The sequence below is a fragment of the Ferrimonas balearica genome (assembly GCF_019802055.1).
Taxonomy (GTDB): Bacteria; Pseudomonadota; Gammaproteobacteria; order Enterobacterales; family Shewanellaceae; genus Ferrimonas; species Ferrimonas balearica_A.
Genome location: NZ_JAHVHW010000011.1, coordinates 56513 through 113554, shown reverse-complemented (window position 1 = coordinate 113554; position 57042 = coordinate 56513). Strand labels below are relative to the sequence as shown.

The window sequence follows — 57042 nt, the reverse complement described above, 5'->3', positions numbered from 1 at the left end:
AGTTAAGCGCCAGCTCGGTCAGGGTGTTCATTGACGCACCTCCAACGCTTCAAGGATGGAGCAGTGTTCAGCGCTTTCCGGCCCGCCGCAGCAGGCATCAGCCAACTGCTGAAGGGAATCCCGAAACTGAGTCAACTCAGCGATCTTCTGTTCCAACTCAACCACTTTTTTCTCCACGATCCCTTTAACGTCCTGGCAGGCCCACTTGGCCCGACTTGCATCGATCACCAACAACTCCTGGATCTGGGCCAGGGAGAAGCCCACCGCTTTAGCCCGCAGAATAAAGCGCAGCTTGACCTCATCCTCATCGTTGTAGAGGCGATAACCGCTGTCACTTCGGCCGCTGGGCGACAGCAAGCCGTGTTTCTCGTAGTAGCGCAGGGTGTCCGTTTTAATCTCAAACCGCTGCGCCAGTTCACCGATGCGATACATACGCACTCCAAAAGGCTTTTAACTCTGGAATTATAAACCTTGGAGTTTGGTCAAAGGTCAAAGGTTTTTATGCGCTCTGGGCAATCGATGCAGAAAAAATCGCGATGGGTCCGGAAACGGCGCTGATCTGATGAACAATTTTGCGTAGAATACGCGCGCATCAGCGGGCGCGACGAAACGAGGGTATTTCGCCAAGCGCTATCCGACTTTGATCAGGAACAAAGTCGGGCCATTTCGGGCAGCAGGCCCCAAATCGGTTTGGCGAAATATCTTCACCATAATAAAGCGCCATCAATCCGGAGCTGACTTCGGGGCGAATGGCCAAACCGCCAAAAAGGACTCTGTACCCTATGAACGCACCCCGCCCGATCCGTCGAGCCCTGCTGAGTGTCTCCGACAAAACCGGCATCGTCGAGTTTGCCCGCGCCCTCACCGAGCGTGGCGTAGAACTCCTCTCTACCGGCGGCACCGCCCGCCTGCTGGCCGACTCTGGCCTGAACGTCACTGAAGTGTCCGATTACACTGGCTTCCCCGAAATGATGGATGGCCGGGTTAAGACCCTGCATCCCAAAGTTCACGGTGGCATTCTGGGCCGTCGCGATCAGGACGATGCCGTAATGGAAACCCACGGCATTCAGCCCATCGACATGGTTGTGGTCAACCTCTACCCCTTCGCCCAAACCGTCGCCAAACCGGGCTGCACCCTGGAAGACGCGGTGGAGAACATCGATATCGGTGGTCCCACCATGGTGCGCTCTGCGGCCAAGAACCACAAAGACGTGACCATCGTGGTGAACGCCCACGATTACGACCGCGTGATCGCTGAGATGGACGCTGGCGAAGGCTCCCTGACCTTCCAGACCCGTTTCGATCTGGCCATCGCCGCTTACGAGCACACCGCCGCTTATGACGGCATGATCGCCAACTATTTCGGCCGCATGGTGCCGAGCTACGGCGACAACAAAGAGGGGGATGAAGAGTCCGTTTTCCCCCGCACCTTCAACCAGCAGTTCATCAAGAAGCAGGACATGCGCTACGGCGAGAACAGCCACCAGCGCGCCGCTTTCTACGTGGAAAAGAACGTACAGGAAGCCTCCGTTGCCACCGCCGTTCAGTTGCAGGGTAAGGCGCTCTCCTACAACAACATCGCCGACACCGATGCGGCGCTGGAGTGTGTGAAAGAGTTCGACACCCCGGCCTGCGTAATCGTGAAGCATGCGAACCCCTGTGGTGTGGCTCTGGGCAGCAACATTCTGGAAGCCTACGACCGCGCTTTCAAAACCGACCCCACCTCCGCTTTCGGCGGCATCATCGCCTTCAACCGTGAGCTGGATGGCGACACTGCCAAAGCGATTGTGGACCGTCAGTTTGTTGAGGTGATCATCGCGCCGAGCATCTCCGACGCTGCCAAAGCCGCCGTTGCCGAGAAGAAAAACGTGCGTCTGCTGGAGTGTGGCCAGTGGGACAACAAGACCACTGAGTTCGACACCAAGCGTGTGAACGGCGGTCTGCTGGTGCAGGATCGCGATCAGGGCATGGTGACTCTGGATGACGTCAAAGTGGTCTCCAAGCGTCAGCCTACTGAAGCCGAACTGAAGGATCTGATGTTCTGCTGGAAAGTCGCCAAGTACGTGAAGTCCAACGCCATTGTGTACGCCAAAGACAGCATGACCGTGGGCGTGGGCGCGGGTCAGATGAGCCGGGTCTACTCCGCCAAGATTGCCGGTATCAAAGCCGCCGACGAGGGTCTGACCGTACCGGGTTCCGTGATGGCCTCTGACGCCTTCTTCCCCTTCCGTGATGGCATCGATGCGGCCGCAGAAGCGGGCATCAGCTGCGTGATTCAGCCGGGCGGCTCGATGCGCGATCAGGAAGTGATCGATGCGGCGGACGAGCATGACATGGTGATGGTGTTCACCGGCATGCGCCACTTTAAGCACTAAGACGCTTGCTTCTGTCGTGCTTTGCGGCGTTGGCCGGTGTCCTCGACCTCCTCATTTGCAGCAGCAAACTGCGGGGTCTGTGGAGCGGCCGCCTAGCACTGCATCGACATAAGCTGCGCTTGAGTCCGGGGCTCCCGGACTCGATGCCCCATTTCGTGCCCTTCAGCCTCAACTGAAGGGCCAGCCCTAAGGACAAACAGGGAACAGATGATGAAAGTATTAGTGATTGGCAGTGGTGGTCGTGAGCATGCGCTGGCGTGGAAGGCAGCCCAGAACCCGGCGGTAGAGTTGGTGTATGTGGCGCCGGGCAACGCCGGTACCGCCACTGAGCCGAAACTGCAGAACGTGGCAGTATCCGGCAATGAGGATCTGGTGGCATTTGCCAAAGAGCACGGCATTGCGCTGACCATCGTTGGCCCCGAGGCGCCGTTGGTAGAGGGCGTAGTTGACGCCTTTGAAGCGGCCGGGCTGACCATTTTCGGCCCCAGCGCGGCGGCTGCCCAGCTGGAAGGCTCCAAGGCCTTCACCAAGGATTTCCTGGCCCGCCACGCCATTCCCACGGCGGAGTATCAAAACTTCACCGAGGTTGAGCCGGCACTGGCCTACCTGCGTGAAAAGGGCGCGCCCATCGTGGTTAAAGCCGACGGTTTGGCAGCCGGTAAAGGGGTCATCGTGGCGATGACTCTGGAGGAAGCGGAAGCCGCCGTTGAAGACATGCTGGCGGGCAACGCCTTTGGCGACGCCGGTCACCGTGTGGTGATTGAGGAGTTCCTCGAAGGCGAAGAAGCCTCCTTTATCGTGATGGTGGATGGCGACAACATCCTGCCGATGGCCACCAGCCAGGATCACAAGCGCGTTGGGGATGGCGATACCGGCCCCAACACCGGCGGCATGGGCGCCTACTCCCCCGCTCCGGTAGTCACTCAGGCGATCCACGATCGCATCATGGCCGAGGTGATCCGCCCCACCGTGGACGGCATGAAAGCCGAAGGCCACCCCTACAAGGGTTTCCTGTATGCGGGCCTGATGATCGACGCCGATGGCACCCCCAAAGTGATCGAATACAACTGCCGCTTCGGTGATCCGGAAACCCAGCCCATCATGCTGCGGATGCAGTCTGACCTGGTGGAACTGTGCCTGGCCGCCTGCGACGGCAAGCTGAACGAGAAAACCGCCGAGTTCGATCCCCGCGCCGCCGTGGGTGTGGTTCTGGCTTCCGGTGGCTACCCCGCCAGCTACGAAAAGGGCTTTGCCATCGCCGGCCTGCGTAACGACTACGCCGAAGGTGAGAAGGTGTTCCACGCTGGCACCAGTGAAAAAGAGGGTGCCATTGTGAACACCGGTGGCCGTGTGCTCTGCGCGACTGCCCTGGGTCACACCGTAACCGAAGCCCAGCAACGCGCTTACGCTCTGGCGGACGAAATCAGCTGGCAGGGGATGTTTACCCGCCGCGATATCGCCTACCGCGCCATTGCCCGAGAGCAGCAGGGCTAATCCTGTTCCTCCATCAAAAAAGGCCGCGTTTGCGGCCTTTTTTAATCCCGGTAACGATCGGGTTCAAACAGGGCTTCGTCCAGAAGGGTGAAGAACCCCTCCTCCTGTGACAGCTGCACCTCGGCAGTCACCTGTACCGCTTCGTCAAAATCATCATCCAGATCAATCTGCACACTCACACTCGCGGATTGCACCTGTTCCCGGATGAGCGCCTCCTGAAATCGTCGAATGGCGTCTTTACCAGCCTCATCCAGCGACAGCAGGTATTGATAGCGCGGCTCCGCTTCCGGGCTGAACCAGCCTCCGCTGACCTCAAACTCCCGAAAAGCGTGCTGCTGCACCGAGCCGGCAAACAGTTGCTGCTGACCGTCCTCCATGTCTGCACCCAACTCCAGACGGGTCGCGGCCAGATTAACCGGAACATTCCGATCCAGCGTCAGCCTTAAGCGCAGCGCTTCCGGCTCAAGGGCAAGAAAATCATCCCGATCAAATCCCGCCATCCTGACCATGGTGGTGATCGGCACCGACATGCATCCCATCAGGGCCAGCAACAGCCCCACCACTATCCCTTTTCGCATCCTGCGGCTCTCCCTTCTGCCTGGCGGTTTCCGATAACTTAATGTCAGCTGGATCGACGCACAAGTAGTGAGCGATTCTCATCCTCACCAGTAGCCTGCCCCCTCCACAAGTGTTACCCTGCGCGCACTTTTGATCAGTTTGCGAGGTTTGTCATGTTTGTGATCCGATGGATTCTGGGCCGCATCGTGCTGCTGGTAAATGCCCTGACGGCCCCGAAACGGGCTGAGCGTCCCGCACAGGTTCAGGCCGAGCTGGATCAGGCGATGAGCCGTTACAGCCTCTACCAGTATGACGCCTGTCCCTTCTGCGTGAAGGTGCGCCGTGCGATGCGCCGCAACAACTTCAACATTGAGTTGCGGGACGCTAAGCAGGAGCCCCACCGCAGTGAACTGCAAGCCGGTGGTGGTCGTCTGATGGTGCCCTGTTTGCGGATTGAAGAGGGCAGCGAAGTGCGCTGGATGTATGAATCCAGCGACATCATCGCCTACCTGGAAGCGCAGTACGGCGACCAGCCTCAGGCCGCCTGAGTTTCTGGACTGGGGCCCGACTCCTCCGGGCTCCGGTCCTCCCTCATTTTCAGGGATCGAGTGTCCGATCCTCTCCCTGAACCTCCTTGGCCTCATCCGCCCGCTGCTGGGCCCGGGCCGCGTCCATCCGGTCCTTGGCCGCGCTGACCATCCCCGCAGTGCTGATCATCATCAGCCCCATCATGATCAGTTTTATCCCCACCAGAATACCGATGACATAGCGACCGGAAGCGGGCCATTGCCATAGGATCACCGCCGCCAACGCCAAAGTGACAACACCGTTGGCAAACATCAGTATCCAGTTGCGTTGCGCCCGATACTGGAAACTGGCCAGCAGTGTCGCCAGACCATCCACCAGAAAATAGATACCCAGGATCAGCGTGATCGCCACGACACCGGCCATGGGGTTGAACAGCAGATAGAGACCCGCAAAGCTGGTGATTAACCCGAAGCCCAGCCTCAGCGGGAAGCCACCCAGCTCTTTGGTGCGAAACGCGAAGAACAGCTGAGCTACACCGGCACACAACAGCAGGATCCCAAGCAGGATCTCCAGGGCCAGCCCCGTCGCCCAGGGCATGGCTACCGAAAGTATCCCGAGCACCAACAGGAAAATTCCGCTACGGCGCCCTAAGGCAAGGGCGGCATCGAGAGTGGTTTTGATCATGGCAAACTCCCTTCGGGTGATTCAGTAACACTAGGTGAAAACCAGGTTTCTTCCTGCCACTGCTCGGATTCCGCAACCATATTGTCGGTCAGCTGAGCAATGATCTGAGTCCAACGCTGGACCATCGCCAGACGGTATACCGGCGGCAGGGACAAGGTTTGAGTAACAAAAGGGGAAAGTGTGGTCTCTGGAACGGTGGGCTCTTCGGCCTGGGTTGCCAACGACTCACCATGGACACGGTACAGGACGACCATCTCGTCCAGCAGACCCGATACGGCAAAGACGTTGAGATAGCGGGCGCGATGCTGGTCCTGCATCTGGCTGGCCTGGGCATGCATCTGATCCCGGGAGAGCCAGCCAGCCCGATGGTAGACCGCCTCCATCTCGGTAAGAAACCCGACATCCGCCAACTCAGACCGATAGGACAAGTACCGATCCAGCGTCTGACCCAAAGGCGCGTCGGCCTGGCCACAACTGAGAGAACAGGGGTAAGGTGAGGCCAGGTCCGGGTTGGACGCACACGCGGCCAGCGCGAAACTGGCCAGCAATATCAGAGCATTACGATGCATTCAGGGGAGGTCCTTTCGGCTTTACCCCAGAGTGCCCCCGTGAGCGTTCCGGTGCAACCGGCTAGTTGGGGTAAAACGCTCCCGGGCGATGCATAACCATCTGTCCCATCGGCAACACCGCCGCAGTCAGGCGATCGTAGCAGTTCTGGTAACAGGCGGTTCCGGTCAGGGCGGCTCGGCGCTGTGGGTCTTTGCGATCAAAACCCAGCTCGATTCCAAACTCCGCCAGCAGCTCTCTTTCCAGTGGCAGGTGTTGATCCTCCACCACATCAACAAAAGCCAGCGCCATGGCATTAAAGTCCCGAATCGCTACGCCCGCGGACTCATCCAGTTCCACCGCCCGGTACATGCGCCCGTAGTACTGCATAAACAGCGGAACGAATTCCCGATAGAGGCCAGGCTGGGTGCAATCGTGTTCAGCCAGTGCAGGCTCCAGGCCAAGAGGATCAATCATCGTCATGCCACTACTCCCGGTATGTGATTGGCCTCTCATCATGAAGCAGAGTCGGCGCCGCGCCGCTGATCCAGATCAACAATTTGACCTGGCTTACGCCATTACGAGTGAGCGCGTTGACGCTTGCGGGAACGACGCTTCCGGGCGTGATTGGGAATGGGGGTTACGGTCTGATGCTTGCGCTTTCTCGGCACCATCAGGAACAAAACCGCCGCCACGGCGATCAGCAGAAGAATCACAATGGTCACCAATTGCATGGACACCTCATCATCCTTGTAATTTGATTCCAGCTTAGCAGCGCTGCGGCGGGGTGAACCGGATCAGGATCAATTCCCCTGCAAGTGAATGACGCCCTTTGACCCGCGTCCTGAGTTAAGGTAAGAATGCGGGCTTTTCGGACGGCCCCCGTCCAGAACCATCGAGAACACCATGGCACTGAAACTGCAATACACCTACAAGGGCCACACTAAGGTTGTGGGATACGCCAACGACAAGCATCACAGCATGTTTGAAGCCGCAGCTGCGGCAGAGGGGCTGGATCTGAAGCGCTACCAGATGCTGGAGCAGCAGGTGCAGATGAGCACCCGGGACAAGAAAGCGCACCGGGACTTCCGCGATAACTATTTCCGCGATCTGGGTTTCAGCGATATTCAGGTGATCCGCGACGAGTCCTGAGCGTTACAGGTCACGCATCAGGGCTTCCATCTCATCACGGGCGTCATCAATCAGGTTCTGGACCGATTGGGCGTCCCGTCGCTTAAGCTTCAGTTGCCACTGCCCGCTGCAACGCAGGCACCAGTCACCACCCGGTTCAGGCTGAATGCTCAACTCGCCAAACCGGCCGTGCAGAGGCGTTCTCCGACCGGCCAACTGCACATCCAGCTCACCTAACGGGTTGATAAGAAATCGGCTTTGTGTCGCTTGTGGCACTGCCAAGCGACAGGTATGGACATGGACATACATGACATCCTCCGGCGCTGTTCCTTTGCCTTAATTCAGTATGGCACCCCCTGAGTCGGGCTTGAGAATTGTCATCAAAATGCCATTCGGCAGGCGCCGTATTACGACTCTTTGGCCGCCAGTACCGCCTTACGGGTGATGGGATGGACTGCCCCACTCTCCTGTTCCCGTTGGGCATCGGCCCGCGCGGGAAGCTGTGCCAGAATAGCGGCCTTCTCCTCGTCGCTGCGTCGGTTCCAGTTGGCGATCTCCGCCAGCGTACGGTAACAGCCCTGACAGATGTCCTGGTCATCCAGCTTGCAGCAGGCCACACAGGGCGAATCCACCCGGCTCATCGCATCCCCTCACCGTTTAAAAGCCCTAAATCCATATCACGCTCCCTACGCTTGTCTGGCCCGATTCCTGCTCTCCGGGCTCCGGCCCGTGCCCCGGCTCAGCCGGAAAAAAGCAGTCCCTTTCAGCGCCGTAACCACGGTTGAATCCCGGTGGCTAAGATCACCATAATGGGCGGAGAAGTGCCAGTACCCGAAAGGGTTCAGGCCGGATACCTGCTGACTGGGAGTACTGAGCCGATGACCTTTTTGAAAAGAATCCCGTTCCACTTTGGGGCGATGGCGCTGTTGGGGGCTCTGCTCGTTGGTTGCGCCAGTCCTGCCGGCAATATCGACTACAGCAGCGATACCGATTTCAACACCATTCAGCGTTTTGGCTATCTGCCGGTGGATGATAAGACCGACCCCCTGGTGGCTGAGCGGATCAGGGCCGCCGTCACGGCACAACTGACCGCCCGAGGCTGGCAGGAGGTGGCATCGGTGGACGCCCAGGTGAGCGGCGATACCGTGGCGATCCGTTACCAGAGCTGGCCGGAGAGCCGAACTCGGGATTCCGGTTTGACCATCGGTGTCGGCGGTGGACGCAGCAGCGGCAATACCAGCATCGGTGGCAGTGTGGCCATTCCAGTTGGGGACAGTACCCGGATGGTGCAGATGGTCCGGGTGGATATGGTCCAGCAGGGTAAGGTGATCTGGCGCGGCCTTGATGACTACCCCATCAGTGAGCGGGACAGCCCGGAGAAGCGTACCGAGCGCACCGACAATCTGGTGGCTGGGCTACTGGCACAATTCCCGCCCCAGTAAACGCCATGGGCCCAGAGGTGCTTGCTCACAGGCCCTTAAGGAGATCGGAACGCACCCCGCCTCCCACCAGCATTGCTGCTCCTGAGAGGCGCCTACCACCTCACCATCAAAGGCGTTCGCCGTTTCAACGCGGTGAATCGCCTGCTCTGATGCCGCTCTGCACACCATGGTTCAGCCTCCTCATTAAGTGAAGAGCCGGATGCGCGGTGCACATCCGGTCCAGGCTGAATACTGGGGGGTAAGCATGACGATTCACTGACGCGGGTGTGACCGGGACGTGATCGTCAGGGCGTCCACAGCTTGGTCAGGGTGCCAATCAGGTCTCCCCCACCCTGCTGCTTGACGTAATCCAGCACGGTCGGCGCAAAACGGGTGACCGTATCCGCATCCAGCCCCAATTTGCTGAGCTGTTCCAGAACCTGAGCCATGCCCGCACTGTCCCCCAACACCTCGCCGAGGCTGTCCATCACCCCACCCATATCGGCCTCTTCCGCCAGGGTGCTGGCTTCCGGCACCAGTTGCGCTAACTGGGACCAATCCGCCTCAGCCAGATCCTGTTTGGCATAAGCCATCAGTGCACCAGCCCCGCCAATAGCCTGATCCTGGGTGATCCCCAGTTCCGAGACCAGACTGTCCACCAGAGAGGCACCCCAGGCGGGCGCCCCCATTACCAACGCGGCCGCCAGGGCCAAGCTTCGCCAAATCCGCATCTCACCACCTCCTCGTGAACTCGACTAACAAGTGTAGTTGTCCGAGGAGTCGACGGTGGGACTTCAACGCACGTCGATAACGCGACTGGCCTTGCGATATTGCACCCGCCAGCCGGCCCAGGCGGGCAGTTCCCAGCGCTTGGGATCCCCTTTTCGACTGCCCTCGGCGTATACCACCGTGACCCGCTTGGCCCGGGGGTGGTACTCAACGTGCAGTTTCAGCTCCGCCAATACCAGGAAATGGGGAAAACGCGCATCAAACTCCGCACGCTGCCACTCTGGGACGCCTTCGAAACGCAGATCCTCAGGCTCCAGCAGCGCGAGGTCCTCTTCACTCTCCACCCCAAGAGCTTCCAACTGCTCCAGCAGCCAGGAATCGGCCACTACCGGTTCCCCTTCCGCCTCGCCCAGCGCCAGCCACAGTGCCCACGCGCGAGTGTCCGCCGTTAGCCGCTCTCCGACCGGTGCCAGCAGTTCGCCCGCCAGGATCTGTCCCGCCAGCGCCTGTCTCGCCGCCGCCCCCTGTGGCAGGGTCTCCCGCCGGTCGATCACCCGACCTGCGTAGACGCGTTCCATCACCACCACCATGCCGCTGACTTCCTGGCGTACGTCGCCCTGCTGTTCCTCGCCCACGGCTGCCGCCACCAGTTGCGGCAGGGTCACCGGCATCATGCAGGTCGCCAGGTTGAGGGTCTGTTTGACCCCTCTGCCGGGCAGACTGTGCTGGTCCAGTACCAATGCCGCTTCCGCCTCCTCATCGAAGCGGCTCTCCCGACCGGGCTGCACCTCCGCCAAACCGTTGCCCAGCGCATCTCGGCGCTTGGCCCGGCGGACAAAGGCCAACTCCGGCATGGCGGCAAGTATCGCTTCCTGCCAGGCCCGGTAGGGCAAGTGGGAACTGGCGGAGAGTTGGGGCAGCTCAAGCGCAGCGCGGATCTGCCCGGAGAGTTGTCGCGCTTCCGCCAGCAGCGCCGGGTCAATGCCCAGCACTTCCGGGGGCGTTTTACGCAATAGCGTCACCAAAGTCAGAGCATCACAGGGCAGCGGCTGCCACTCCTTCAGGGCCTGCCTGCCCGCCTCACTGCCGGGCAGGCGCCAGAGACGTTGGCCCAGAGAGAGTGCGGCAGCCAGATCCACCATCGCCTCCATGCAGGCCTTATCCGGCATGGCGGTGATCAGGTGAGCAAACTGGGTATCGATGGGCAGCGGGAAGAGGCGACGGCCATGCTCTGTCACCCGCCCCTCGGCATCGATCGCCGCCATGTCTAGCAAGCGGGTGTGAGCCAGCGCCAGAGACTTCTCTGGCAAGGGGTCAACAAAGCCCAGTGTGCTGAGGTCCGCCTCTGCGCAGGCGGCCGCCAGCATTGGTTCCACCAGCTCTTCACGCTGCAACTCCGGCGGGGTCAGGGCTTCCAGTGGGGCGTGTTGGCCCCACAGCCGGATGCAGACACCGGGAGCCACTCGTCCGGCCCGACCCGCACGCTGTGCGGCTGAGGCCTGGGAGATCCGGGTCAACGCCAGCACCGTGCGCCCATTTCGCTGACGGGTGCGGCGCTCCAGCCCGGAATCGATAACCAGAGTAACCCCCGGGATGGTCAGTGAGGTTTCCGCCACATTAGTGGCCAGGATCACCCGGCGACGGGGTCCCTGAGTCAACGCCTGCCGTTGAATCGGGCGTGGCACGGAGGCGTGCAACGGCAGCACCAGCGCCGACTCTCCCAGCGCCGATTTCAGGCTCGATTCACATTGGGTAATCTCTTTGCGTCCCGGCAGGAACACCAGAATGTCCCCCTCCCGCTCCGTGATCTGCTCCAGCACCGTCTCCTGCACCCGCTGAGTCAGGTTGCGGTCATCCGGCAAGCTTTGCCCATCCCGGGCCCGATGCCGAATCGTGACGTCAAAGCGACGGCCCTGAGCCAGCAACCGTTCCCCTTCGAGATAGCCAGCCAGGCGGGCTCCGTCCACGGTGGCGGAGGTCAGCACCAAACGATGTTGTTGGCGTGCTTTGAGCAGCGCCAGCAGCAGATCCGTATCCCAGCGCCGCTCATGAAACTCATCGATGATGACGGTCTGAAACCCCGCCAACCCATCCTCACTCAACCACCGAAGGGCGATCCCCGGGGTGACAAAAGCCACCCGGGTCTTGTCGGTGACGTTGCTGTCAAAGCGGATGGCATAGCCCACCTGCTCGCCAAGCGGTTGACCGGACTCCAGCGCAAGGAACTCCGCCAGTGCCGTACAGGCAACCCGGCGGGGCTCCACCACCAGTACCCGGCCCTGCTCGGCCGCCCACAAAGGCAGACGCGTGGATTTCCCCGAGCCGGTATCGGCTTCCACCACCAGATGATGGCGGGAAAGAGCCTCAACAAAGCGGGGCTTCAGTGGGTCGATCGGCAGGGTGTGGATGGGGGTACTCATGGACAATTGGCATCGGGGAACCGTGGCGCCATGGTAACACGGCCCTCAAGTCCCGCGGCCAACGGCCGATAGCAGGTACAGACGCCCAGCAAGGAAGTATCGATGATCGTCAGCACCGCCCACTCCGCCTATCACTGGGTTATGCCCAAGGCCCTCTGCCCCGCCAATCACAGCAATGACGTGCCGGAAGCCGTAAAGGCGATCACCGAGGCCGCAGATCCTCTCGAAGTCGCAACCGAACTCGCTGTTGAAGCGGGAAAAACCGCCTACCTGGGGCGAAAACTGCTGGCAATCGTCTGACCCCCGGTTATTCCCTCTTACGTTTTCCCCATTCCATCCATTTGCGAATGCCGTTATGTTGATGCTGGGATGAAAGAGGGTTAACACATGGAATTACTTCGTTTTATTGGCAATATCATCTGGTTGCTCTGGGGTGGCATCGTAATGGCCCTGGGCTGGGCCCTGGTCGGGGTTGTGATGGTATTGACCATCATCGGCATCCCCTTTGCCCGCAGCTGCTTTGTGATCGCCCAGCTCTCTTTGTGGCCCTTTGGCAAGGACATTGCCAACCGCAGGATGGTGAACCGGGAGGAGGACATCGGCACCGGGACGCTCGGCACCATCGGGAATGTGATCTGGTTTATCCTGGCCGGATTCTGGCTGGCTCTGGGTCACCTGTTCTTCGCTGTTACCCTGATCTGCACCATCATCGGTATCCCCTTCGGCCTGCAGCACATTAAGCTGGCGATGCTCACCGTGGCACCCATTGGTTACACCCTGGTGGACGATCCGGACTAAGATCACGACGTGAAAGAGTCGGGCTTGTTGGTGGCGGCACGAGCCGCTACTTTGCCCGCTTTTACCGCTCCGGAACGCCATGACCCCACACGACAGCGCCCCGGCCAAACTGCTGGCCCGCCTCACCGACTACCGCCAGGTGATCTGGGACTGGAACGGCACCCTGGTCAACGACGCCCCCCTGGCCACTGACATCGTCAATGGGATGCTGGCGGAATATCAGCTACCGGCGACTCATCTGGCCGACTACCGTGACACCTTCTGCCATCCGGTTGAGGCCTACTATCAACGCATTGGTCTGGCGCAAAAGCTGTCGTTTGACCATATCTGCCAGCGCTTTGGCGAGGACTATCGCGCCGCGCGGGATCAACTGACCCTGCACCCAGGTGCCCGCGCATTGCTCAGAGCACTGCGTCACAGCCATACCCAGTCTCTGCTCTCCGCCAGCTCTCAGACCAGTCTGGAGCACTGCCTGGCCCACCATGCGATCGCCGAGTGCTTCCACCACGTCTACGGGCTGGATAACCATCACGCCGCCTGCAAGATCGATCGGGGCCATGAGCTGTTGGAGGCTGCCGGAGTTGCCGCCAGTAAGACCGTAATGATCGGGGACACAGACCACGATCACGAGGTCGCCGAAGCTCTGGGTATTGACCTGATCCTGATCGCCGACGGGCATCAGAGCCAGCGCAGCCTGAGTCTGCTGGGGGCCGAACTTTACGCCGGCTGGGACGCGCTGGGCTGAGGCCGGATCCGGGCCATCCGCAGTACATCCACCAAAGTCCCATCACGAAACGCCGCGGCCCGGGCAATGCCTTCAGGCTCAAACCCGAACTTGCTGTAAAGCGCCTGCGCTGCGGTGTTATCCGGATAGAGATCCAGTTCCAGACGGGACAGGGCCAGCCAGCGCTCGCCCAGCTCAATGGCTGCGGCCAGCAGGGCGCTGCCCACCCCTTTGCCCTGCCATTCAGGGGCAACCGCCATGCCGATCTCACCCACATGGCGGCGACGGGGGTTACTCATCTGCGCCAGCATCAGGTTACCCACCACTTCTCCATCGGCGGTTTCCGCCACCAGCAGATGCTGATCCGAAGACAGTCCTTCAAGGCGCTGCTGCCACATCGTCAGCCCCGGCCAGGGCAGTTGCAGAGTATTGCCATAGCAAGAGGGGTCGGACATGGTGGCCTGTATCGACTCGGCGTCCCGGGGCTCAGCCCGGCGGATGGTAAAGCGCATTGTGGAAACTCCCTGACAGCAAAAACCAAGAAGTAACATATAGATAGAAAAGAGGAAACCGCCACTGGCACAACCAGTGGCGGTCAAAAGGGATCGGACTGAGGCTCAGCCCTGCAGGTAGCCCAACTGGCTTTCCGCCTCCAGCGCCCCTGGCCGGGCCTCGCGAATGCGGCCCAGGGTTTCCTGCCAGTCCGCCCCGCTCTCCAGCAGCAGTTTGGCCGCCACCAAGCCGGTGCGGCCGGTGCCACCGCGACAGTGCACCGAGACCCGCTGGCCGGATTCCATCAATGCCGTCAGCTCCTCCCGGGCTTCTGCCCAACGGGCCTCGAATCCGGCATCTGGCAACGACTTATCCTTAACCGGCAGGTGGAACCACTGCATACCCGCCGCTTCCACCTCCTGACCCAGCGTCGGGATGCCCAAATTGGTCAACTCTTCATCGGTCAGAGTGGTCACCACCGCGGCAACGCCAGCGGCCGCCAGCCGTGCCACATCCTCCTTCAGTTTCCCGTCAAGGCCGGGCGCCGGATGAAGGGCCATGGGCAAGCCATTGACGTCGATGTAAGCCGGTTCAAATGCCATGTCGGGCTCCTTGATGATGGTCGGCGCCGCGAGGCAAGCCGAGAGAGATAAGGGCGGTGAGCGCCAGGAACGCGACGGAGATCCAGAGACAAGCCGCCAGGCCCGCCATCTGGAACACCCATCCGGACAGCAGAGTGCCCACCAGCCGCCCCATGGCATTCGCCATGTAGTAGAAGCCGACATCCAGAGACACGCCATCCTCACCAGCGTAGTGAACAATCAGGAAGGAGTGGAGACTGGAGTTGATGGCAAACACCGCGCCAAACACCATCAGACCCACCACCAGAGTGAACTGGGGGGCCCAGTTCAACTGCACGCCAGTGGCAACAGCCACGGTCACGGCACAAAGCAACACCGCCCACTTCAGCGCCGCCAGACCATCCGGAAGCCGCCCTTTGGCCGTGCCGGTCAAGCGGGGAGCCAGCCCCTGAACCAGACCATAGCCAATCACCCACAGGGCCAGAAACGCCCCCACGGCAGAGTGGCTCCAGCCAAACACGCTGCCCAGCGTGATCGGCAGGGCAATGACGAACCAGACGTCGCGGGCACCAAACAAGAACAGGCGCGCCCCGGAGAGGATGTTGATGCTGCGGCTTTTGGAGAACAGCTCGGAGAACTTGGGCTTGTTCTTCGCCTTACCCAGATCCTTACCCAACCAGGCCAGACTCAGCATCAGTACCCCAACCAGCACTGCGGCCATCGCCAGCATGGCGCCCTGGAACCCCAACCCGCTCAGCAAAACACCGCCGAGGAAGAACCCCGCCCCTTTTAGGGCGTTCTTCGACCCGGTCAGGATCGCCACCCACTTGTAGAGGGCCCCGGCTTCGCCTTTGGGCACCAACATCTTGATGGCGCTTTTCGCGCTCATCTTGTTGAGGTCTTTGGCGATACCGGAGAGCGCCTGAGCCGCCATCACATAGGGCACGGACAGCATGGTGCTGGGCACGGTCAGCATCCCCAGCGCCACCACCTGCAGCGCCAGCCCGAGATTCATGGTGCGGTTCAGTCCCAGGCGCGCGCCCAGATAGCCGCCCACCAGATTGGTGATCACACCGAAGATTTCGTAGAACAGAAACAGCGAGGCGATCGCCAATGGGCTGTATCCCAACTGATGGAAGTGAAGCACCACCAGCATCCGCAGCGCCCCATCGGTCAGGGTGAAGTTCCAGTAGTTGAAGGTGATCAGCAGGTACTGCTTCACCTCCCGGCTGAGTCCGGACAGGGCGCGCACCATGGCTTACCAGCCCTGCTCTGCCACGAAACGGGCCAACTCAACGGTACGGTTAACATAGCCCCATTCGTTGTCGTACCACAGGTAGAGCTTCACCTGAGTGCCATTGACCACCATGGTGGAGAGCGCGTCCACCACCGACGAGTGCGGATTGGTGCGGTAATCGATGGAGACCAGAGGGCGAGCCTCAAAGCCAAGGATCCCTTTCAGTTCGCCTTCCGCCGCTTCTTTCAGCAGGGCATTCACCTCGTCCGCGCTGGTGGCGCGCTCCACCTCGAAGACGCAGTCGGTCAGGGAGGCGTTGCACAGGGGTACCCGCACCGCGTGGCCATTCAGTCGTCCCTTCAGCTCCGGGAAGATGTGGGTGATGGCGGTGGCTGAACCAGTGGTGGTGGGGATCAGGCTTTCACCGCAGGCACGGGCCCGGCGCAGATCCTTATGGGGCGCATCCAGAATGGTCTGGGTGTTGGTGATGCTGTGGATGGTGGTCATGGAGCCGTGCTTAATGCCCAGCTTTTCATGGATTACCTTAACAGCAGGGGCCAGACAGTTGGTGGTGCAGGAGGCGGCGGTGACGATGTCGTGCTTGGTTTTATCGTACCAGTGATGGTTCACCCCATACACGGCGTCCAGCACCCCCTCCTGCTTGACCGGGGCAGTGACAATCACCTTTTTGACCCCCTGGTCCAGGTACTTCTGCAGCACCTCTTTGCGCTTGAACTTGCCGGAGGCTTCGATCACCAGGTCACAACCGGACCAGTCAGTGGTCTCCAGTTCATGATTGGCGGAAATGGCGATGCGCTTACCGTCGATCACCAGGGTGTCATCGTCCACCACCACATCTTTATCCCACTGACCATGTACGGAATCGAAAGTCAGCAGGTGCCCCAGCGCGGCGGCCCCGCCAGCGGGATCATTGATCTGAACGAACTCAAACTCGGGCCACTCCCAGGCGGCACGAAGTACCAGGCGGCCCATGCGACCAAAGCCGTTAATGCCAATTTTGATGGTCATACTGCGTCTCTCTGTGCATTCGCGTGAAAATCGTCCGGCGCGGACGCCGACTCGGGAAACCAGTGGCGGGTCCGGTTGGCAAAGGCCACCAGGGAGAGCATCACCGGCACCTCCACCAGAACCCCTACCACGGTCGCCAGCGCTGCACCGGAGTGCAGGCCAAACAGGGCAATGGCCACCGCCACCGCCAGTTCAAAGAAATTGGACGTGCCGATCATGGCCGCCGGTGCCGCCACATTGTGGGGCAGCTTGAGTACTTTGGCGGCCCCGTAGGCCAGCGCAAAGATGCCGTAGGTCTGCAGCAGCAGCGGGATGGCGATCAGACCGATGACGAAAGGGTTCGCCAGCAGCGTCGGCGCCTGAATGCCAAACAGGATCAGTACCGTCGCCAACAGTCCCACCATCGAAGCGGGCTTGAGTGTATCAACATAGCGGTTCAGCGCTTGCTCGCTCCGCTTCAGCAACCAGTGGCGGGTTAAAACGCCCGCAACCAGCGGCAGCACGACGTACAGCAGGGTCGCCAGCAGCAGGGTTTCCCAGGGCACGATGATGTCGGAGACCCCCAGCAAAAGCGCCGCGATGGGGGCAAAGGCAAACACCATGATCAGGTCATTCACGGACACCTGAACCAGGGTGTAGGCCGGGTTTCCACGGGTCAGTTGGCTCCAGACAAACACCATGGCAGTGCAGGGTGCCACCCCCAACAAAATCATGCCGGCGATATACTGGCTGGCGTCAGAAGGGGACACCAGATCGGCAAAGAAGACGTTGAAGAAGAGCCAACCGATGGCGGCCATGGAGAAGGGCTTTATCAGCCAGTTGATCGCCAGCGTAAGCCAGAGACCCTGAGGCTGCTGACCCACTTTACGAATGGATTTGAAATCCACCTGGATCATCATTGGGTAGATCATCACCCAGATCAGCACCGCGATAACGCCGTTGATCTGAAACATCTGCCACTGTGCCAGGGTTTCAAACAGGGCGGGAAAGCCATGACCAAGGGCGACACCTGCGGCAATCGCCAACCCCACCCACACACTCAGATAACGCTCAAAATTACCCATGTTCGCTCCTTACCCGCAGCAGTTCTGTTGACGCTGAGGGCGATCCCCCATGTTCGCCAGACGCTTCGCACAGTGGTTCAGCAGTTCCGGATCCGACTCGGCGATCCCTCTCAGGGCGCTCTCCAGCCACTCCGGCAGCGCGGCCAGCCGGTAGAACACCCACTGCCCACGGCGGGTATCCGCCAGCAAGCCATCGGTACGCAAACGCGCCAGATGACGGGACACCTTAGGCTGGCTCTCATCGAGGGCGCAGGTCAGTTCGCAAACACAAAGCTCCATCTCCTGCTGAATCAGCAGTAGGATTTTCAGGCGGGTTTCGTCTGAAAGGGCTTTGAGTTGGGCTACGGATTGGGACATGAACACCTCACACTCAGCATATTCGCTTAAACAGATATGTGAGTAATCATATATGTGTTTATCCATATATCCAGTGACAGTTTGATGACAGCGTGATGAAGATTGGAAATCAGGTTCAATTCGCAACGGTTATCGCCCAATAACACCTTGGTCTAGCTTCTTGTGCAGCGCACAATATGTTCATATTATCGACAATGTGCTGTCATGATGACCAGTCAGAGTCGGGCAGAGTCCCGCCGCTAATGGGCCAAGGCGGCCCCAGTCCACGCAAAGGAGTCGCTATGAGTCAGGGATCCTACCAACGGCTGATGGAAAGCCTTATCCGTTGCAACGAGCAGCTGTTTGAGCTGGCTGCCAAGCAGGCCCAGCCAACCACCCAGGCTCTGTTGCAGATGCAGATGCAGGACCTCTCCAATGCACTTCAGAAGGGAGTGGACAACCCGGCGGAGATGCTCAGCCAGCAAGTGGACTGGTGGCAGTCCCAGCTGCAGTTGTTTCAGAACGCCATGCTTAAGCAGGCGGGTCAGGAGGTGGTCCCTCTGGTGGAGCCGGAACGCGGAGACCGGCGTTTCCGCGACAGCCAGTGGCAGGAGCACCCCTGGTACGACTACATCAAGCAATCCTACCTGCTGACAGCCCGGCAGATGCTGGAGCGGGTCGAGCAGATACCCGACCTGACCGACAGCGAGCGGGACCGACTGCGCTTTTTTACCCGCCAGATGGTCAATGCCCTCGCCCCCAGTAACTTTATCGCCTCCAACCCCGAGCTGTTGAAACTCACACTGGAAAGCGGTGGCAGCAACCTGCTCAACGGCTTGCAGTTGCTGGCAGAAGATATCCAGCGCAGCGCTGGCACCCTCAATGTGCGAATGACCGACGAGGCCGCGTTTCAGTTGGGGAAAGATCTGGCAACCACCCCAGGCGAGGTGATCCATCAGGCGCCACTGTTTGAGTTGATCCAGTACCGGCCCACCACGAAGACCGTAGCCAAGCGCCCACTGCTGATCGTCCCGCCATTCGTCAACAAGTACTACATCCTCGACCTGAGAGCCCAGAACTCCCTGGTCAAATACTTGGTGGAACAGGGCCATACCGTCCTGATGATCTCCTGGGCCAACCCGGATGAACGCCACACCGAGGTGGATTTTGAAGACTACGTGGTGGATGGCGTGCTGGCGGCGCTGGATGCGGTGGAGGCCGCAACCGGTGAGCGTGAAGTCAATGCGGTGGGCTACTGCATTGGCGGCACGCTGCTGGCCTGCGCCATGGCCTATATGGCCGGTCGCCGCATGAAACAGCGGGTCAAATCCGCCACCTTCTTTACCACCATTCTGGACTTCAGCCAGCCGGGGGAACTCGGCGCCTTCATCAACGAAGAGATCGTCACGGCGATGGAAACCCAGAATGCGGAGCAGGGCCTGATGGACGGGCGCCAACTGGCAGTGACCTTCTCCCTGCTGCGGGAGAACAACCTCTACTGGAACTACTACATCGACGGCTACCTGAAGGGCCAGAGCCCCATGGCCTTCGACCTGCTGCACTGGAACTGCGACAGCACCAATGTGGCGGGCCCGACCCACTCCACCATGCTGCGCAAACTGTATCTGGAGAACCGTCTGATCGAGCCGGGCCAGTTTACGGTGCGAGGCAGTAAGATCGACCTGAGCAAAATCACCGTCCCCACCTACTTTGTGTCGACCATGGACGACCATATTGCCCTCTGGCAGGGCACCTACCTGGGGATGCAGAAACTGGGGGGCTCCCCCACCTTTGTTCTCGGCGAATCCGGCCATATCGCGGGCATCATCAATCCGCCCGGCGGCAAATATGGCCATTATGTCGGTGCGCTCTCCGAGCAGCCGCAAGCCTGGCTGGAGCAGGCGCAGCATCAGGAGGGTTCCTGGTGGCCGCACTGGGTCAACTGGCTCGGTGACAGAGAGGGTTCAGAGCCCGTCCCGGCCCGCCCCATCATTAATGGGCTTGGCGCGGCACCGGGTGAGTATGTTCAGGTGCGCCTCAACCCCACCTTTGAGGAGTCTGCAGAATGAGTCTGCAACCGGGACAACAGGCGGAGATCCGCAAACGCTTCGGACCCGAGGAGGTGGCGGCTTTTGCGGAGCTATCCGAGGACCGTAACCCCATCCATCTGGACGCCGATTTTGCCGCCCAAACCGCCTTTGGCGCCCCCATCGTGCATGGCATCCTGCTCTCCAGTCTGCTTTCGGGGTTGCTCGGCCAGCACCTGCCTGGCCAAGGCACCATCTACCTGGGCCAGACTCTGAAGTTTGTCCGGCCAGTGCTTGTGGGTGAGGAGGTGACCGCCCGGGTCACGGTGTCGCAGGTGCGGGAGGACAAGCCGATCGTCACCCTGATCACCGAGGTGCTGAATGCCCGGGGCGAGCCCTGTGTGCAGGGCGAGGCGGTGGTCAAGGTGTGAGCCTGCGCCATAACGCAAAACGGGACGCCTTGGCGTCCCGTTTTGATCTGGCTTAGCGGCGTTTCGGCCCTTTACCCGCAGGTTTACCCGCGGGCTTGCCGCGACCGCCACCCTGAGGCTTGGCGCCGGGCTTACCCTGAGCTTTGGGTTTGCTGCCGGAACCACTGCCCTTGGCGGCAGGCTTACCACCCTGCCCTTTGGGCTTGATCTTACCCGGCAGTTTGAACTGGTCCTGCCCGGTGTGCTTGGTCACCGCCTTCTGAGTGCGGCCACGCTGATGCGCAGGTCGACGCCCCTCTGCCGGCACCAGGCAATCCGGACCGCTGCCGATCAGATGGCCCATACCGATGTTCAGCAGACCCTCACGGATGATCGGCCAGTTGTCGGTGTCGTGGTAACGCAGCAGCGCCTTATGCAGGCGGCGCTGACGGCCACCCCGTGCCACTGGCACCTCCTCGCTGTCCCGCGTCACCTTGCGCAACGAGTTCTTACCGGTGTGCCACACGGTGGTGGCGTTTGCCAGCGGTGAGGGATAGAAGTTCTGCACCTGGTCCAGACGGAACTTATTGCGCTTCAGCCACATCGCCAGATTCACCATATCCTCATCACTGGCACCGGGGTGGGCAGAGATAAAGTAAGGGATCAGGTACTGCTCCTTACCCGCCTCTTTGGAGAAGCGATCAAACATCTCCTTAAAGCGGTAGTAGCTGCCCATACCCGGCTTCATCATGATGGAGAGCGGGCCCTCTTCGGTGTGTTCAGGCGCAATCTTCAGATAGCCGCCAACGTGGTGCTGCACCAGCTCCTTCACGTAGCGCGGATCCTCGACCGCCAGGTCATAACGCACACCGGACGCCACAAAGATCCGCTTGATCCCCGGGATCGCACGGGCGGCCCGGTAGAGATCGATGGTCGGCGTATGGTCGGTGTCCATATGGCCGCAGATGTCCGGGTAGATGCAGGACAGTCGACGACAGGTGGACTCCGCCTTGGGGCTCTTACAGCGCAGTTTGTACATGTTGGCGGTCGGACCGCCGAGATCCGAGATCACACCGGTAAAGCCCGGCACCTTCTCTTTAATCTGTTCAATCTCATCCAGGATCGACTCCTGGCTTCGGCTTTGAATGATGCGCCCTTCGTGCTCGGTAATGGAGCAGAAGGAGCAGCCGCCAAAACACCCACGCATGATGTTGATGGAGGTTTTGATCATGTCGTACGCGGGGATCTTCTTACCGTCGTACTTGGGATGCGGCACCCGGGCATAGGGCAGCGCAAACACGCCGTCCATCTCGTCGGTTTCCAGCGGGATCGCCGGCGGGTTGATCCAGACATAACGATCACCATGACGCTGCATCAGCGCACGGGCACAACCCGGGTTGGTCTCCAGGTGGAACAGGCGGGAGGTGTGCGCGTACAGCACCTTGTCACCGCGAACCTGCTCATAAGCGGGGAACAGGATGTACTGTTTCTCCCAGGGCTTCGGCTTACGACCTGCGCCAGCGGGCTGCACGGTGATCGCCTTGGGCTGCTGTTTCACCGGGGCGTCATCAAACTTGGAGCCCAGCTCGCAGCCCATATCATCCGCCCCATAGGGGTTCGGGATGGGATCGATCTTTCCGGGGGTGTCCAACGTGGTGGAATCCAGGCCGGACCAACCCGGCAGCGCTTCACGCACCAGGAAGGCGGTACCGCGAATGTCCTGCATGCTCTGAATCGCTTCACCCTGGGAAAGACGGTGTGCCACCTCCACCAGCGGACGCTCGGCGTTACCGAAGATCAGCATGTCCGCCTTGGCATCAAACAGCACGCTGCGGCGCACTTTGTCGGACCAATAGTCGTAGTGGGCGATACGGCGCAGGCTGGCCTCAATGCCACCGAGGATCACCGGCACCTCTTTGTAGGCTTCCTTACAGCGCTGGGTATACACCAATGTGGCGCGATCAGGGCGCAAGCCATGCACGTTATCCGGAGTATAAGCATCATCATGACGCAGACGGCGATCAGCGGTGTAGTGGTTGATCATCGAGTCCATGTTGCCGGCGGTGACGCCGAAAAAGAGGTTCGGCTTGCCCAGCGCCATAAAGGCGTCTTTGGACTGCCAATCCGGCTGGTCGATGATCCCCACCCGGAACCCCTGGGACTCCAGCATGCGGCCAATCACCGCCATGCCGAAGCTGGGGTGATCCACGTACGCGTCTCCCGTCACCAGAATGATGTCACAGCTGTCCCAGCCCAACAGATCCATCTCCGCACGGGTGGTGGGCAGGAACGGCGCAGGGCCCAGGCATTCAGCCCAGAACTTGGGATAGTCAAACAGCTTGGTTTCAGGAGTCGGGATCATGCTTACCTCAGATCACCTGCCGGTATGTGCAGGGGCCGCGGATTGTAGCAGCTTAGCGCGGTTCTGGCGATGGTGGTTTTTTAACCGTATTTAATGTGTGGTTTAAAAATGGAGAAGCGTTCATCCAGCATGATCCATCGAGGCCCGAACCATTCTGCACACCTCTCATCCTCTGCTGAGTTTAGCGCTCGCCTATCACGGCATCGGGCTCTATGATTTGGCGATTGCGACTCCAAAGGGGTGAGTAGCCAGATTGCAGGGATGGAGAGATGGATCGAATTGGTGAGCGCGCGCTGATTGTGGAAGGAGGCGCCATGCGCGGGGTGTTCTCCTGCGGGGTGCTGGATACCTTTCTGGCCCACAACTTCAGCCCCTTCGACAGCTTCTGGGGCGTCTCTGCCGGAGCCTCCAATCTGGCGGCCTATCTGGCGAAGATGCCGGGCCGTAACCGCAAAATCTACACCGACTACAGCTGCCGGCGCGAGTTTCTGACGCCGGGCCGGTTCCTGCGTGGCGGCGACCTGATGGATCTGGACTGGATGTGGACCATCACCCTGGCGGAACTGGGTATCGACAAGGCCACGCTGGCGGCGGATCCCCGTCCCTTCTTTTTGGGGGTAACCCGTCAGGACAGCGGCACGGCGGAGTACCACGCGCCGGATGTGGATACCCTGGCGGAAACCATGAAAGCCAGCAGTGCGCTGCCCCTGCTCTATCGAAACGGCGTGCGGCTGAATGGCCACACCTATGTGGATGGCGGCGTAGCGGACGCACTGCCGGTGGCGGAAGCGATCCGACGGGGAGCCCGACAGATCATGGTGCTGCGCAGTCGCCCAGCCCATTACCAGAAATCCCCCTCCAGCCTGCCCGCCCTGCAGCGTTGGCTGCTGCGTGATACACCGCAACTGGTTGAACCGATGCTGAGCCGGGCGCAGCGCTATAACGACACGCTGGCGCTGATCCGCCAGCCACCGGAAGGGGTGACCATCGTTGAGATCTGCCCACCGGAGTCGTTCCAACTGAAACGACTCACCCGGGATGCGGAGCCGTTGGAGCGGGGCTATGAATTAGGCATGAAGGCAGGCGAAGAAGCGATGGCTCGCTGGAAACCGTTCAGCGGCGACGTTCAATCGCCCGGGCAGCCAGCGCATCAATCAGTCCCGGCGCCAACAGTTTAAGCCAGCGCCCCAAACGTCCTCGCGCCGAACCCAGCCAGAGCCGCTGACGCTTTTCGATCGCTTTGATCATCTGTGCGGCGCAGGCATCAGCGGTCATGATTTTGCTCTCCTGCATCGGAGTCTCACCCAGAGCTTGCCCATCCGCGCCCATGGCGCGCTTGTGGGTCTGGGTTACGACAAAATCCGGACACAGCAGGGTGACGTCCACGCCGGTGCCGCGTAACTCAATGCGCAAGGCGTCAAAAAAACCCATGACAGCGTGTTTGGAGGCGCAGTAGCCACTGCGAGTGGGAACGCCGGTCAGACCGGTCAGGGAGGAGACCACTGCGTAGTGGCCACGGCTCTGTTTCAGGGCAGGCAGTGCCGCATGAGCCAGGTGTGCCGTCGCCAGGTAGTTAACCCGCATCACCCGCTCCAGTACGGAGAGGTCGGTCAGATCTTCCACCCGGCTCCACATGGTGATGCCAGCGTTGAGGATAAGCCGGTCCAACCGACCATAATGCGCCAGCGTGGCAGCAATCAGCTCCGACAGTCGGTCCAGTTCGGTCAGGTCCAGGGCAAAGGCCACCGCTTCACCGGGCAGCTCGGCGATCAGAGTGTCAAGACGCGCCTGGTTTCGGGCCACCAGCATCAGCCGTGCTCCCTTTGCACTGAGCTGCTTCGCCAACGCACGACCAATGCCCTCAGAGGCGCCGGTCAGCAGCACCACCTCTCCATCCATGGTGTTCTCCTTGATTGTGCTCAGGCGGCGCACTCACTCCCTGTCGCCGCAAACGCCGGTGCCGGTATGGGGTCAGGCCTTTACCCCATCCTCCATTGGCACGGGCTGGTAGGTTTCCAGATCTTTGGGCCGGCCAATGCCATAACCCTGGGCGTAGTTCACTCCAATGGCGCGGAGGCGGGACAGGGTTTCCTGGTCCTCCACAAACTCCGCCACGGTTTCGATGCCCATCACCCGACAGACGTCGTGGATCGATTTTACGATGGCATAGTCCTTGGCATTGCTGGCCAGGTTACGGACAAAGCAGCCATCGATCTTCACGTAATCGACCGGCAACTGTCGCAGGTAGCCGTAAGAGGCAAAGCCGGAGCCGAAATCATCCAGCGCAAAAGCAAATCCGCGGCGGCGCAGCGCATGGAGGATCTCCAAGGCCCGGTTTTCATTGGCGATGGCCGCGGTCTCGGTGACCTCAAAACAGATGGTTTCCGGCGGCACCCGGTAGAGGGCGCACATCTCATCGATGTAGCCCACCAGATTGCCATTGGAGAGCGTGGTGCCAGAGAGGTTGATGGAGAGGACCTGGGTGTTCCAGAGGTGGCTGTTGCGGGCCAGCCATTCGAACGATTTGCGGATCACCGCCTTATCGACCGCGGGCATCAGGTTAAAGCGCTCGGCGGCGGCAATAAACTGTCCCGGGGCCAGGATCCGCCCGCCCTCCTCACGGATCCGCAGCAGCACTTCGCATTTGCGCCGCAGGTTGCTGGCGTGGATCGGCTCGATGGGCTGGTAGAACAGCACCAAATCATCATTGACGATCGCTTCATTGATCTTCATCGCCCAATGGGGTGCGTTGCGCTGGTGGGCCAGGTCCTGATCCAGAGAGTCGAAGAAGTGGATCTGGCTCTCGCCCCCCTTGCCCTTATTGGCGTGGCAGGCGATCTCGGCATCTTTAAACACTTCACGGGGTCGCTGCTCGTCGCCCCGTTGGAACGCCACACCGATACTGATGCCAACCCGGTAGCTGCCGCTGTCCCAGTAGAGGGTGATCCCCTCCACCCGTTCCATCATCTGCTTCAACACCCGGGCCGCATCCAGCGCCGAGGTGTCTTTCATGATCAGACCAAACTCATCGCCACCGATGCGGGCCAGCAGATCGCCCTGACGCACACTGCGTCCCATCTCCTGAGCCACATCCCGCAGCATCCGGTCTCCGGCCTCATGACCGCAACTGTCGTTGATCAACTTGAAGCGATTGAGGTCCATATAACAGACCGCATGCTGCCCGGGCAGATCCGCCAGGGCTTCCAGGCGCTGCTCAAAGGTCTGGCGGTTGAAGATCCCGGTGATGTGGTCCCGCTGGGACTTGTTCACCAGTTCCCGTTTCATCTGTTCGGAGTGGGTGATGTCCCTGAGAACCAGCACGGCACCCAATGTCGCCCCTTCATTGTCCAGGGTTCGCATCGCTTGATATTGCAGTTGCCGCTCCTGGCTGCCTTGGGTCAGGCGCACCCGCCCATCAAGGCTGACCCGCCCGGAGCTGAGCAGCTCTTTCAGCGCGGAGTGAAGCTCCTGCCCTGCGGCACCCGGTACCAGATTCACCAGCGCACACTGACGCACCGGGCCATGATCCACCGCCAGCATCCGCTCTGCAGTGGTGTTGACCAGTTCAATCCGCCCCTTGGGGTCCACCATAATAACGGCATCGCTTACCGCTCTGAGCAGGGTGGTGATCTGCTGACGCTGAAGATGACGTTGGGCGAACAAGTCATTGCAGAGCACGCTGATCTCGGACAGCTCATTCCGTCCGGACTCCGGCAGCGGGCGACTCACTTTACGCTGCGTCAGGCCCGACTCCAGGCGCTCAGTTAATCTTGCCAGTGGCCCCAGCAGGATGCGGCGGAAAGTGAAAAAACTGGCCAACGCCAACAGCACCAACACCAGCGCCAGTACCGTCATCACACGACCAATCTGCTGAGATCGGAGCTGACTTTCCGTCTGATCGAACACCGGGTGAAGCGTCAGGGACTGACCGAAAAAGTGAGGAAGTGATAGCGGGTGCCCTTCGGCGGCGGGGACGACGGAAAGGGATTGGACCCCCGTGTGGCGGTAACTCAGAGAATCCAGCTTCTCCTGATCAAACGCCTGAATCCCGATAAGGCCACGCCAGTTACGGTGGTTGAGGGGCAAAGCCACCAGGCCAAACACCTGCTCCTCCAAACTCACGAAACCGCTTCGCTCATACTGGAAGGTGCCGCTGGAGAGAATGGGGTCAAGCAGGGCGCGCATCGCTTCACTGCTGCCGTCCACCGGAACAGCGCTGTTTTGCAGCACCCGAAGTTCACCATGGTGGTTCATCACCAGGGCTACCAAGCCCTCGCGTTTGGCCTGCGCCACCAGAAAGTCCAGCACCTGCTGTGGCTCATTTTCCAACGCAATGCGGATGGCGTTCATCTCGCGGCGATTGTCCGCCAGCCAACGCTCCACATCGACCTGAAGGTGGGCCCGCTCAGCGGCATAACCGCGCTGCTGATGTCCCTTGAACCCGTCATTGATCAGCCAGTACGCCGACACAATGGCGGTCAGGATCAGGGGGATAGCCAGACCCAAAAGGAGCAGCAATAATCGACGGGAGAGTTTCATCAGGAGGAGCAGATCCAGGTGCTGGCTCTATGACAAAGAGGTTTGAACTTACCTAATTAACGGCCTGAATTAAATGCATCTTGAGGATTTTTCATGAATGTTCGGCGAACAACGGGAACGACAGCGCAAAATCAGGCCAACAATCCGGAACAGCGTGATCTGCTTCACGAAGTGCGCACATGCCGTCTTTGTCACGACGTTCTGGACCCGAATCCGGTTATTCAATTGGGGAGTCGCGCCCGGTTATTGATTGTCGGTCAGGCCCCGGGACTGAAGGTTCACCAGACCGGCATCCCCTGGAACGACGCCAGCGGTGATCGACTGCGACAGTGGATGGGGATTGATCGGGAGACCTTCTACAACCCGGACCAGGTGGCCATTCTGCCTATGGGGTTCTGCTATCCCGGCCGGGGTCGCAGCGGCGATAATCCACCGGACAAGCGTTGCGCCCCGCTCTGGCATCCACGTTTGCTGGCGCTGTTGCCGGACCTGGTCCTGACGCTCTATGTTGGCCAATATGCCCAGCGCCACTACCTGGAGCATTTCACCAGCCTCACCGATACGGTGGCCCGCTGGTCAGAATACGGCGAGGCACGACTGCCACTGCCTCACCCCTCCCCCCGCAATACGCTCTGGCTGAAACGTCACCCCTGGTTTGAAAAAGAAGTGGTGCCGGAACTGCAGCGACGTATCACCGGGTTGTTTGCGGATCACTCGTAGATATCCACCTGCATAGCAGGGGGCTTTTTGTTTTCGGGGATGCCACAGGCATGTGACTTTAGAGGCACCATTACCCCCCTTTGCCGGGAGCGGCCCGGCGGCCACCAGAAGGGCTATCGCCGTGAAAGTCATGCGGACAACATCAAAAGGATTCGATTTCGAGGCTCTTCTACTTATCCGTTTACGCGAAGATATTTAGAAGTCTCAACTCTACGGGCAAAGCCCCGAGGAAGCGATCACCACTTCCATAAGAGGTTGTTTAAGACTGGTAATAAAAAAGCCGCCTTTCGGCGGCTTTTTTCCTGCACCCTGTGCGTCTTACTCAGCGCAGAGGTCGCGAGCGATGGCGGACGCCAGGCGGGCGTTGTTCAACACCAACTGGATGTTGGAATCCAGGCTGTTGCCACCGGTCAGTTCGCAAACGCGGGCCAGCAGGAAGGGGGTGGACTCTTTGCCACCAATGCCCTGCTCTTCCGCTTCCGCCAGCGCCTTTTCGATGGCCGCATCGATCTCGGCTTTCGGCATCGCGTACTGCTCCGGGATCGGGTTGGCGATCACCACGCCGCCTTTCAGACCCATGCCCCATTTGGCGCTCAGCGCGGTCGCGATGGCGTCGCTGCTGTCCAGACGGTAGTCGATGCTGAAGTCGCTTTCGCGGGTGTAGAACGCCGGCAGGCTGTCAGTCTGGTAGCCCACAACCGGCACGCCGAAGGTTTCCAGGTACTCACGGGTCAGGCCCAGATCCAGAATGGACTTGGCACCGGCACACACGACGGCAACGTCGGTGTTGGCCAGCTCCTGCAGGTCAGCAGAGATGTCGAAAGTCTGCTGGGCGCCACGGTGAACCCCACCGATGCCGCCGGTGGCGAACACTTTGATGCCAGCCATGGCGGCCAGGATCATGGTGGAAGCCACGGTGGTGGCGCCGGTTTTACCTGCAGCCACGATAAAGGGGATGTCGCGACGGGAAGCCTTGGTGACGGACAGACCCTCTTTACCCAGGAACTCCACCTGCTCCTCAGTCAGGCCCACGGTCAGGCGGCCCTTGATGATGGCGATGGTCGCCGGGATCGCGCCCGCTTCGCGAACGGTCTGCTCCACTTTCAGAGCGGTTTCCACGTTCTGCGGATAGGGCATACCGTGGGAGATGATGGTGGACTCCAGTGCCACTACCGGACGGTTATTGGCAATGGCTTCGGCAACTTCCGGGTGGATATCCAGGTACTTCTCTAGCATGGGGTCTTCTCCATCAGGCGGCGCACGGCCGCTTCGGACATAGTGGTATTGATAGTGGTCTTGGTCGCCAGCGCCAGACGGGCAGCGGCCAGGGCAAAAGGTACGGTGTCGGCAAAGGACCAGCCGGCCAGTCGGCCATGCGCCAGGCCCGCCATCAGGGCATCGCCGGCGCCTGTCACGTTCACCACCTCGGTGGCAGAGGGCTCGAACCGGATCCCCACCCCGCAATCGGAGGCGTAGGCACCACGGCTGCCGAGGCTGAGCAGCACTCGGGGCACGCCCAGTTCATGCAGGGCATCCGCCACCCGCGGCAGGTCATCCTCACTCTCCAGGCTGTGGCCTGAGAGCAGTTCCGCTTCCAGCGCATTGGGCTTGAGGGTATCGAACTGACTCAGGAAGGGTTTGAGCTTGCTGGCTTTGGCCTGGGAGACCGGGTCCACCAGTACTGGCGCACTCAAGGGCCGGGCAAACAGGGTTTCCAGAGCGTCTTGGGACAGGTTGGCATCCAGCACCAGCACAGAGGCGCGATCGATCGGCCCCCGGCGGCGCTCCATCTGCTCCGCATCCAGACGCTCAATCAGGCTCATGTCGTTCAGAGCCAGGCGCATCTCGCCATCGCTGTCGTGCAGGGATAGGTAGCTGGAGGTGGTGGCGCCGGGGATCTTCAGACAGTGGTCGGTGCCCACGCCAGCCAGACGGCAGGATTCCAGCAGTTGCTCGGCCCAGCGGTCTTCACCCAGAGCGGAGATAAACTCCACCCGGCTGCCCAGGCGAGCCAGGTTATCGGCGATATTGCGTCCCACACCGCCAGCGCTGGCGGTCAGACTCCCCGGGGTGGAATCCCCATCCACCAGCGGGCGATCCGCCACGCCACAGAGATCCATGTTGGCACCGCCGATCACCAGGGCGTAGCGCTCCGGCGCCAGAATGTACCCCTTACCCTGAATGTGTCCCTTCTGGGTGAGGTGCATGATGTGCCCGGCAATCGCACTGCGGCTGATACCCAGTTTGTCCGCCAGCTCTTGCTGGGGGATAAGCGGGTCCTGGCGAATTAGGTCCAGGATCTGCTGCTCTCGCTCAGTCATAACATATGTTTGGTTATCGGACTTATGTTTGGCATTGTAGCGATCACGACAGAGCGAAACCAGATCGAAGATCAAAAAAAAAGCACCCCGAAGGGTGCTTTTTTCTTAAGTCAGTCGCGCGCTTACTTGTGGTACTTGCGAGACTGCTCGTGTACAGCGTTGATAAAGGCGCCAGCGTGCTCCGGATCGGCGTGCTGGTGGATGCCGTGACCCAGGTTGAATACGTGACCATCGCCGTGGCCGAACTCACCCAGGATGCGCTCCACTTCCTCTTCGATGCGCGGGATCGGAGCGTACAGCATGGACGGATCCATGTTGCCCTGCAGCGCCACTTTGTCACCCACACGGGCACGAGCAGCTTTCACGTCCACAGTCCAATCCAGACCCACTGCGTCACAACCGGTGGCAGCGATATCTTCCAGCCACTGACCGCCGCCCTTGGTGAACAGAACAACCGGTACTTTGCGGCCGTCGTGGTCACGGATCAGGCCATCCACGATCTTGTGCATGTAGCGCAGAGAGAACTCGCGGTAAGCCGGGCCGGACAGTGCGCCGCCCCAGGTGTCGAAGATCTGCACCGCCTGAGCACCCGCTTTGATCTGGGCGTTCAGGTACAGAATGACGGAGTCCGCCAGCTTGTCCAGCAGCAAGTGCATGGTGGCCGGCTCGGAGAACGCCATCTTCTTAATCTTGGCGAAGTCTTTGGAGCTGCCGCCCTCTACCATGTAGGTAGCCAAGGTCCAGGGGCTGCCGGAGAAACCGATCAGCGGCACTTCACCCTTCAGCTCGCGACGGATGGTACGCACAGCGTCCATTACGTAGCGCAGTTCCTGCTCCGGATCCGGGATCGGCAGGTTTTCGATGGTGGCTTTGTTGTCAGCCAGAGTCTGGAAGCGCGGACCTTCACCGGTCTCGAAGTAGAGACCCAGGCCCATGGCATCGGGGATGGTGAGGATGTCGGAGAACAGAATGGCGGCATCGAGCGGATAGCGACGCAAAGGCTGGAGGGTAACTTCACAGGCCAGTTCAGGGTTCTTACACAGGCTCATGAAATCGCCGGCTTCGGCGCGGGTGGCTCGGTACTCAGGCAGATAACGGCCAGCTTGACGCATCATCCAGACCGGAGTCACATCTACCGGCTGGCGCAGCAGGGCCCGCAGGTAACGATCGTTTTTCAGTTCTGACATCTAGTTCATCCCTTACGCATCAATACGCAACAAAATTCAGGCCATTGTAGCACCGCGTTCGAAGATTGATACGAGGTGAGCGTGAGCCGTCCCACAATTCAGGGGAATCCTCGCTTGCGGATGGTCACAGGCAAAGATTTGCACTCCCAATTCGCCTTTGGTATAACAATACGGCGCTAGCAAAACGAAGTAAGAAGTTCACGCAAGTGAGCCCGCAACACCCAATCTTATGCCCTGACGCCTCGGCGTCAGGGTTTTTTATTTCCTGCGCCCCCCCTTTCAGAAGATTCCTCCACGAGTGGTTAAAAAACCGTTGATCCCTGAGCCATCCCTTACTTAAATTGGGAAGTACCAATATTAAGTTGGCTTGCAAGAGGATGGTGCCATGCTGACAAAGTTAGAACGGGCCGTGGATGCTTGGGGAGGCTCCAACACACTGATTGACCATTGGCTGGAAAGCCGTCGTCAGCTGCTGATCCACTACTGCCAACTGGCAGGCCTGCCCCCGTATGAGAAGAACAAGGGTCAACTGCCTGAAGAGGACCACATCCAGCAATTCTGTAATCTGCTGGTGGATTACGTCTCTGAAGGCCACTTCGAAGTGTATGACCAGGTTGCCTCCGCCTGTGAGAAAAACGGCGAACACTCGAAGTCCCTGGCACAAAGCCTGTTCCCCAAAATCTCTCCCAGCACCGACGCTGCGCTGGACTTCAATGATAAGTACACCAACGGCGTAGATGACGACACTCTGATGGAGTTGGATCAGGACCTGTCCAGGCTGGGGCAGAAGATGGAGGAGCGGTTCGAACTGGAAGACCGTTTGCTGGAAACCCTGTTCGAGCGCCACAGCGAAGCCAGCTGATCCAGTTTTCAGTGTCAGGCCACCCGGGTGGCCTGGCGTCTGCACATGTAAACATCCACCTGCATAGCAGGTGGCTTTGATTAGCCCCCTTTAAGGGGGCTTTTTGTTTTCGGGGATGCCACAGGCATGTGACTTTAGATGCACCATTACCCCCTTTGCCGGGAGCGGCCCGGCGGCCGCCAGAAGGGCTTACGCCCCTCTGGACTCCCCTTTGCCTCCGGCGCGGCGAATGCCCCTCGCTCCCTCTCCTTCCCATTTCAGCTCTGGCCAGACTCGCTTCCATGCTCGGCTGGCCACTCGGACCTTCCCTGGCCCTCGGCTTCATTCCCAGTCGTTCCCGCTCGGCGCCGCGAGTCGGCCAAGGTGGACGGCTTTCGCCGTGAAAGATCTGCGACAACATCAAAATGGATTCAATTTCGTGGCAATTCTGCTTATTCGTTTACGCGGAATTATTTAGAAATCCCAACTCTACAGGCAGAGCCCCGAGGAAACGATCACCACCTCCATAGGAGGTGGTTTAAGACTGACAACAAAAAACGCCCCGCGATTGCGGGGCGTTTTCGTTGCATTCCCTTAAGCGGGCTGCTGCAGAATCACTTCGCCAGCCGGCTTGGTGTACTGCTCCATCTGATGGAAGTTCAGGTAGCGGTAGGTGTCTGCCGCCTGAGCATCGATGGTCTTGGCGTACTCCAGGTACTCCTCCACGGTGGGCAGTTTACCCAGGATGGAGGCCACCGCCGCCAGCTCCGCAGACGCCAGGTAGACGTTGGCGCCGGTACCCAGACGGTTCGGGAAGTTACGGGTCGAGGTGGACACCACAGAGGCACCGTCCGCTACGCGGGCCTGGTTACCCATACACAGTGAGCAACCGGGCATCTCGGTGCGCGCACCCACTCGGCCGTAGATGCCGTAGTAGCCTTCGTCGATCAGCTGCTGCTGGTCCATCTTGGTCGGCGGCGCGACCCACAGACGGGTCGGCAGAGCGCCCTTGAACTTGTCCAGCAGTTTACCCGCCGCACGGAAGTGGCCGATGTTGGTCATGCAGGAACCGATGAACACTTCGTCGATCTTGTCGCCCTGAACTTCGGACAGCAGACGAGCATCGTCCGGATCGTTCGGCGCACAGAGGATCGGCTCCTTGATGTCCGCCAGGTCGATCTCGATAACGGCGCAGTATTCGGCATCCGCATCGGCTTCCATCAGCTCAGGATTGGCCAGCCAGGCTTCCATGGCATTGATGCGACGCTCGATGGTACGACGGTCGCCATAGCCTTCCGCGATCATCCACTTCAGCATCACGATGTTGGACTGCAGGTACTCCGCGATGGAGTCTTCGCCCAGCTTGATGGTACAGCCAGCGGCTGAACGCTCGGCGGACGCATCGGACAGCTCAAACGCCTGCTCGACAGTGAGGTTGTCCAGGCCTTCAATCTCCAGCACGCGGCCAGAGAAGATGTTCTTCTTGCCCTGCTTCTCTACGGTCAGCAAGCCCTGCTGAATCGCGTAGTAGGGGATGGCATGAACCAGGTCACGCAGGGTGATACCCGGCTGCATCTCACCTTTAAAGCGCACCAGCACAGACTCCGGCATATCCAGCGGCATCACGCCGGTGGCGGCGGCAAAGGCCACCAGACCGGAGCCAGCCGGGAAGGAGATACCCAGCGGGAAGCGGGTGTGGGAGTCACCACCGGTGCCCACGGTATCAGGCAGCAGCATGCGGTTCAGCCAGGAGTGGATCACACCGTCACCGGGGCGCAGAGACACACCGCCACGGTTCATGATGAAGTCCGGCAGGGTGGCGTGGGTGTTCACATCCACCGGCTTGGGATAGGCGGCGGTGTGGCAGAAGGACTGCATGGTCAGGTCGGCGGAGAAGCCCAGACAGGCCAGGTCTTTCAGCTCGTCACGGGTCATCGGGCCGGTGGTGTCCTGAGAGCCAACGGTGGTCATCTTCGGCTCGCAGTATTGGCCGGGGCGAACGCCCTCAACGCCACAGGCTTTGCCCACCATCTTCTGAGCCAGGGTGTAACCCTTGCCGGTATCAGCCACGTCCTGGGGACGACGGAAGATGTCGGAGGGCGCCAGACCCAGCACTTCACGGGCCTTGTCGGTAAGGCCGCGACCGATGATCAGCGGGATACGGCCGCCAGCGCGAACCTCATCCAGCAGTACGTCGGTTTTCAGTTCAAATTCGGAGATCACTTCACCGGCTTCGTTCTTCACCACACCCTCGTACGGGAATACGGTGATCACATCGCCCATGGCCATCTTGTCCACCGGCATCTCGATCGGCAGTGCACCGGCGTCTTCCATGGTGTTGAAGAAGATCGGCGCGATCTTGCCGCCGAAGCAGAAGCCGCCGCCGCGCTTGTTCGGTACGCCCGGCAGGTCATCGCCCATAAACCAGAGTACAGAGTTGGTGGCGGATTTCCGGGAGGAGCCGGTGCCCACAACGTCACCCACGTATACCAGCGGGTGGCCTTTCTCTTTCAGCTGTTCGATGGTGCTGATGGGGCCAACCACACCCGGCTCATCCGGCGTGATCCCTTCTCGGGCGGATTTCAGCATCGCCAGAGCATGCAGCGGGATATCAGGGCGGGACCAGGCATCCGGGGCCGGAGACAGGTCGTCGGTGTTGGTTTCGCCAGGCACCTTGAATACGGTCAGGGTGATCGATTCCGCCAGTTGGGGACGGGAGGTAAACCACTCCGCGTCGGCCCAGGCTTGCATGACCTGCTTGGCATAATCGTTGCCGCTGTTGGCCAGTTCAACAACATCGTGGAACGCGTCAAACATCAGCAGGGTGTGGGACAGTGCCTTGGCGGCCAGCGGTGCCAGAGTGGTGTGGCCCAGCAGTTTGATCAGGGGTTCAATGTTGTAACCGCCCTGCATGGTGCCCAGCAGTTCGGTGGCACGCTCCGGGCTGACCAGCGGGCTGCTGGCTTCACCAGTAGTCACCGCGGCAAGGAAGCTGGCTTTTACGTAAGCGGCTTCATCCACACCGGGCGGAATGCGGTTTTCCAGCAGATCAATCAGGGTTTCTTCTTCACCGGCAGGGGGATTCTTCAGCAGTTCAACCAGTTCGCTGGTTTGTTGGGCATCCAGTGGCTTGGGCACCACTCCCTGGGCGGCACGTTCTGCGACGTGTTCACGATAGGCTTCTAACACGGCTCACTTCCTCTCTTCCTGGCAGGCTCACATACAAGCTGCACGTCCTGTGAACGGATGTGGCAATTTGGCACGCTTCTGTGATCACTGCCACACCTCGGGTGCCCGCAGTATAGCGATCTTGCGCACGCTTTTGAATCGGCCAGACCGAATAGAAGTCAAAGTCAGTAGCGATTTACACCAAAGTCGTAAGGAATGGATGGGAAAAGCAGCACAGTTTGAAATTTAAACAAAAAGGCCGCCCAGAGGGCGGCCTTTTCTGTCGGAAAACCGATGTGGGATCAGAGGATCGGATCCAGATCCTGAATGGTTTCCTCGTCCGCCTTCACCTCTACCGGAGTGTAGTGCTGGTAGATGGCAAAGCCATCTTCTTGGGTTTCATGGGTGTCCGGCTGGTCCACATTGGCCACACAGGTGTAACCGATGGAGTAGATGCCTTCACCGATAAAGCCGAACTCGTACTGCAGCTCTTCCACAATGCTGCCGTCCTCCTGCTCAACTTCTACCAGGTTGATCGGGGCCACGGTCACCGGCTCAACCAGAGTGCTGTCCGCCGGGAAGCCCTCTTCACCCGCGATGTCACCCATGGTGGTACGGTCACGGCTGTCGGCATACAGGTAGGCCGCATGACTGAACTCAGACGCCCCCAGCAGGCTGGCAAAGTCCGCTTCACAAGCATCAAACTGCTGCTGTGCCAATACGCCGCGAATGATGCCCGCGCCACCCGCGTTGACCAGAGTGACCGCATTGGGCTTGATCTTGAAGTCGGTCTGGTTGCCCTGAGAATGGCGGTTATCTACCAGGCCCTTGCTCAGGTCAAAGTCGATCACAAAGTTATTGATGCCGGTGTTCACGGTCACCTGAGATTCACGGTTGAACTTCAGGCGGGCCGGTTTTTGGCCGTCAACGTCGTCCGGCTTGAAGCCTTTGCAACTGCCACCGGAAGGGGTGGACAGGCTAAAGGTGCCATCATCGATATTCACGTGAGAGGTGGTCTCACTGCCGTCACCCTGGATGATGTAAGCACAGACGTCGTAGTTGCCAACCGGCAGCTCACGGTCAGTGATCACCCATTCCACTTTGGCGCCCTGCACTTCCAGCAGATCGATGCTGCGCAGTTCGTTCTCGTCCTGGAGATAGTCAAACACAATCGGGTCACCGCCCGCTTCCGGTACCAGCACCATATGGCTCAGCACGATCACCACATCATCAGCATAATGAACCGGGCCATCGGTAATGCCCATGCTCAGGGTACCGGTTGCCGGAGCATCATCGCTGCCACCACAAGCGGCCAGCAGGCCGACCAGCGAAGCCACAGCGAATGTTTGACTGCGTTTCATATATAACTCTCCCATTGAGACCGTTTCATCATCGGAGCACCAAAAGGTACAGTGTAGCGATCAGTCGACCGAGATTTACGGTCATTTAAATATTCGCGCGAATCTATCACACTGAATCTTGTTCAAAACTGAATGGTACACATCGTGACCCACATTATCCAAGCCGTAATTTTTGATATGGACGGCGTTCTGGTCGACTCAGAACCGTTCTGGCAGCAAGCTGAACTGGAGATCTTGTCAGATCGGGGAGTGCCTCTCACCTTTGAGGACACGCTGAAAACCCAGGGGTTGAGAATTGATCAGGTGGTGACGTACTGGTATCAGCGCCACCCCTGGACCGGAGCAACTCCCCCACAGGTGGCCGACACCATTCTGCACCGGGTGGTTGAGCTGATCCGCACACAGGGGAGTCCGCTGCCCGGCGTCGAGCAAGCGATACGGACCATCCATCAGCGGGGCTGGGCCCTCGGGTTGGCCACCTCCTCTCCCTCTTTGCTGGTTGAGGCAACGCTGGAGCGGCTGGGTCTGACCGGCGCTTTCTCGGTGACCCGCTCTGCCGAGTCTCTCCCCTATGGCAAACCGCATCCCCAGGTTTACCTGGATGCGGCCAGTGGCTTGCAGGTTCCGCCAGAGCACTGCATGGCGATTGAGGACTCCTTTAATGGGCTGCTGGCCGCCAAGTCTGCCCGAATGACCGCGCTGGCCGTGCCGGATCCCCATCACCGGGACGATCCCCGCTTCGTGATCGCCGATCACCGGCTCGACAACCTGACTCAGTTGACCGAGTCCTGGCTGGACGGGCTCAGCTGATCGCCTCCCACTCTTGCCGCTCCATCTGCTCCTGCAACCACAGACAGCAGGCCTCGGCATTCATGGGGCGGGCATAAAGGAACCCCTGCATCCGGTTACAACCCTGTTGGCGCAGGAACGCCTCCTGCGCTTCGGTTTCCACCCCCTCGGCCACCACCTGCAGTCCCAGGTTTCGCCCCATATCCAGAATGCTTCGTGTGATGGCGCCGTTGGTCAGGTTGCCTGGCAGGTCATGTACAAAGGAGCGATCGATCTTCAGCGCGTCCACGGCAAATTGACTCAGGTATGCCAGCGAGGAGTAGCCGGTACCAAAGTCATCCACCGCCACCGACACCCCAAGCTGTCTCAAGGCATGCAGGTGGCTTTGCGCCAGACTGACCCGCTTCATCAGCACCCCTTCGGTAATCTCCAGGCACAACTGTCGAGCGGGCAGCCCGGTTTCTGTCAGAACCCGGGAAACGAAATCCACGTAATCCGGTTGATGGAAGTGGCTGGCTGAGACATTGACCGACAGCTTCAGCCCTTCCCCCATGCCCCAGCGAACAAAGCTCTGGCACGCCTGACGCAAAGCCCAACGGTCCAGTTTGACGATGATGCCGCTGGATTCCGCCAAAGCGATAAAGGTATCCGGAGACACCGCACCGTTCTCCTCGTCAAACCACCGCAACAGCGCTTCCACGCCGGTGACCTTGCCAGTATTCAGATCCAGTTGAGGTTGGTAGTGCAGTTCCAGTCGGTTGGCTTCCAGAGCCTGACGCAGAGCGTTCTCCAGCTCAAGCTGGTAGGTTGCCTGAGCATCGCGCTGACGAGTATAGAAGCAGTAGCGGCCACGCCCCTCCTCCTTGGCGTGGTACATCGCCAGGTCTGCATGACGGATCAACGCCTCCGGTTGCAATGCGTCCTCGGGGTAACAGGCGACGCCCACACTGGTGGAGACGTAGAACAGTTGGCCGTCCACTTCAAAGGGTTCAGCAATGGCACTGAGAATTTTTTGCGCCAACCGTTCCAGCTCTGCTCTCGTCTGGTATTCGTTGATCAACACAATGAATTCGTCGCCACCAAAGCGGCAGAGCAGCTCCGATTCTCCCATCAGCCCCTTAAGACGCTGAGCCGCCTGGACCAGCAAACCGTCTCCGGTGGAGTGTCCATAGGTGTCGTTAATGTGCTTGAAGCGATCCAGATCCAGGAACATCAGAGCCATGGGGTGTCCCACCGGTTCCCGGGCCTGGATGGCGGCATTAAGCCGGACATTAAACTGGCTGCGGTTGGGGAGCCCGGTCAGGGGATCGAAATCCGCCAGCCGGCGCAGTTCGAGTTCCGCGCGCTTTCGTTCCGTGATGTCGGAGAAGAGCGCCACCAGATGGCGGGCGCGGTCGCCCATCGGGCTGATATTGAGCCAAACCGGTACGGTCTCACCGGTGCGTCCCCGCAACAACACTTCCCCTTTCCAGCTGGCTTCATCCTGGGTAATCGCATCCAGTTGTGGTTCCTGGTCCCGGTACCAGTAGTGGTGGAACCGATCCCCCATCAGCTGGGCCCGGGGAGTGGCAAGAATCATCTCCGCTGCCGGGTTACAGCCCTGTACCAGCAACTGGTGATCCAGAATGACCACCCCTTCCGCCGTGTTTTCGATGGCCTGAGCATAAAGCCCATGCTCCTGCTCCAGCCGCCGGTGCGCGGTCATGTCGGTGTAGATGCCCACCACCCGACGAGCCTGGCCATTGCGCTCATCCCGTTCCACCGCCTTACCGGCAGCCCAGATCCAGCGCCAGCGCCCCTGATAGTCGGCCTGGCGATATTCGACGTCGTAATGTTCCGATAACCCCAGATAGTGCTCGCGCCAGGCCCGCCACACCCGCAGGCGATCATCAGGATGGATGGTGAGTTGGCTCATCTCCATCAGGCGCGGCATTCCGTCGTCGCCGAGGTAACGCTGATGATTCTCAAGGCGGAATCGATTGCTCGCCTTGTCCCACTCCCAGGTGTCGGAACGACCCGCCCCCATGGCCAGGTGCAGGCGCTGCTGGCTCTGGCTTAACTCGGTATTGAATTGGCGGATCCGCTGCACCTGCCGCTGCCGTTGCAACAGGCCCAACATCAGAAAAATCACCAGGGCTGAGCCGGCAAGGGCTTTGACCGGCTCGCTTTGCCACCAGTGTTGATTGACTACGAAAGAAACTCGGCTCGGTACCGCCGACCAGATCCCCTGGCTGACGCCGTAAAGCTCCAGCTCATAACTCCCCGGCTTCAGGCCACTGAAGGTCAACTGCCCCTGGTTGGGAAAGTCCACAAGTTGCCCCGCCACACCGTTGTGGTTGAGACGGTAGCGGTAAGGTTTTGGGGTGCGGTCCAGCAGTCGGTTGCTGGCGAAGTGCAGCGCCAGCAGGCGGTACTCCGGCTCAATAGTGATGGGGCGCCCCTCAGGCTCCAGCCAAAGCTGTCGCTGTCCATCCTGGTAATGCACCTCGAGGGATTCGATGATGGCGCGATCCTGTCTGGGAAGGGGGGCCAGTTGGTCCGGCGCAACGGTGATCATGCCACCAGCAGCCCCCAGCATCATGCCGATGTCGGGGTCATAGAAGAGTGCACCTTCATTGAAGTTGTTGATCGCCAGGCCATCGAAAATGTCCAGGCCAAACAGCGTTTGCAGGTGGGGCTCCACCACAAAGAGACTGCGACTGCAGCCGATGATCATCCGATGTTCAACCATCGCTCCGACGTAGGCGTTGTCGCAATCCATCTGCCACTGGTCGCTGAGTTGACGGAACTCATGCCAGCGCGGGTCGTACATCCAGACCCCACGGCCATAGCTGGAAAACCAGAGGCTGCCATCGGCCTGAGGCGCCAAAAAGCCTACGGAGTGTTTGCGCTGTTCAACATTACCGGCCGACAGCACCATGGTGACGCTCCCCCCCTTGTCCTGGTAGGCAAGCAGGTTCTCTCCCCCAAACCAGAGGCGGCCATCGGGCCCCCGCGTCAGGTTTCGCACTCCGATGATCGGCCGTCCATCGACATCAAAACGCTCACTGTTTTGTTGGGCGGGCCACCAGCGGAACAGATAACGCCCCGTCACAATCCAAATTTGATCACCATCGGCAATCACGTTGTAGACCACCTGGTTGCGCAGGTCCGGCAACCCCATCCCCGTAATTCGCTCTGCCTGTTTGCTCTCGACATCCAGGCGGTACAGCCCTTCGGTCGAAGCCACCACCAGATGGGTATCGTCGAGAGGGGCCAGACCGAACGCCGCACCCGCATCCCGAAGGGCGGGCAGCTTTACGGTGCCATGCTCTCCACTGGCGGTATCCAGCCACTGGACACCTCTGTCCGTCGCCAGATAGCGCATGGATCCCTCCGCGTGGATCCCCCAGGTCATGTCGTTGTTCAATCCGGGATAGAGGTGGGTGCTGATGCGCTCTTCAATAAAACTGGCGGTGTGCCGGTACCCAATCAGCCCCTCATAATCGCTGATCAACCAAAGTCGTCCCTGAGAGTCCACCTGACCGGCAAACAGTGATTCCGGGCGAAACGATGGTGGGTATTTCAGATCCACTTCCACCGGTCCGGGCGCATCAGCGGCCCAGTGGTAGAGTTCTCCCCGCCCCAACAGCCACAGCCCGCCCTGGCCATCCGGGTCAATATCCCGCAGTGGCTGATCAAAAACCGGGGCGGAAGCCACCACGCCCTCTACGGTGTCGAAAGCGTACAAGCCACCATAGCTGGCCAGCCACACCCGTCCCTTACCATCGGCGGCCATCGCTCTCAGTTCGCCATACTCCATCGGCCAGTGGTTTTCCTGGGAAATCGGTTGAGGCCCATCCATCTTGACCAGGCGGTGACGACTGATGGCCCATACCTGATCGCCCTCGTCACGAAACAGTTGGCGCCAATGCTGTTCAGTGGTCAAAGTCCCCACTTCGTCGTAGCGGCTGAGATCCGGAGCCAGGCGGAACACCACGCCGTCCATGGTGACAAACCAGATGTTCTCCTGGCTGTCCTGGTAGAAGCGGCTCGTCGTAGTATGGAGGGGGAGATCCACCAGCTGACTCAGGGAATCAGCCTGGTTGTTGAAGAGGTCTAATCGGTACAGGTTGTCATCGGTGGCCACCAGCATCTGGTGATTGGGCAGCGGCAACAGCGCCTGGATAAAGGACTCGCCAAACAGGTGGCGGCTGCCCTGCAGATCCACCCGGCGCAGATGGCGATCGGTCATGCGGTACAAGCCATCCTCGGTGCCGATCCAGATCAGCCCCTGGTCGTCCTCAGCAAACGCCAAAACCGACTGGTTCTGAAGCCCCTGCTCCGCGTTAACCCAACGGATGGCAGAAGCCAGGGCAGGAGACGCACTCTGCACCAGAATCAGTACCACCAGCAGAAAAAAGCGCATCAGCCCGCTACCCCGTATTCTTATTCTTTTTGTAACGACGTTACTCTACGGGATCCCAACAAAAAGTTCACCGCATGACGCAAAAAGGCGACCCTGAGGTCGCCTTTTTTCTTTCCCGCCAAGTTACTTCTTCTTGGCTTTCGGGTTCGGCAGGTCGGTGATGGAGCCTTCGTACACCTCAGCCGCCAGACCTACGGACTCGTGCAGAGTCGGGTGAGCGTGGATGGTCAGAGCGATGTCTTCCGCATCACAGCCCATCTCAATGGCCAGGCCGATCTCGCCCAGCAGTTCGCCCGCATTGGTACCCGCAACCGCACCACCGATAACACGGTGGGTATCCTTGTCGAAGATCAGCTTGGTCATGCCGTCAGAAGCGTCAGAGGCGATAGCACGGCCACTGGCCGCCCACGGGAAGGTGGCGGTTTCGTAGTTGATGCCCTGCTCTTTGGCTTCCTTCTCGGTCAGACCTACCCAGGCGATCTCCGGATCGGTGTACGCGATGGAGGGGATCACTTTCGGGTCGAAGTAGTGCTTCTTACCGGAGATCACTTCCGCTGCTACATGGCCTTCATGGACACCTTTGTGCGCCAGCATCGGCTGGCCCACGATGTCGCCGATGGCGTAGATGTGCGGTACGTTAGTGCGCATCTGCTTGTCTACGTTGATAAAGCCACGCTCATCCACGTTTACGCCAGCGTTTTCAGCGGCCAGCAGCTTGCCGTTCGGAGTACGGCCAATGGCAACCAGTACGGCGTCGTAGCGCTGCGGCTCAGCCGGGGCTTTTTTGCCCTCCATGGAGACGTAGATGCCGTCTTCTTTGGCTTCAACGGCGGTCACCTTGGTTTGCAGCATGAAGTTGAACTTCTTGTTCATGCGCTTGGTGAACACGCGAACCACGTCTTTATCCGCAGCGGGGATCACCTGGTCCAGCATCTCCACCACGTCCACTTCGGAGCCCAGCGCCTTGTACACGGTGCCCATCTCCAGACCGATGATGCCACCGCCCATGATCAGCAGGCGGCCGGGAACTTCTTTCAGCTCCAGAGCATCGGTGGAGTCCCAGATGCGCGGGTCTTCATGAGGAATGAAAGGCAGTTGGATCGGACGGGAACCGGCAGCGATGATCGCGTTATCGAACTTCACGGTGGTGACAGAGCCGTCTTCAGCGGTCACGTCGATGCTGTTGGCACCGGTGAACTGGCCCTTGCCGTTCACCACTTTTACCTTGCGCATCTTGGCCATGCCGCCCAGACCACCGGTCAGTTGACCGATAACTTTCTCTTTGTGGGCACGGATCTTGTCCAGATCGATGTTCGGCTCGCCGAAGGTCACGCCGTGATCCGCCATTACCTTGGCTTCGTCGATCACCTTGGCGATGTGCAGCAGGGCCTTGGAGGGGATACAACCCACGTTCAGGCACACGCCACCGAGGGTGCTGTAACGCTCGATAATGACGGTTTCCAGGCCGAGGTCAGCAGCGCGGAAAGCGGCGGAGTAACCTGCGGGGCCAGCGCCGAGTACGACGACCTGAGTCTTGATCTCGTTGCTCATGATGTTCCTCTGATTATTCTGTATTCCGTTGGGGGGCGAGCCGCATTGTACTGCTGCCCCCCATCAAACTAAAGGGAAAACAAAAGGCCGATCACATAAATCGGCCTTATGGGAGTTACAGCACTAACTTGCGGATATCAGACAGGTAACCTGCCAGGGTGCTGGAGAAGCGAGCCCCGTCGGCACCGTCGATGACCCGGTGGTCATAGGACAGCGAGAGCGGCAGCATCAGACGCGGCGCAAACTCTTTGCCATTCCACTTAGGCTTCATCTCGGACTTGGACACACCGAGGATGGCCACTTCCGGGGCATTCACGATGGGGGTAAAGGCGGTACCGCCGATGCCACCCAGGCTGGAAATGGTGAAGCAACCGCCCTGCATGTCAGAGGCAGTCAGCTTACCGGCGCGCGCCTTTTTGGAGATCGCCATCAGCTCTTCGGACAGCTCGTAGATGCCCTTCTTGTTGACGTCGCGCACCACCGGTACCACGAGGCCATTGGGGGTATCCACTGCCACACCGATATGGATGTACTTCTTCAGCACTACGCTCTCGCCATCTTCGGACAGGGAGCTGTTGAATTGGGGCAGATCCGCCAGCGTCTTGGCCACGGCCTTGAGGATGAACACCAGTGGGGTGATCTTGAAGCCCAGATCCTGCTTGGCCACTACCGCGTTCTGCTCCTTACGGAAGGCTTCCACGTCGGTGATGTCCGCCTCGTCAAACTGAGTTACGTGCGGGATCATCGCCCAGTTGCGGGCCAGGTTGGCGCCAGACAGCTTCTTGATGCGGGACAGCGGCTGCAGTTCCACTTCGCCAAACTTGCTGAAATCCACCTTCGGCCAGGGCAGCAGATCCAGACCACCGCCCTGTTTGCCTGCCGGGGCCACGGCACCGGATTGCACCTGAGCCAGCGCCGCTTTTACGTAGCTGTTCACGTCCTCTTTCAGGATGCGGGTCTTGCGACCGGTGCCTTTCACCTTGGAGAGGTCAACGCCCAGTTCGCGAGCCATACGGCGAATCACCGGGGTGGCGTAGGCGTAGGCGCTGTTCTCGATAAAGCCGGTGCTGGCTTCAACGGAGGCCACCTGACCGGAATCCGCCGGAGCGGACGGGGCTGGCTTACGCTCAACCGGGGCTTGGGCTGCCGGAGCCGGAGCAGGGGCGGCAGCAGGCGCGGCGCCTTCCACTTCAAACTCCATGATCTCGGTACCGGTGGAGACCTTGTCACCCACCTGAATGCGGATCGCCTTCACTACGCCAGCAAACGGGGCCGGTACTTCCATGGAGGCTTTGTCACCCTCCACGGTGATCAGCGGCTGTTCGTCGCTGACACGATCACCGACGGCCACCAGGATCTCGGTAACGTCAACCGCATCACCGCCGATATCCGGTACGGCAACCACCTTGGTTGCGGTACCGCCAGCCACCGGTGCCGCCTCAACAGCAGCCGCAGGCTGAGCAGCGGGCGCAGAGCCTGCCACTTCAAACTCCATGATGACGGTGCCGGTGGAAACCTTGTCGCCCACATTGATGCTGATGGACTTAATGGTGCCAGCAAACGGGGCGGGCACTTCCATGGAGGCTTTGTCACCCTCCACGGTGATCAGCGGCTGCTCCTCGGTCACCACATCGCCGACTTTTACCAGCAGTTCGGTCACGTCCACTTCGTCGTCACCGATGTCCGGTACCGCCACGGCCTGCACGGAGGCCGCAGCCGCCGGTGCCGGTGTCTCAGCGGCTTGCTCGGCTGCCGGGGCTTCTGCTGCCGGAGCCGCGCCCTCAGCGTCGAACACCATAATCAGGGAGCCGGTCGCGACCTTGTCGCCCACCGCCACCTTAATCTCTTTCACCACACCGGCAGCGCTGGCAGGCACCTCCATGGAGGCCTTGTCGCCCTCCACGGAGATCAGGGATTGTTCCTCTTCGACCCGATCACCCACTTTCACCAGGATCTCGGTCACCTCGACCTCATCGGCACCAATATCGGGTACGTTGATTTCAATAGTCATAAGTCAGCAATCTCTTAGGCGTACAGCGGGTTTTGCTTGTCGGCATCGATGTTGAATTTGGCGATGGCTTCTGCCACCACGGCCTTGTCCAGGGTGCCCTTCTTCGCCAGCTCGGACAGAGCGGCGACCACCACGTAACCGGCATCCACTTCAAAGTGACGACGCAGGTTGGCGCGGCTGTCAGAGCGGCCGAAGCCGTCGGTACCCAGCACCTTGTAGCTTTCCGCAGGCACGAAGGCGCGGATCTGCTCGGCGTAGTTTTTCATGTAATCGGTTGCGGCGATGGCCGGCTCATTACCCAATACGGTGGTCACGTAGGGCACACGGGCCTGCTCAGCCGGGTGCAGCATGTTCCAGCGCTCAGCATCCTGACCGTCACGGGTCAGTTCGTTGAAGGAGGTAACGCTGAATACGTCGGAGGCGATGCCGTACTCTTCGGACAGAATGCGGGCCGCTTCGCGTACCTGCATCATGATGGTGCCGGAGGAGAGCAGCTGTACCTTGGCCTTGTCACCGGCGTAGGTTTCCAGCTTGTAGATCCCTTTGCGGATCCCCTCTTCCACCCCTTCCGGCATCGCCGGCTGGGCGTAGTTCTCGTTCATCAGGGTCAGGTAGTAGAACACGTTCTCCTGAGCCGGACCGTACATACGCTGGATACCATCCTGAAGTACCACCGCCACTTCGTAGGCGAAGGTCGGATCGTAGCTGATGCAGTTCGGTACGGTGTTCGCCATGATGTGGCTGTGACCGTCTTCGTGCTGCAGACCTTCACCGTTCAGGGTGGTACGGCCTGCGGTGGCGCCCAGCAGGAAGCCACGAGCTTGCTGGTCACCCGCCATCCACGCCATATCGCCCACGCGCTGGAAGCCGAACATGGAGTAGTAGATGTAGAACGGGATCATCGGCAGATCGTTGGTGCTGTAGGAGGTGGCGGCAGCAACCCAGGAGGACATGGCGCCCAGCTCGTTGATCCCTTCCTGCAGTACCTGACCGTTGGTGGATTCCTTGTAGTAGGAGACCACGTCACGATCCTGCGGGGTGTAAGTCTGCCCCTTCGGGTTGTAGATGCCGATCTGACGGAACAGGCCTTCCATACCGAAGGTACGGGCTTCGTCAGCCACGATCGGCACGATGTTCTTACCGATGCCCTTGTCTTTCAGCAGGATGTTCAGCGCACGGACAAAGCCCATGGTGGTGGAGATGTCGCGCTTCTGCTCATCCAGCAGGCCCTGGAAGCTGTCCAGCTTCGGCAGCACCAGTTCCTCGGTGAAGTTGGGCAGACGCTGCGGCGTGTAGCCATGCAGGGCTTCACGACGGGCGTGCAGGTAACGGTGTTCCGGGCTGTCCTGCTCCAGCTTCAGGTAGGGCAGTTCCAGCAGTTGCTCATCGGAGACCAGATCTTTCAGGCCCAGACGGTCGCGCAGCTGGCGCACGTGCTCGGCGTTCATCTTCTTCACCTGGTGGGCGATGTTCATCCCTTCGGCGGCGCCACCCATGCCGTAACCTTTTACGGTCTTGGCCAGAATCACGGTGGGCTTGCCCTTGGTGTTCTTGGCGTTCATGTAGGCGGCGTACAGCTTGGAGGAAGAGTGACCACCACGCTGCAGGGCGAAGATCTCGTCGTCGGTCATGTCCGCGACCAGCGCGGCAGTCTCCGGGTAGCGACCGAAGAAGTGCTGACGTACGTAGGCGCCATCTTTGGCCTTGTAGGTCTGGTAGTCACCGTCAACGGTTTCATTCATCAGCTGCAGCAGCTTGCCGGAGCTGTCTTTGGCCAGCAGCTTGTCCCAGCCGTTGCCCCAGATCACTTTCACGACGTTCCAGCCAGCGCCTTTGAACAGGCCTTCCAGCTCCTGAATGATCTTGCCGTTACCCATAACCGGGCCGTCCAGACGCTGCAGGTTGCAGTTGATCAGGAAGCACAGGTTATCCAGTCCTTCACGGGCGGCGAAGGAGAGCGCGCCACGGGATTCCGGCTCATCCATCTCACCGTCGCCCAGGAAGGCGTACACGCGCTGAGCGCTGGTGTTCTTCAGGCCACGGCTGTCCAAGTACTTGAGGAAGCGAGCCTGGTAGATGGCGCTGATCGGGCCGAGACCCATGGATACGGTGGGGAACTGCCAGAAGTCCGGCATCAGTTTCGGGTGCGGGTAGGAGGGGATACCCTTGCCATCCACTTCCTGACGGAAGTTGTCCAGTTGCTCTTCGGTCAGACGGCCTTCCATAAAGGCACGAGCGTAGATACCGGGAGAGATGTGGCCCTGGTAGTACACCAGGTCGCCGCCATCCTGCGCATTCGGCGCACGGAAGAAGTGGTTAAAGCCCACTTCGTAGAACGCGGCAGCGGACTGGTAGGAGGCCATGTGGCCGCCAAGATCGAGATCTTTCTTGGAGGCACGCAGAACGATCATGATGGCGTTCCAGCGAATGATGGAACGGATTCGACGCTCAAGACTGCTGTCACCGGGGTAAGCCGGCTCGTCCTTGGGAGCAATGGTATTGATGTAGTTGGTGGTAATGCCGGTGGGCAGATCAACGCCTTCATGCTTGGCTTTGCTGATCATCTGCTCCAACAGGAATTGAGCCCGTTCGAGGCCATCCTCTTGCATTACAGCGGCCAGTGATTCCAGCCACTCCTGAGTTTCCTGCTTGTCTACGTCGTAATTCATCGGTTCTGACATGACTGTCTCTCACCATCGTTGCTTGTGACTGAGGGCCCTGTCCCGGGCCTTATTCGATGACGACCTTTATAGGTCGTTTCGCATTCTTCGCAGACTCCGCTGCTGCCGGCTGTCCTCTTGACGGACCTCCAGCGTAACCTCTTCGATGTAAGCCAGGTGGTCGTTAGACGCCCGCCGGGCCAGTTCCGGATCCCGCTTCAGAATCGCTTCCAGCAGCGCCTCCCGGTGGGTGTTGGCCACCTCGGAGGAGCGCTCCCGGCGATACAGCAACTCCAGGTTTTCCGCCACGTTACGCACCAGCAGGGGCGTCAGGCTCAGAACCAGGTGCAGCATCGCCACGTTGTGGGAGGCTTCCGCAATGCTGCGGTAGAAATCCACGATCGCCTGGGCTTCCGATTCGGTATCCCCCTGCACCGCTTTGATGGTGTCCATCTTCAGGCGCATCTGGGCATGGTCCGCATCGGTTCCCCGCAGTGCAGCGTAGTAGGCCATCATGCCTTCTGTGGCATAACGGAACTCCAGCAGGTCGTACTGAGATTCCGGGTTGCTGGCCAGCAACTCCACCAGGGGATCTGCCAGACTGTTCCATAGCTGCTGTTTGACGTATGTGCCACCGCCCTGACGTCGGGTCAGTACCCCTTTGGCTTCCAGTTTCTGGATTGCTTCTCGCAACGAGGGGCGGGAGACTTCAAACTGCACCGCCAGCTCACGCTCCGGCGGTAATTTTTGGCCGGGCTTCAGGCTGCCTTCCAGGATCATCTTTTCCAGTTCTTTCAAGATGACGTCCGACAGCTTGGGCTGGTTGATTCTACGGTAGGTCATGGACTTCGTTATCCGTTCGTTAACTAAATTTGTTAATTGGTATGACCATTGAGAAGCTGCAGGGAATGTAGCAGATCACACAATGGCATGGCAACAAGTATGATGCGCCTCACAGAACAGGCGCCACCGTGACGTGGCGCCGTTTTAGACAGCAGGCTGTTAGTTTGACCAAGAGGTCAGACCAAATAGTGAGTGTATTCACTCAGTTAGTGGATCACGCCGAAGATGGTCAGCAAAGAGACCAGCACCAGCAGCAAAATAAAGTTTCGTTTTGCCAATTTCAGCAGGGCCAGAGTGGGCTGAACACAGAGTGGCTCACCACTGGTTTCCGGCACCTCTTCCGCCGCCAGCGCCACCTCAGTGATCATGGTGCGCGGATCGGCCATCGGGTCCAGTACCTTGGGCACCAGAACCGGTGCGGCTTTACTGAAATGACCAGACAGGGCAAACCCGAGCGAAACGATGCGCACCGGCACCCAATCGAGCAGTTTCATCACCGGCCCCACCAGCGGCCGCCGCAGGTCCTGAGCGGCAAAATGGTCATGATAGGCTCTGACCGTGCAGTAGAGTGTGGCCATCGCGGGACCGAGCAGCACGTAGTAAAGGGCCACCGCCGCATAGAAGCGGTAGTTCAACCAGGCGCTAAGCTGCCCCATCCGCTTCCCCATCTCTTCCAGACTGGCGGCCTGTATGGCACTGCTCTCATCCAGGCTGTCGGCGTGGTTAAAACAGCTTTGGGTATCGCCCCGGCGGGCGGCATCGAGGTATTGCCGGAAGCGCTGACGCAATGGCGCATGCCCAAACAGCAGCAGCCCCACCAGAATCCAGAGGGCCAGGTGAAGCACGCCAAACCAGACGCCGACCAACCAGCTCTGGACGATCGCCACCAGCAACGCGGGCAGCGCCAGCGCCACCAGCATTTTACCGGGGCTGCGCAGCGCCTGGTCATCGAACATCAGCCCGCGATACCACTTGAACCAGGCTTCAAACTGAAAGGTGTCCGCCACCAGGCGCATTCGCTCTGCCAGCAACACCATGATTAATGAAAAGAGGGCCATCAGCTGTCCTTCTCGAGTAACGCGTGAAACAGCGACCAATCAAAAGCAGGTCCCGGATCCGTCTTTCGGCCCGGTGCGATATCGCAGTGGCCGGTGATCCTGTCCCTGGTCAGCAAAGGATACTGCCGGATCAGGGCGCGAGTCACGCTAACAAGCGCCTGATATTGAAGGAGGTTATAAGGAGTGTGGTCTGTGCCTTCCAACTCGATGCCGATGGAATAATCATTGCAACCCGGTCTTCCCTCAAACTCACTCACTCCCGCATGCCAGGCCCGGCGATCAAAAGGCACAAACTGAACCAGACTGCCATCCCGGCGGATCAGCAGATGCGCAGACACTTGCAACCCCTGCACCGCTTCCAGATCCGGGTAGTCCGCCTGAACGCAGCCAAGGAACAGTTGCTGAATGTAGGGGGCGCCAAACAGGCCGGGAGGAAGGGTAATGTTGTGGATCACCAGCAGGCTGATCTCTTCAGGGTCCGGTCTTGGCCCCTGAAACGGGGAGAAACAGTGATGCGCCTGATCCAGCCAGCGACCGCCAGGCTCAAGGGTCAGGTGGGGCTCAATTGGGTAAGGTTCCCCATCCGGGGGACAGATCGCCATGGAAAAAGCGGTCTCACTCGCGAATAATGTGACAAGGCAAGACTTTAGCAGGAAGGCAGGACGCGTACCATGGGCTCACCCTCAACTCCACGACGCTATGGCCAAACACTCTTTGTGCTGGCTTGGTTGGTGCTGGCCGCCCTGCTCTATCTCTACTTCGACAGAAAACTGTCCCAGCAATACAATCCCAATCAGCGGGTCGCCAGCGAAGTCAGCGACAGCCACGTCACGGTCAACCTGTTGCGCAACCGCCAGGGGCACTATGTTGCCAGCGGGCTGATCAACGGCCATGAGGTGGTGATGATGGTCGACACCGGCGCCACCCGGATCTCCATCCCCCTGTCGGTGGCCGAGCGCCTCGCCCTGCCCAAGGGCCAGTCCTATCCGGTGGACACCGCCAACGGCACGGTCACCGTCTGGCACACCCGCATTGATCGACTCTCCATTGGCGCCCTGACGCTGTATGATCTGGACGCCAACATCAACCCTGGCCTCGGGGACAGCACCATATTGCTGGGCATGAATGCCCTCAAGGATCTGGAGCTGATCCAGCGGGGAGACACTCTGACCTTAAGGAAGTACTGAAGTACCATGCTGGAAAATGACATCCGCCTCAGCGTAGCTGCCGCCCTGGACGAAGATCTGGGTGGACTGGGTTTTGAGCACGGGGACATCACCGCTCAGCTGATCCCCGCCGATCGTTATGCCGAAGCCACCATCATCACCCGGGAAGACGGGGTGTTCTGTGGCAAAGCGTGGGCCGAGCAGGTGTTCAATCAGCTTGGCGGCGACGTTGCCCTGCACTGGCATGTGGATGACGGCGATCTGGTGGTGGCCGGTCAGACCCTGTGTGAACTGGCTGGTCCCGCCCGACTGCTGCTGACCGGTGAACGTACCGTCCTCAACTTTATCCAGACCCTGTCCGGTGTCGCCACCACCGTCAGCCACTATGTGGCCAAGATGGAGGGGACTCAGACCCGCCTGCTGGACACCCGCAAAACCCTGCCCGGCCTGCGCACCGCTCAGAAGTACGCCGTCACCTGTGGCGGCGGCCATAACCACCGCATCGGCCTCTACGACGCCTTCCTGATCAAGGAGAACCACATCGCGGCCTGCGGCGGCATCACCGCTGCGGTACAAGCTGCGCGCCAACTGAAGCCGGACGCCCCGGTGGAGGTGGAAGTGGAAAACCTGGAGGAGCTGAACGAAGCCCTGGCTGCAGGGGCCGATATCGTGATGCTGGACAACTTCGACATCACCATGATGATGGACGCCGTCAAACTGAATCGGGAGCAGTTTGGAGGGCGCACCAAGCTCGAGGTCTCCGGCGATGTGACCCTGAGCACCATCGGCGATTTTGCCCGAACCGGGGTCGATTTTATTTCCGTCGGCGCACTGACCAAACACATCAAAGCGATGGATCTCTCCATGCGTTTTAAAGCGAACTGAGCAACAAAGCACCACCGTTTGCTCACTGAACTTGCATCAAAGTCGCGTCAAAAAAACGTCTAAAGCGTCGCCAAATTGGCGGCGCTGTTTTATTTCCGTCAAGTTTTCCACCACATAACACCAATATCGCCTTTTTGTTTCCTTTTCCGAGTCTTTGCTCTTTGATCATGCAACAAGTTGTACTAACTTAGTAACCGAGCGGCCTGTGGTGACCCCCGGTGCTGCCGGGGACTGAGGCCAGGACTGGCGACCTTTGACTTTTGCTATGGAGAGACAACCCATGACCCGCCAAGTACGTAAACAGCAGGGTTTTACCCTGATTGAACTGATGATCGTAGTAGCCATTATCGGCATTCTGGCTGCTATCGCTCTGCCCGCTTACAACAACTACACGCGTAAAGCTGCTTTTACTGAAGTAGTTCAAGCTACCAGTGCATTCAAAACTTCCATTGAAGTTTGTGCTCAAACCAATGGTTTGACAGCAGCGACGGCTGGCACTTGTGACACCCTAGGCCAAGATGGTATCCCCACTCAGGCAAGTGCCACTTCCGCCAATAAAGTTTCAGGTGTTACTTGGGACGGCACAGACTTAGTCGTTACTGCAGCCGCAGATGGCCCACTTCAGGGAACTGAGACCTATACTCTGTCAGCAACATACAGCGGCAATAGCCAAATCACCTGGGGCGAAACCTGCAGCCCGGCTGATATTTGTTAATAGTTAAGCCCATCCTTAAATTTAAGGGTGGGCTTTACTTTATAGACGATTGAATATGAATTCAGAAAAGTCTCTAATAACAAATAAAAATGAGGCATTTGTTTCAAACATTAGCTTTGGATTTCCTCACTTTGATATTTCTGAACTGGATTTAGATTCAATTCCAGAGGGAATTATTAATCTCAAGCTGGTTGAGAAACATTCGGCGCTTCCAGTTTCAATTAGAGACAACAAACTGGTCGTTGCGGTTCATGATGCGAACTGCGATGCTGCGCTAGAGGAGTTTAAGTTTAACTCAGGTTTGCATGCAGAACCTATTCTGGTGAAAAAGCATCATCTTGACATCGTCATTAATAAGCTCCTTGAGAATGATCTTGATCAATTACAAATCAGCGATGAAGATCAAGAAAATTTAAGCCATATCGATACCGCTGAAGAACGAAAACCCGAAGATACTAGCGGTGCTGACGATGCCCCAATTGTTGTTTTTCTGAATAAAATCATGACGGAAGCGATCCGAAAAGGCGCTTCTGATCTGCATTTTGAGCCCTATGAAAATGAGTACCGTATCCGCTTTCGTATCGACGGAATGCTGCATACGGTTAATACCCCACCAGTCAGTCTTGGTCCCCGTATTGCCGCCCGTATTAAGGTGATGTCCAAGCTGGACTTGGCAGAGCGACGTCTGCCCCAGGATGGCCGAATTAAGCTGAAGGTGGGTCAGAAAACCATGATCGATTTCCGGGTCTCCACCCTGCCTACCCTCTATGGGGAGAAGGTGGTGATGCGGATCCTGGACTCCTCTGCCGCCAAACTGAATATCGATATTCTGGGCTTTACTGAGCCGCAGAAAGCGCTCTATCAGAAGAACCTAAATCGTCCCCAGGGGATGATCCTGGTGACCGGCCCCACCGGCTCCGGTAAAACCGTTTCCCTCTATACCGGCCTCAATATCCTTAATACCGAGGAGCGAAATATCTCCACCGCAGAAGATCCGGTGGAGATCAATCTGCCCGGCATTAACCAGGTGCAGATCCACCCCAAGGCAGGGCTAACCTTTGCCTCTGCCCTGCGCGCCTTTTTGCGTCAGGATCCGGATATTGTGATGGTGGGGGAGATCCGGGACCTGGAGACCGCCGAGATTGCAGTAAAAGCCGCGCAAACCGGCCACCTGGTGATGTCTACCCTGCACACCAACTCTGCAGCGGAAACCCTGACCCGTATGCTCAATATGGGCGTACCCGCCTACAATATTGCCAGTTCGGTTAACCTGATTATGGCCCAGCGGCTCTGCCGAAAACTCTGCCCCAAATGCCGGGAGCCGGAGCAGATCCCCCAGGAGGAGCTGCTGAGGGAGGGCTTTACCCTGGAGCAGTTGCAGCAGCGCCCGTTGATCTACCGAGCCGTGGGCTGTGACCACTGCACCGATGGCTATAAGGGCCGGGTGGGTCTTTATGAGATGATGCCCATGAGCAAGGTGATTGCGGACAGCATTATGAGTGGAGCCTCCTCCCTGGAACTGGAACGTCAGGCCATTAAAGAGGGGATGGTCAGTCTGCGCCGCTCCGGACTGGAAAAGGTGCTGGAAGGCACCACCTCACTATCGGAAGTAAATCGGGTTACCAACCAGTAATCGCCGACTTGGATTAAAGAAGGGAGCTCTTTTTATGGCCACTGCCACCAAAGCCTATCGACAAGCTGAAGCCAAGCACTCCGCCGGTGGCCGCTCCCCCATTGAGGTGCACACCTTTCTCTGGAAGGGACGCAACAGTAAAGGCAAAACCGTACAGGGTGAGCTGAGTGGCCAAAGTAGCGCCGAGATTAAGGTGTTGCTGCGTAAGCAGGGGGTAACGCCCCTGAATGTGCGTAAAAAACCCAAAGCGCTTTTTGAAAGAAAGAAAAAAGTTAAACCAGCGGATATCGCTGTGGTTACCCGCCAGATTGCCACCATGCTGATCGCGGGGGTGCCTTTGGTCACCGTATTGGAGATGGTGGGCCGTGGCCACGAGAATGAAGCGGTTCGTAACCTGCTGGGAACCATTCTTGCTGAGGTTCAATCGGGCACGCCCCTATCCAAAGCACTACGCCCCCACCGTGTCCACTTTGACGATCTCTACTGTGATCTTGTGGCCGCCGGGGAGATGTCCGGTACTTTGGATACCGTATTTGACCGTATTGCGACCTATAGAGAAAAGGCGGAAGCGCTTAAATCTAAAATTAAGAAGGCGATGTTCTATCCGGTGGCGGTAATTGTTGTTGCTGTATTGGTAACCGCCATTTTGCTGCTATTTGTAGTCCCCCAGTTTGAATCCATCTTTAATGATTTTGGGGCTGAGCTTCCGCTATTTACCCAGATGGTAATTAACCTTTCCCGTTTTTTGCAGGAGTCCTGGTATTACTTCTTTGCCATCATCACCATTATGATCTGGATGTTTGTGCGCAGTCACCGCAATTCCCAAACCTTTCGGGACAAGGTCGATCATTTTGTATTAAAGATTCCCGCGGTAGGCCCCATTCTGCATAAAGCCGCCATCGCCCGCTTTGCCCGGACTCTGGCTACCACCTTTGCGGCTGGCGTGCCTCTGGTGGAGGGCTTGGAGTCCTCTGCGGGCGCATCCGGCAACGCCCTCTACCGGGATGCCATCACCAAGGTGCGGGAGGAGGTGATCTCCGGTCTGCAGATGAATATCGCCATGCGCACCACCGGCGTTTTCCCCGATATGCTCACTCAGATGGTGATGATTGGTGAGGAATCCGGTTCTCTGGACGACATGCTGAATAAGGTCGCCAATATCTACGAGATGGAGGTGGACGATGCGGTGGATGGCCTCTCCACCCTGATTGAGCCGATGCTGATGGTGGTGATTGGCGGCATCGTTGGGGGACTGGTGGTGGCGATGTACCTGCCGATCTTCCAATTGGGCAACGTGGTCGGATAGGATCGCACCAACACCTTACCGTTTTGGGCTTCCGATGACGCACTGGATCGCGCTGTTTGACCAACTTCCCTGGCTCTTTCTCTCCATAGCCGCTGCCCTGGGTTTGATCCTGGGCAGCTTCCTCAATGTGGTGATCCACCGCATGCCGCTGATGATGGAGCGGGAGTGGCAACTGGAGTGTGCCGAAGCGCTGGCCCAGCCCGCCCCAAGCTCCAAGTTGCCGGAGCGCTATAACCTGATGGTGCCCGGCTCCACCTGCCCCAACTGTGGCACCGCCATTCCGGTGTGGCACAACATTCCCGTTATCAGTTACCTGCTGCTGAAGGGGCGCTGCCACCACTGTCAGGCCCCCATCTCCGCTCGCTACCCTCTGGTTGAACTGCTGACCGGCGCCGCCTCCCTGTTTCTGGCCTGGCACTTTGGCCCCACCCCGGCCTTTCTCGCCGCCTGGCTGCTGACTCTGGGGCTGATCGCCCTCGCTGCCATCGATTTTGACACCATGCTGCTGCCGGACCAGATCACTCTGCCTCTGCTGTGGCTGGGATTGCTGGTCAATGTGGGCGGCCTGTTTGTACCGCTTGAGCAGGCGGTGATCGGTGCAGCTCTGGGCTACCTGTCGCTCTGGTCTCTGTTCCACCTGTTCCGCTTGCTGACTGGCAAAGAGGGGATGGGCTACGGCGACTTTAAGCTGCTGGCGCTGTTTGGCGCCTGGTTTGGCTATCAAGCCCTGCTGCCGGTGATTCTGATCGCCTCCATCGGTGGTGCGGTTGTGGGCATTGCCCTGATGGCCAGCGGCAAGCTGGGCCGCGACAAGCCGATGCCCTTCGGTCCCTGGATCGTCCTGGGTGGCTGGCTCTATCTGGTGTGGGGCACCGATATCGTTAACTGGTATCTGCACAGCGTGGTGGGGCTATGAGCGCCTTTATCGTTGGTC

52 protein-coding genes and 1 pseudogene (2 of these 53 only partly in view) are annotated in these 57042 nt (G+C 59.4%); 21 read left to right on the top strand and 32 right to left on the bottom strand.

The window, feature by feature from the left end; genetic code table 11:
* Positions 1-31 carry the 5' end (the start) of an SO_0444 family Cu/Zn efflux transporter gene (locus tag KUV52_RS16420; RefSeq protein ID WP_222527029.1) on the bottom strand. 1262 nt of this gene lie to the left of the window's left edge, so only the first 31 of its 1293 coding nucleotides appear in the window; its start codon is at positions 29-31; its stop codon lies beyond the left edge, outside the window.
* Entirely contained in the window at positions 28-432 is a 405-nt protein-coding gene (zntR, locus tag KUV52_RS16415) for a Zn(2+)-responsive transcriptional regulator (protein ID WP_222527028.1), read from the bottom strand. The genes KUV52_RS16420 and zntR overlap by 4 nt, the downstream gene beginning before the upstream one ends.
* Before the next feature lie 350 nt (positions 433-782).
* Between zntR and purH the strand changes: the two genes are divergently transcribed.
* Both purH and purD read left to right on the top strand, forming a co-directional pair.
* On the top strand, positions 783-2375 hold the full coding sequence (gene purH, locus KUV52_RS16410; protein ID WP_222527027.1) for a bifunctional phosphoribosylaminoimidazolecarboxamide formyltransferase/IMP cyclohydrolase: 1593 nt from the start codon (positions 783-785) through the stop codon (positions 2373-2375).
* Between the two features lie 210 nt (positions 2376-2585).
* Positions 2586-3869 (top strand): phosphoribosylamine--glycine ligase, encoded by a 1284-nt coding sequence (gene purD / locus KUV52_RS16405; protein WP_222527026.1) that lies wholly within the window; start codon positions 2586-2588, stop codon positions 3867-3869.
* Between the two features lie 41 nt (positions 3870-3910).
* Here the strand turns inward: purD and KUV52_RS16400 are convergent, their stop codons facing one another.
* Complete coding sequence (locus tag KUV52_RS16400) at positions 3911-4447, bottom strand: hypothetical protein (protein WP_222527025.1); 537 nt, start codon at positions 4445-4447, stop codon at positions 3911-3913.
* A 153-nt stretch (positions 4448-4600) separates the two neighbouring features.
* On the opposite strand from KUV52_RS16400, the gene KUV52_RS16395 reads away from it, so the two are divergent.
* Positions 4601-4975 (top strand): glutaredoxin family protein, encoded by a 375-nt coding sequence (locus tag KUV52_RS16395; RefSeq protein WP_222527024.1) that lies wholly within the window; start codon positions 4601-4603, stop codon positions 4973-4975.
* Positions 4976-5024: 49 nt separating this feature from the next.
* On the opposite strand, the gene KUV52_RS16390 is transcribed toward KUV52_RS16395, so the two are convergent.
* The 4 genes from KUV52_RS16390 to KUV52_RS16375 form a co-directional block, all read right to left on the bottom strand.
* On the bottom strand, positions 5025-5639 hold the full coding sequence (locus tag KUV52_RS16390) for an HdeD family acid-resistance protein (RefSeq protein ID WP_222527023.1): 615 nt from the start codon (positions 5637-5639) through the stop codon (positions 5025-5027).
* Positions 5636-6208 carry a hypothetical protein gene (locus tag KUV52_RS16385; protein ID WP_222527022.1) on the bottom strand — a complete coding sequence of 191 codons (573 nt, stop codon included), beginning with the start codon at positions 6206-6208 and terminating at the stop codon, positions 5636-5638. The genes KUV52_RS16390 and KUV52_RS16385 overlap by 4 nt, the downstream gene beginning before the upstream one ends.
* Positions 6209-6269: 61 nt before the next feature.
* Positions 6270-6668 carry a hypothetical protein gene (locus KUV52_RS16380; RefSeq protein ID WP_222527021.1) on the bottom strand — a complete coding sequence of 133 codons (399 nt, stop codon included), beginning with the start codon at positions 6666-6668 and terminating at the stop codon, positions 6270-6272.
* Between the two features lie 95 nt (positions 6669-6763).
* Positions 6764-6925, bottom strand: a complete 162-nt coding sequence (locus KUV52_RS16375) for a hypothetical protein (RefSeq protein ID WP_222527020.1) — start codon at positions 6923-6925, stop codon at positions 6764-6766.
* 166 nt (positions 6926-7091) lie between these two features.
* On the opposite strand from KUV52_RS16375, the gene KUV52_RS16370 reads away from it, so the two are divergent.
* Positions 7092-7337 (top strand): DUF2960 domain-containing protein, encoded by a 246-nt coding sequence (locus KUV52_RS16370; protein ID WP_222527019.1) that lies wholly within the window; start codon positions 7092-7094, stop codon positions 7335-7337.
* 3 nt (positions 7338-7340) lie between these two features.
* Here KUV52_RS16370 and KUV52_RS16365 read toward each other — a convergent pair whose 3' ends face one another.
* Both KUV52_RS16365 and KUV52_RS16360 read right to left on the bottom strand, forming a co-directional pair.
* Positions 7341-7625, bottom strand: coding sequence for a hypothetical protein (locus KUV52_RS16365; RefSeq protein WP_222527018.1), 285 nt, complete (start codon positions 7623-7625; stop codon positions 7341-7343).
* Positions 7626-7723: 98 nt separating this feature from the next.
* Entirely contained in the window at positions 7724-7957 is a 234-nt protein-coding gene (locus tag KUV52_RS16360) for a DUF1289 domain-containing protein (protein ID WP_222527017.1), read from the bottom strand.
* A gap of 237 nt (positions 7958-8194) precedes the next feature.
* Between KUV52_RS16360 and KUV52_RS16355 the strand changes: the two genes are divergently transcribed.
* The gene (locus KUV52_RS16355) at positions 8195-8758 is read left to right on the top strand and encodes a DUF4136 domain-containing protein (RefSeq protein ID WP_222527016.1); all 564 of its coding nucleotides are present in this window, start codon (positions 8195-8197) and stop codon (positions 8756-8758) included.
* Positions 8759-9042: 284 nt separating this feature from the next.
* Here KUV52_RS16355 and KUV52_RS16350 read toward each other — a convergent pair whose 3' ends face one another.
* Both KUV52_RS16350 and KUV52_RS16345 read right to left on the bottom strand, forming a co-directional pair.
* Complete coding sequence (locus KUV52_RS16350) at positions 9043-9468, bottom strand: DUF2780 domain-containing protein (protein WP_222527015.1); 426 nt, start codon at positions 9466-9468, stop codon at positions 9043-9045.
* 63 nt (positions 9469-9531) lie between these two features.
* Positions 9532-11886 carry a helicase-related protein gene (locus tag KUV52_RS16345; protein ID WP_222527014.1) on the bottom strand — a complete coding sequence of 785 codons (2355 nt, stop codon included), beginning with the start codon at positions 11884-11886 and terminating at the stop codon, positions 9532-9534.
* A 102-nt stretch (positions 11887-11988) separates the two neighbouring features.
* Here KUV52_RS16345 and KUV52_RS16340 point away from each other — a divergent pair, with 102 nt between their 5' ends.
* The 3 genes from KUV52_RS16340 to KUV52_RS16330 all read left to right on the top strand — a co-directional run bounded on the left by KUV52_RS16340 (position 11989) and on the right by KUV52_RS16330 (position 13429).
* Complete coding sequence (locus KUV52_RS16340) at positions 11989-12186, top strand: hypothetical protein (protein ID WP_222527013.1); 198 nt, start codon at positions 11989-11991, stop codon at positions 12184-12186.
* Positions 12187-12273: 87 nt separating this feature from the next.
* Positions 12274-12684, top strand: coding sequence for a YccF domain-containing protein (locus tag KUV52_RS16335; protein ID WP_222527012.1), 411 nt, complete (start codon positions 12274-12276; stop codon positions 12682-12684).
* Between the two features lie 79 nt (positions 12685-12763).
* Positions 12764-13429, top strand: coding sequence for an HAD family hydrolase (locus tag KUV52_RS16330; RefSeq protein ID WP_222527011.1), 666 nt, complete (start codon positions 12764-12766; stop codon positions 13427-13429).
* Here KUV52_RS16330 and KUV52_RS16325 read toward each other — a convergent pair.
* From KUV52_RS16325 to KUV52_RS16300, 6 genes are all read right to left on the bottom strand, one after another.
* A complete protein-coding gene (locus tag KUV52_RS16325; protein WP_222527010.1) occupies positions 13402-13920 on the bottom strand; it encodes a GNAT family N-acetyltransferase in 519 nt (172 codons plus the stop codon). The genes KUV52_RS16330 and KUV52_RS16325 overlap by 28 nt on opposite strands.
* 105 nt (positions 13921-14025) lie before the next feature.
* A complete protein-coding gene (locus KUV52_RS16320; RefSeq protein ID WP_222527009.1) occupies positions 14026-14502 on the bottom strand; it encodes a hypothetical protein in 477 nt (158 codons plus the stop codon).
* Complete coding sequence (gene arsJ, locus KUV52_RS16315) at positions 14492-15736, bottom strand: organoarsenical effux MFS transporter ArsJ (protein WP_222527008.1); 1245 nt, start codon at positions 15734-15736, stop codon at positions 14492-14494. The genes KUV52_RS16320 and arsJ overlap by 11 nt, the downstream gene beginning before the upstream one ends.
* Positions 15737-15739: 3 nt before the next feature.
* Positions 15740-16747, bottom strand: coding sequence for an ArsJ-associated glyceraldehyde-3-phosphate dehydrogenase (locus tag KUV52_RS16310; protein ID WP_222527007.1), 1008 nt, complete (start codon positions 16745-16747; stop codon positions 15740-15742).
* On the bottom strand, positions 16744-17811 hold the full coding sequence (gene arsB, locus KUV52_RS16305; protein WP_222527006.1) for an ACR3 family arsenite efflux transporter: 1068 nt from the start codon (positions 17809-17811) through the stop codon (positions 16744-16746). The genes KUV52_RS16310 and arsB overlap by 4 nt, the downstream gene beginning before the upstream one ends.
* A gap of 9 nt (positions 17812-17820) precedes the next feature.
* Positions 17821-18168 (bottom strand): ArsR/SmtB family transcription factor, encoded by a 348-nt coding sequence (locus KUV52_RS16300; protein ID WP_222527005.1) that lies wholly within the window; start codon positions 18166-18168, stop codon positions 17821-17823.
* 281 nt (positions 18169-18449) lie between these two features.
* Between KUV52_RS16300 and phaC the strand changes: the two genes are divergently transcribed.
* Both phaC and KUV52_RS16290 read left to right on the top strand, forming a co-directional pair.
* Complete coding sequence (gene phaC / locus KUV52_RS16295) at positions 18450-20216, top strand: class I poly(R)-hydroxyalkanoic acid synthase (RefSeq protein WP_222527004.1); 1767 nt, start codon at positions 18450-18452, stop codon at positions 20214-20216.
* Positions 20213-20605 carry a MaoC family dehydratase gene (locus tag KUV52_RS16290; RefSeq protein WP_222527003.1) on the top strand — a complete coding sequence of 131 codons (393 nt, stop codon included), beginning with the start codon at positions 20213-20215 and terminating at the stop codon, positions 20603-20605. The genes phaC and KUV52_RS16290 overlap by 4 nt, the downstream gene beginning before the upstream one ends.
* A gap of 52 nt (positions 20606-20657) precedes the next feature.
* On the opposite strand, the gene KUV52_RS16285 is transcribed toward KUV52_RS16290, so the two are convergent.
* On the bottom strand, positions 20658-22946 hold the full coding sequence (locus KUV52_RS16285; protein WP_222527002.1) for a YgiQ family radical SAM protein: 2289 nt from the start codon (positions 22944-22946) through the stop codon (positions 20658-20660).
* A 269-nt stretch (positions 22947-23215) separates the two neighbouring features.
* Between KUV52_RS16285 and KUV52_RS16280 the strand changes: the two genes are divergently transcribed.
* Entirely contained in the window at positions 23216-24124 is a 909-nt protein-coding gene (locus tag KUV52_RS16280) for a patatin family protein (RefSeq protein WP_222527001.1), read from the top strand.
* Here the strand turns inward: KUV52_RS16280 and KUV52_RS16275 are convergent.
* Together KUV52_RS16275 and KUV52_RS16270 are read right to left on the bottom strand one after the other, a co-directional pair.
* A complete protein-coding gene (locus KUV52_RS16275) occupies positions 24060-24845 on the bottom strand; it encodes an SDR family oxidoreductase (RefSeq protein ID WP_222527000.1) in 786 nt (261 codons plus the stop codon). The genes KUV52_RS16280 and KUV52_RS16275 overlap by 65 nt on opposite strands.
* Positions 24846-24917: 72 nt before the next feature.
* Positions 24918-27485, bottom strand: coding sequence for a putative bifunctional diguanylate cyclase/phosphodiesterase (locus tag KUV52_RS16270; RefSeq protein ID WP_222526999.1), 2568 nt, complete (start codon positions 27483-27485; stop codon positions 24918-24920).
* 93 nt (positions 27486-27578) lie between these two features.
* Between KUV52_RS16270 and KUV52_RS16265 the strand changes: the two genes are divergently transcribed.
* Positions 27579-28205: a uracil-DNA glycosylase family protein gene (locus tag KUV52_RS16265; RefSeq protein WP_222526998.1), complete on the top strand. Its 627-nt coding sequence runs from the start codon at positions 27579-27581 to the stop codon at positions 28203-28205.
* Positions 28206-28523: 318 nt separating this feature from the next.
* Here KUV52_RS16265 and KUV52_RS16260 read toward each other — a convergent pair whose 3' ends face one another.
* The 3 genes from KUV52_RS16260 to hemE all read right to left on the bottom strand — a co-directional run bounded on the left by KUV52_RS16260 (position 28524) and on the right by hemE (position 31713).
* Positions 28524-29441, bottom strand: coding sequence for a pseudouridine-5'-phosphate glycosidase (locus tag KUV52_RS16260; protein WP_222526997.1), 918 nt, complete (start codon positions 29439-29441; stop codon positions 28524-28526).
* On the bottom strand, positions 29435-30526 hold the full coding sequence (locus KUV52_RS16255; RefSeq protein WP_222526996.1) for a PfkB family carbohydrate kinase: 1092 nt from the start codon (positions 30524-30526) through the stop codon (positions 29435-29437). Before KUV52_RS16255 ends, KUV52_RS16260 begins: the two co-directional genes overlap by 7 nt.
* A gap of 122 nt (positions 30527-30648) precedes the next feature.
* The gene (hemE, locus tag KUV52_RS16250; protein WP_222526995.1) at positions 30649-31713 is read right to left on the bottom strand and encodes a uroporphyrinogen decarboxylase; all 1065 of its coding nucleotides are present in this window, start codon (positions 31711-31713) and stop codon (positions 30649-30651) included.
* A gap of 385 nt (positions 31714-32098) precedes the next feature.
* Here hemE and rsd point away from each other — a divergent pair, with 385 nt between their 5' ends.
* Positions 32099-32575, top strand: a complete 477-nt coding sequence (gene rsd / locus KUV52_RS16245) for a sigma D regulator (RefSeq protein WP_222526994.1) — start codon at positions 32099-32101, stop codon at positions 32573-32575.
* A 573-nt stretch (positions 32576-33148) separates the two neighbouring features.
* Here the strand turns inward: rsd and acnB are convergent.
* On the bottom strand, positions 33149-35743 hold the full coding sequence (acnB, locus tag KUV52_RS16240) for a bifunctional aconitate hydratase 2/2-methylisocitrate dehydratase (protein WP_222526993.1): 2595 nt from the start codon (positions 35741-35743) through the stop codon (positions 33149-33151).
* A gap of 281 nt (positions 35744-36024) precedes the next feature.
* Positions 36025-37083, bottom strand: coding sequence for a DUF4382 domain-containing protein (locus KUV52_RS16235; RefSeq protein ID WP_222526992.1), 1059 nt, complete (start codon positions 37081-37083; stop codon positions 36025-36027).
* Between the two features lie 144 nt (positions 37084-37227).
* Here KUV52_RS16235 and hxpB point away from each other — a divergent pair, with 144 nt between their 5' ends.
* Positions 37228-37893, top strand: a complete 666-nt coding sequence (hxpB, locus tag KUV52_RS16230) for a hexitol phosphatase HxpB (protein ID WP_315900207.1) — start codon at positions 37228-37230, stop codon at positions 37891-37893.
* Here hxpB and KUV52_RS16225 read toward each other — a convergent pair.
* The 7 genes from KUV52_RS16225 to ampD all read right to left on the bottom strand — a co-directional run bounded on the left by KUV52_RS16225 (position 37886) and on the right by ampD (position 51005).
* A complete protein-coding gene (locus KUV52_RS16225; protein WP_222526991.1) occupies positions 37886-42280 on the bottom strand; it encodes an EAL domain-containing protein in 4395 nt (1464 codons plus the stop codon). The two genes, hxpB and KUV52_RS16225, sit on opposite strands and share 8 nt — an antisense overlap.
* Positions 42281-42403: 123 nt before the next feature.
* The gene (gene lpdA, locus KUV52_RS16220) at positions 42404-43831 is read right to left on the bottom strand and encodes a dihydrolipoyl dehydrogenase (RefSeq protein ID WP_222526990.1); all 1428 of its coding nucleotides are present in this window, start codon (positions 43829-43831) and stop codon (positions 42404-42406) included.
* A gap of 115 nt (positions 43832-43946) precedes the next feature.
* Entirely contained in the window at positions 43947-45842 is a 1896-nt protein-coding gene (gene aceF, locus KUV52_RS16215) for a pyruvate dehydrogenase complex dihydrolipoyllysine-residue acetyltransferase (RefSeq protein WP_222526989.1), read from the bottom strand.
* Positions 45843-45856: 14 nt separating this feature from the next.
* Entirely contained in the window at positions 45857-48523 is a 2667-nt protein-coding gene (gene aceE / locus KUV52_RS16210; protein ID WP_222526988.1) for a pyruvate dehydrogenase (acetyl-transferring), homodimeric type, read from the bottom strand.
* 66 nt (positions 48524-48589) lie between these two features.
* On the bottom strand, positions 48590-49345 hold the full coding sequence (pdhR, locus tag KUV52_RS16205; protein WP_222526987.1) for a pyruvate dehydrogenase complex transcriptional repressor PdhR: 756 nt from the start codon (positions 49343-49345) through the stop codon (positions 48590-48592).
* A 206-nt stretch (positions 49346-49551) separates the two neighbouring features.
* Complete coding sequence (gene ampE / locus KUV52_RS16200; protein ID WP_222526986.1) at positions 49552-50403, bottom strand: beta-lactamase regulator AmpE; 852 nt, start codon at positions 50401-50403, stop codon at positions 49552-49554.
* Positions 50403-51005, bottom strand: a complete 603-nt coding sequence (ampD, locus tag KUV52_RS16195; RefSeq protein ID WP_222526985.1) for a 1,6-anhydro-N-acetylmuramyl-L-alanine amidase AmpD — start codon at positions 51003-51005, stop codon at positions 50403-50405. The genes ampE and ampD overlap by 1 nt, the downstream gene beginning before the upstream one ends.
* Before the next feature lie 69 nt (positions 51006-51074).
* On the opposite strand from ampD, the gene KUV52_RS16190 reads away from it, so the two are divergent.
* The 7 genes and pseudogenes from KUV52_RS16190 to coaE all read left to right on the top strand — a co-directional run.
* Complete coding sequence (locus KUV52_RS16190; RefSeq protein ID WP_222526984.1) at positions 51075-51590, top strand: TIGR02281 family clan AA aspartic protease; 516 nt, start codon at positions 51075-51077, stop codon at positions 51588-51590.
* Positions 51591-51596: 6 nt separating this feature from the next.
* Positions 51597-52454, top strand: coding sequence for a carboxylating nicotinate-nucleotide diphosphorylase (nadC, locus tag KUV52_RS16185; protein WP_222526983.1), 858 nt, complete (start codon positions 51597-51599; stop codon positions 52452-52454).
* 280 nt (positions 52455-52734) lie between these two features.
* Complete coding sequence (locus tag KUV52_RS16180; RefSeq protein ID WP_222526982.1) at positions 52735-53169, top strand: prepilin-type N-terminal cleavage/methylation domain-containing protein; 435 nt, start codon at positions 52735-52737, stop codon at positions 53167-53169.
* Between the two features lie 73 nt (positions 53170-53242).
* Positions 53243-54802 (top strand): annotated as a pseudogene (pilB, locus tag KUV52_RS16175) (type IV-A pilus assembly ATPase PilB); the annotation flags it as partial.
* Positions 54803-54836: 34 nt separating this feature from the next.
* Positions 54837-56108, top strand: a complete 1272-nt coding sequence (locus KUV52_RS16170) for a type II secretion system F family protein (RefSeq protein ID WP_222526980.1) — start codon at positions 54837-54839, stop codon at positions 56106-56108.
* Positions 56109-56142: 34 nt separating this feature from the next.
* Complete coding sequence (locus KUV52_RS16165; RefSeq protein WP_222526979.1) at positions 56143-57024, top strand: prepilin peptidase; 882 nt, start codon at positions 56143-56145, stop codon at positions 57022-57024.
* Positions 57021-57042, top strand: partial view of a dephospho-CoA kinase gene (gene coaE, locus KUV52_RS16160; RefSeq protein WP_222526978.1) — the 5' end (the start) only. It continues 602 nt past the right edge of the window; the window shows 22 of its 624 coding nt (coding positions 1-22); it begins with the start codon at positions 57021-57023; its stop codon lies beyond the right edge, outside the window. Before KUV52_RS16165 ends, coaE begins: the two co-directional genes overlap by 4 nt.

What these genes read in the sequence shown, in the direction of transcription:
- zntR (WP_222527028.1), bottom strand. Translation starts at nt 432, where the DNA reads ATGTATCGCATCGGTGAACTGGCGCAGCGGTTTGAGATTAAAACGGAC.
- purH (WP_222527027.1), top strand. Translation starts at nt 783, where the DNA reads ATGAACGCACCCCGCCCGATCCGTCGAGCCCTGCTGAGTGTCTCCGAC.
- purD (WP_222527026.1), top strand. Translation starts at nt 2,586, where the DNA reads ATGAAAGTATTAGTGATTGGCAGTGGTGGTCGTGAGCATGCGCTGGCG.
- KUV52_RS16400 (WP_222527025.1), bottom strand. Translation starts at nt 4,447, where the DNA reads ATGCGAAAAGGGATAGTGGTGGGGCTGTTGCTGGCCCTGATGGGATGC.
- KUV52_RS16395 (WP_222527024.1), top strand. Translation starts at nt 4,601, where the DNA reads ATGTTTGTGATCCGATGGATTCTGGGCCGCATCGTGCTGCTGGTAAAT.
- KUV52_RS16390 (WP_222527023.1), bottom strand. Translation starts at nt 5,639, where the DNA reads ATGATCAAAACCACTCTCGATGCCGCCCTTGCCTTAGGGCGCCGTAGC.
- KUV52_RS16385 (WP_222527022.1), bottom strand. Translation starts at nt 6,208, where the DNA reads ATGCATCGTAATGCTCTGATATTGCTGGCCAGTTTCGCGCTGGCCGCG.
- KUV52_RS16380 (WP_222527021.1), bottom strand. Translation starts at nt 6,668, where the DNA reads ATGACGATGATTGATCCTCTTGGCCTGGAGCCTGCACTGGCTGAACAC.
- KUV52_RS16370 (WP_222527019.1), top strand. Translation starts at nt 7,092, where the DNA reads ATGGCACTGAAACTGCAATACACCTACAAGGGCCACACTAAGGTTGTG.
- KUV52_RS16365 (WP_222527018.1), bottom strand. Translation starts at nt 7,625, where the DNA reads ATGTATGTCCATGTCCATACCTGTCGCTTGGCAGTGCCACAAGCGACA.
- KUV52_RS16360 (WP_222527017.1), bottom strand. Translation starts at nt 7,957, where the DNA reads ATGAGCCGGGTGGATTCGCCCTGTGTGGCCTGCTGCAAGCTGGATGAC.
- KUV52_RS16355 (WP_222527016.1), top strand. Translation starts at nt 8,195, where the DNA reads ATGACCTTTTTGAAAAGAATCCCGTTCCACTTTGGGGCGATGGCGCTG.
- KUV52_RS16350 (WP_222527015.1), bottom strand. Translation starts at nt 9,468, where the DNA reads ATGCGGATTTGGCGAAGCTTGGCCCTGGCGGCCGCGTTGGTAATGGGG.
- KUV52_RS16345 (WP_222527014.1), bottom strand. Translation starts at nt 11,886, where the DNA reads ATGAGTACCCCCATCCACACCCTGCCGATCGACCCACTGAAGCCCCGC.
- KUV52_RS16340 (WP_222527013.1), top strand. Translation starts at nt 11,989, where the DNA reads ATGATCGTCAGCACCGCCCACTCCGCCTATCACTGGGTTATGCCCAAG.
- KUV52_RS16335 (WP_222527012.1), top strand. Translation starts at nt 12,274, where the DNA reads ATGGAATTACTTCGTTTTATTGGCAATATCATCTGGTTGCTCTGGGGT.
- KUV52_RS16330 (WP_222527011.1), top strand. Translation starts at nt 12,764, where the DNA reads ATGACCCCACACGACAGCGCCCCGGCCAAACTGCTGGCCCGCCTCACC.
- KUV52_RS16325 (WP_222527010.1), bottom strand. Translation starts at nt 13,920, where the DNA reads ATGCGCTTTACCATCCGCCGGGCTGAGCCCCGGGACGCCGAGTCGATA.
- KUV52_RS16320 (WP_222527009.1), bottom strand. Translation starts at nt 14,502, where the DNA reads ATGGCATTTGAACCGGCTTACATCGACGTCAATGGCTTGCCCATGGCC.
- arsJ (WP_222527008.1), bottom strand. Translation starts at nt 15,736, where the DNA reads ATGGTGCGCGCCCTGTCCGGACTCAGCCGGGAGGTGAAGCAGTACCTG.
- KUV52_RS16310 (WP_222527007.1), bottom strand. Translation starts at nt 16,747, where the DNA reads ATGACCATCAAAATTGGCATTAACGGCTTTGGTCGCATGGGCCGCCTG.
- arsB (WP_222527006.1), bottom strand. Translation starts at nt 17,811, where the DNA reads ATGGGTAATTTTGAGCGTTATCTGAGTGTGTGGGTGGGGTTGGCGATT.
- KUV52_RS16300 (WP_222527005.1), bottom strand. Translation starts at nt 18,168, where the DNA reads ATGTCCCAATCCGTAGCCCAACTCAAAGCCCTTTCAGACGAAACCCGC.
- phaC (WP_222527004.1), top strand. Translation starts at nt 18,450, where the DNA reads ATGAGTCAGGGATCCTACCAACGGCTGATGGAAAGCCTTATCCGTTGC.
- KUV52_RS16290 (WP_222527003.1), top strand. Translation starts at nt 20,213, where the DNA reads ATGAGTCTGCAACCGGGACAACAGGCGGAGATCCGCAAACGCTTCGGA.
- KUV52_RS16285 (WP_222527002.1), bottom strand. Translation starts at nt 22,946, where the DNA reads ATGATCCCGACTCCTGAAACCAAGCTGTTTGACTATCCCAAGTTCTGG.
- KUV52_RS16280 (WP_222527001.1), top strand. Translation starts at nt 23,216, where the DNA reads ATGGATCGAATTGGTGAGCGCGCGCTGATTGTGGAAGGAGGCGCCATG.
- KUV52_RS16275 (WP_222527000.1), bottom strand. Translation starts at nt 24,845, where the DNA reads ATGGATGGAGAGGTGGTGCTGCTGACCGGCGCCTCTGAGGGCATTGGT.
- KUV52_RS16270 (WP_222526999.1), bottom strand. Translation starts at nt 27,485, where the DNA reads ATGAAACTCTCCCGTCGATTATTGCTGCTCCTTTTGGGTCTGGCTATC.
- KUV52_RS16265 (WP_222526998.1), top strand. Translation starts at nt 27,579, where the DNA reads ATGAATGTTCGGCGAACAACGGGAACGACAGCGCAAAATCAGGCCAAC.
- KUV52_RS16260 (WP_222526997.1), bottom strand. Translation starts at nt 29,441, where the DNA reads ATGCTAGAGAAGTACCTGGATATCCACCCGGAAGTTGCCGAAGCCATT.
- KUV52_RS16255 (WP_222526996.1), bottom strand. Translation starts at nt 30,526, where the DNA reads ATGACTGAGCGAGAGCAGCAGATCCTGGACCTAATTCGCCAGGACCCG.
- hemE (WP_222526995.1), bottom strand. Translation starts at nt 31,713, where the DNA reads ATGTCAGAACTGAAAAACGATCGTTACCTGCGGGCCCTGCTGCGCCAG.
- rsd (WP_222526994.1), top strand. Translation starts at nt 32,099, where the DNA reads ATGCTGACAAAGTTAGAACGGGCCGTGGATGCTTGGGGAGGCTCCAAC.
- KUV52_RS16235 (WP_222526992.1), bottom strand. Translation starts at nt 37,083, where the DNA reads ATGAAACGCAGTCAAACATTCGCTGTGGCTTCGCTGGTCGGCCTGCTG.
- KUV52_RS16225 (WP_222526991.1), bottom strand. Translation starts at nt 42,280, where the DNA reads ATGCGCTTTTTTCTGCTGGTGGTACTGATTCTGGTGCAGAGTGCGTCT.
- lpdA (WP_222526990.1), bottom strand. Translation starts at nt 43,831, where the DNA reads ATGAGCAACGAGATCAAGACTCAGGTCGTCGTACTCGGCGCTGGCCCC.
- aceF (WP_222526989.1), bottom strand. Translation starts at nt 45,842, where the DNA reads ATGACTATTGAAATCAACGTACCCGATATTGGTGCCGATGAGGTCGAG.
- aceE (WP_222526988.1), bottom strand. Translation starts at nt 48,523, where the DNA reads ATGTCAGAACCGATGAATTACGACGTAGACAAGCAGGAAACTCAGGAG.
- pdhR (WP_222526987.1), bottom strand. Translation starts at nt 49,345, where the DNA reads ATGACCTACCGTAGAATCAACCAGCCCAAGCTGTCGGACGTCATCTTG.
- ampE (WP_222526986.1), bottom strand. Translation starts at nt 50,403, where the DNA reads ATGGCCCTCTTTTCATTAATCATGGTGTTGCTGGCAGAGCGAATGCGC.
- ampD (WP_222526985.1), bottom strand. Translation starts at nt 51,005, where the DNA reads ATGGCGATCTGTCCCCCGGATGGGGAACCTTACCCAATTGAGCCCCAC.
- KUV52_RS16190 (WP_222526984.1), top strand. Translation starts at nt 51,075, where the DNA reads ATGGGCTCACCCTCAACTCCACGACGCTATGGCCAAACACTCTTTGTG.
- nadC (WP_222526983.1), top strand. Translation starts at nt 51,597, where the DNA reads ATGCTGGAAAATGACATCCGCCTCAGCGTAGCTGCCGCCCTGGACGAA.
- KUV52_RS16180 (WP_222526982.1), top strand. Translation starts at nt 52,735, where the DNA reads ATGACCCGCCAAGTACGTAAACAGCAGGGTTTTACCCTGATTGAACTG.
- KUV52_RS16170 (WP_222526980.1), top strand. Translation starts at nt 54,837, where the DNA reads ATGGCCACTGCCACCAAAGCCTATCGACAAGCTGAAGCCAAGCACTCC.
- KUV52_RS16165 (WP_222526979.1), top strand. Translation starts at nt 56,143, where the DNA reads ATGACGCACTGGATCGCGCTGTTTGACCAACTTCCCTGGCTCTTTCTC.